Annotated in this window: 39 protein-coding genes and 1 pseudogene (2 of these 40 running past the window's edge); 24 read left to right on the forward strand and 16 right to left on the reverse strand. The window is 73.3% G+C overall.

All coding sequences use genetic code 11. The features are described 5' to 3' along the window. Both JQN84_RS05075 and JQN84_RS05080 read right to left on the reverse strand, forming a co-directional pair. Positions 1-19: the start of a hypothetical protein gene (locus JQN84_RS05075; RefSeq protein WP_204957194.1), read on the reverse strand. Its footprint begins 743 nt before the window's first position; only the first 19 of its 762 coding nucleotides appear in the window; the start codon lies at positions 17-19; its stop codon lies beyond the left edge, outside the window. Further along, the gene (locus JQN84_RS05080; RefSeq protein ID WP_204957195.1) at positions 16-561 is read right to left on the reverse strand and encodes an RNA polymerase sigma factor; all 546 of its coding nucleotides are present in this window, start codon (positions 559-561) and stop codon (positions 16-18) included. Before JQN84_RS05080 ends, JQN84_RS05075 begins: the two co-directional genes overlap by 4 nt. Positions 562-714: 153 nt before the next feature. Between JQN84_RS05080 and JQN84_RS05085 the strand changes: the two genes are divergently transcribed. The 3 genes from JQN84_RS05085 (at position 715) to JQN84_RS05095 (ending at position 3,733) form a co-directional block, all read left to right on the forward strand. After that, positions 715-1,998: a cytochrome P450 gene (locus tag JQN84_RS05085; protein WP_204957196.1), complete on the forward strand. Its 1,284-nt coding sequence runs from the start codon at positions 715-717 to the stop codon at positions 1,996-1,998. Between the two features lie 168 nt (positions 1,999-2,166). Beyond that, entirely contained in the window at positions 2,167-2,427 is a 261-nt protein-coding gene (locus tag JQN84_RS05090) for an acyl carrier protein (RefSeq protein WP_204928196.1), read from the forward strand. Between the two features lie 70 nt (positions 2,428-2,497). Next, a complete protein-coding gene (locus tag JQN84_RS05095; protein ID WP_204957197.1) occupies positions 2,498-3,733 on the forward strand; it encodes a beta-ketoacyl-[acyl-carrier-protein] synthase family protein in 1,236 nt (411 codons plus the stop codon). A 45-nt stretch (positions 3,734-3,778) separates the two neighbouring features. Here JQN84_RS05095 and JQN84_RS05100 read toward each other — a convergent pair whose 3' ends face one another. From JQN84_RS05100 to JQN84_RS05110, 3 genes are all read right to left on the reverse strand, one after another. Continuing rightward, a complete protein-coding gene (locus JQN84_RS05100; RefSeq protein ID WP_204957198.1) occupies positions 3,779-5,092 on the reverse strand; it encodes a glycosyltransferase family 2 protein in 1,314 nt (437 codons plus the stop codon). A gap of 44 nt (positions 5,093-5,136) precedes the next feature. Continuing rightward, a complete protein-coding gene (locus JQN84_RS05105; RefSeq protein ID WP_281899330.1) occupies positions 5,137-5,418 on the reverse strand; it encodes a phosphopantetheine-binding protein in 282 nt (93 codons plus the stop codon). Positions 5,419-5,490: 72 nt separating this feature from the next. Next, positions 5,491-6,195 carry a 4'-phosphopantetheinyl transferase family protein gene (locus JQN84_RS05110; RefSeq protein ID WP_204957199.1) on the reverse strand — a complete coding sequence of 235 codons (705 nt, stop codon included), beginning with the start codon at positions 6,193-6,195 and terminating at the stop codon, positions 5,491-5,493. 90 nt (positions 6,196-6,285) lie between these two features. Here JQN84_RS05110 and JQN84_RS05115 point away from each other — a divergent pair, with 90 nt between their 5' ends. Beyond that, entirely contained in the window at positions 6,286-7,683 is a 1,398-nt protein-coding gene (locus JQN84_RS05115; protein WP_204957200.1) for a condensation domain-containing protein, read from the forward strand. A 50-nt stretch (positions 7,684-7,733) separates the two neighbouring features. Here JQN84_RS05115 and JQN84_RS05120 read toward each other — a convergent pair whose 3' ends face one another. Continuing rightward, complete coding sequence (locus tag JQN84_RS05120; RefSeq protein ID WP_204957201.1) at positions 7,734-8,939, reverse strand: cytochrome P450; 1,206 nt, start codon at positions 8,937-8,939, stop codon at positions 7,734-7,736. A 30-nt stretch (positions 8,940-8,969) separates the two neighbouring features. Next, the gene (locus JQN84_RS05125) at positions 8,970-10,151 is read right to left on the reverse strand and encodes a nucleotide disphospho-sugar-binding domain-containing protein (RefSeq protein WP_204957202.1); all 1,182 of its coding nucleotides are present in this window, start codon (positions 10,149-10,151) and stop codon (positions 8,970-8,972) included. 186 nt (positions 10,152-10,337) lie between these two features. Between JQN84_RS05125 and JQN84_RS05130 the strand changes: the two genes are divergently transcribed. Beyond that, positions 10,338-11,507, forward strand: a complete 1,170-nt coding sequence (locus JQN84_RS05130; RefSeq protein WP_239484660.1) for a cytochrome P450 — start codon at positions 10,338-10,340, stop codon at positions 11,505-11,507. 39 nt (positions 11,508-11,546) lie between these two features. Here JQN84_RS05130 and JQN84_RS05135 read toward each other — a convergent pair whose 3' ends face one another. Further along, on the reverse strand, positions 11,547-12,410 hold the full coding sequence (locus JQN84_RS05135) for a TauD/TfdA dioxygenase family protein (RefSeq protein WP_204957203.1): 864 nt from the start codon (positions 12,408-12,410) through the stop codon (positions 11,547-11,549). Between the two features lie 167 nt (positions 12,411-12,577). Here JQN84_RS05135 and JQN84_RS05140 point away from each other — a divergent pair, with 167 nt between their 5' ends. The 6 genes from JQN84_RS05140 (at position 12,578) to JQN84_RS05165 (ending at position 19,887) form a co-directional block, all read left to right on the forward strand. Continuing rightward, positions 12,578-13,603 (forward strand): methyltransferase, encoded by a 1,026-nt coding sequence (locus tag JQN84_RS05140; protein WP_204957204.1) that lies wholly within the window; start codon positions 12,578-12,580, stop codon positions 13,601-13,603. A 231-nt stretch (positions 13,604-13,834) separates the two neighbouring features. Next, entirely contained in the window at positions 13,835-14,854 is a 1,020-nt protein-coding gene (locus tag JQN84_RS05145) for a polyprenyl synthetase family protein (protein WP_204957205.1), read from the forward strand. After that, positions 14,851-15,888 (forward strand): UbiA family prenyltransferase, encoded by a 1,038-nt coding sequence (locus JQN84_RS05150; protein ID WP_204957206.1) that lies wholly within the window; start codon positions 14,851-14,853, stop codon positions 15,886-15,888. Before JQN84_RS05145 ends, JQN84_RS05150 begins: the two co-directional genes overlap by 4 nt. Next, positions 15,885-17,585 carry a prenyltransferase/squalene oxidase repeat-containing protein gene (locus tag JQN84_RS05155; RefSeq protein ID WP_204957207.1) on the forward strand — a complete coding sequence of 567 codons (1,701 nt, stop codon included), beginning with the start codon at positions 15,885-15,887 and terminating at the stop codon, positions 17,583-17,585. The genes JQN84_RS05150 and JQN84_RS05155 overlap by 4 nt, the downstream gene beginning before the upstream one ends. After that, entirely contained in the window at positions 17,582-18,871 is a 1,290-nt protein-coding gene (locus JQN84_RS05160; protein WP_204957208.1) for an FAD-dependent oxidoreductase, read from the forward strand. Before JQN84_RS05155 ends, JQN84_RS05160 begins: the two co-directional genes overlap by 4 nt. Further along, positions 18,868-19,887, forward strand: coding sequence for an aminotransferase class I/II-fold pyridoxal phosphate-dependent enzyme (locus tag JQN84_RS05165; RefSeq protein ID WP_239484661.1), 1,020 nt, complete (start codon positions 18,868-18,870; stop codon positions 19,885-19,887). The genes JQN84_RS05160 and JQN84_RS05165 overlap by 4 nt, the downstream gene beginning before the upstream one ends. Before the next feature lie 37 nt (positions 19,888-19,924). Here JQN84_RS05165 and JQN84_RS05170 read toward each other — a convergent pair whose 3' ends face one another. The 4 genes from JQN84_RS05170 to JQN84_RS05185 form a co-directional block, all read right to left on the reverse strand. Next, positions 19,925-20,545 carry a hypothetical protein gene (locus tag JQN84_RS05170; RefSeq protein WP_204957209.1) on the reverse strand — a complete coding sequence of 207 codons (621 nt, stop codon included), beginning with the start codon at positions 20,543-20,545 and terminating at the stop codon, positions 19,925-19,927. A gap of 26 nt (positions 20,546-20,571) precedes the next feature. Next, positions 20,572-21,792: an AAA family ATPase gene (locus JQN84_RS05175; RefSeq protein ID WP_307821015.1), complete on the reverse strand. Its 1,221-nt coding sequence runs from the start codon at positions 21,790-21,792 to the stop codon at positions 20,572-20,574. A 28-nt stretch (positions 21,793-21,820) separates the two neighbouring features. Then, on the reverse strand, positions 21,821-22,762 hold the full coding sequence (locus JQN84_RS05180) for a 2-hydroxy-acid oxidase (protein WP_239484663.1): 942 nt from the start codon (positions 22,760-22,762) through the stop codon (positions 21,821-21,823). A gap of 61 nt (positions 22,763-22,823) precedes the next feature. Beyond that, complete coding sequence (locus JQN84_RS05185) at positions 22,824-23,768, reverse strand: 3-oxoacyl-[acyl-carrier-protein] synthase III C-terminal domain-containing protein (RefSeq protein ID WP_204957211.1); 945 nt, start codon at positions 23,766-23,768, stop codon at positions 22,824-22,826. 168 nt (positions 23,769-23,936) lie between these two features. Here JQN84_RS05185 and JQN84_RS05190 point away from each other — a divergent pair, with 168 nt between their 5' ends. The 4 genes from JQN84_RS05190 (at position 23,937) to JQN84_RS05205 (ending at position 28,770) form a co-directional block, all read left to right on the forward strand. Then, entirely contained in the window at positions 23,937-25,118 is a 1,182-nt protein-coding gene (locus tag JQN84_RS05190; protein ID WP_204957212.1) for a glycosyltransferase, read from the forward strand. 79 nt (positions 25,119-25,197) lie between these two features. Beyond that, complete coding sequence (locus JQN84_RS05195) at positions 25,198-26,178, forward strand: ATP-binding cassette domain-containing protein (protein ID WP_204957213.1); 981 nt, start codon at positions 25,198-25,200, stop codon at positions 26,176-26,178. Between the two features lie 25 nt (positions 26,179-26,203). Further along, the gene (locus JQN84_RS05200; RefSeq protein WP_204957214.1) at positions 26,204-26,968 is read left to right on the forward strand and encodes an ABC transporter permease; all 765 of its coding nucleotides are present in this window, start codon (positions 26,204-26,206) and stop codon (positions 26,966-26,968) included. Positions 26,969-27,156: 188 nt separating this feature from the next. Beyond that, positions 27,157-28,770: a class I adenylate-forming enzyme family protein gene (locus JQN84_RS05205; protein ID WP_204957350.1), complete on the forward strand. Its 1,614-nt coding sequence runs from the start codon at positions 27,157-27,159 to the stop codon at positions 28,768-28,770. A gap of 65 nt (positions 28,771-28,835) precedes the next feature. On the opposite strand, the gene JQN84_RS05210 is transcribed toward JQN84_RS05205, so the two are convergent. Both JQN84_RS05210 and JQN84_RS05215 read right to left on the reverse strand, forming a co-directional pair. Beyond that, the gene (locus JQN84_RS05210) at positions 28,836-34,301 is read right to left on the reverse strand and encodes an ATP-binding protein (protein WP_204957215.1); all 5,466 of its coding nucleotides are present in this window, start codon (positions 34,299-34,301) and stop codon (positions 28,836-28,838) included. Between the two features lie 204 nt (positions 34,302-34,505). Continuing rightward, on the reverse strand, positions 34,506-35,195 hold the full coding sequence (locus JQN84_RS05215; protein ID WP_204957216.1) for a YoaK family protein: 690 nt from the start codon (positions 35,193-35,195) through the stop codon (positions 34,506-34,508). Between the two features lie 118 nt (positions 35,196-35,313). Between JQN84_RS05215 and JQN84_RS05220 the strand changes: the two genes are divergently transcribed. The 6 genes from JQN84_RS05220 (at position 35,314) to JQN84_RS05245 (ending at position 40,335) form a co-directional block, all read left to right on the forward strand. Further along, positions 35,314-35,505: a hypothetical protein gene (locus JQN84_RS05220; protein ID WP_204957217.1), complete on the forward strand. Its 192-nt coding sequence runs from the start codon at positions 35,314-35,316 to the stop codon at positions 35,503-35,505. Beyond that, positions 35,502-36,515 (forward strand): cupin-like domain-containing protein, encoded by a 1,014-nt coding sequence (locus tag JQN84_RS05225; RefSeq protein WP_204957218.1) that lies wholly within the window; start codon positions 35,502-35,504, stop codon positions 36,513-36,515. Before JQN84_RS05220 ends, JQN84_RS05225 begins: the two co-directional genes overlap by 4 nt. A 98-nt stretch (positions 36,516-36,613) precedes the next feature. Continuing rightward, positions 36,614-37,159, forward strand: coding sequence for an SRPBCC family protein (locus tag JQN84_RS05230; RefSeq protein WP_204957219.1), 546 nt, complete (start codon positions 36,614-36,616; stop codon positions 37,157-37,159). Between the two features lie 234 nt (positions 37,160-37,393). Beyond that, on the forward strand, positions 37,394-38,497 hold the full coding sequence (locus tag JQN84_RS05235) for an NYN domain-containing protein (RefSeq protein WP_204957220.1): 1,104 nt from the start codon (positions 37,394-37,396) through the stop codon (positions 38,495-38,497). 75 nt (positions 38,498-38,572) lie between these two features. Further along, positions 38,573-38,791: a hypothetical protein gene (locus JQN84_RS05240; RefSeq protein WP_088642133.1), complete on the forward strand. Its 219-nt coding sequence runs from the start codon at positions 38,573-38,575 to the stop codon at positions 38,789-38,791. Positions 38,792-39,069: 278 nt separating this feature from the next. After that, positions 39,070-40,335, forward strand: coding sequence for a family 16 glycosylhydrolase (locus JQN84_RS05245; protein ID WP_281899290.1), 1,266 nt, complete (start codon positions 39,070-39,072; stop codon positions 40,333-40,335). Positions 40,336-40,467: 132 nt separating this feature from the next. On the opposite strand, the gene JQN84_RS05250 is transcribed toward JQN84_RS05245, so the two are convergent. Next, positions 40,468-40,650, reverse strand: a complete 183-nt coding sequence (locus JQN84_RS05250) for a DUF397 domain-containing protein (RefSeq protein WP_204957222.1) — start codon at positions 40,648-40,650, stop codon at positions 40,468-40,470. Beyond that, positions 40,641-41,444, reverse strand: coding sequence for a helix-turn-helix domain-containing protein (locus JQN84_RS05255; RefSeq protein WP_281903140.1), 804 nt, complete (start codon positions 41,442-41,444; stop codon positions 40,641-40,643). Before JQN84_RS05255 ends, JQN84_RS05250 begins: the two co-directional genes overlap by 10 nt. A gap of 775 nt (positions 41,445-42,219) precedes the next feature. Between JQN84_RS05255 and JQN84_RS05260 the strand changes: the two are divergent. From JQN84_RS05260 to JQN84_RS05270, 3 genes and pseudogenes are all read left to right on the forward strand, one after another. Further along, positions 42,220-47,619: pseudogene (locus JQN84_RS05260) on the forward strand (type I polyketide synthase); the annotation flags it as partial. Between the two features lie 47 nt (positions 47,620-47,666). Further along, positions 47,667-56,690, forward strand: coding sequence for a type I polyketide synthase (locus JQN84_RS05265; protein WP_204957224.1), 9,024 nt, complete (start codon positions 47,667-47,669; stop codon positions 56,688-56,690). 37 nt (positions 56,691-56,727) lie between these two features. Beyond that, positions 56,728-57,671: the start of a type I polyketide synthase gene (locus JQN84_RS05270; protein ID WP_443673886.1), read on the forward strand. Its footprint extends 3,820 nt past the window's final position; the window shows 944 of its 4,764 coding nt (coding positions 1-944); it begins with the start codon at positions 56,728-56,730; the stop codon falls past the right edge of the window.

Consider the following 57,671-nt stretch of genomic DNA (forward strand, 5'->3'; position numbering starts at 1 on the left):
GGCGTTCCAGATCCGTCATGACTGCTGCTCCTTGAAGACGGTGAGGGCGTGCGGACGGGGGGCGGCCGGTTCCAGCGCGGCCCGCAGGCGTTCCCGGGCCCGGCCCAACCGCATGGCGAACGTCGACCGGCGGCAGCCCAGCACGGTGGCCGCCTGCTCGGCGGTCAACCCGTCGAACGCCACCAGCGCCAGCACCTCCCGGTCGGCGGGTCGCAGGCTGCGCCAGGCCCGGTCGAGGTCGATCCGGGCGGCGGCGTCGACCATGTCGTCGGCGTACGCCGGGCCGTCCGCCGCCACCAGCCGGACGTCCAGGGCCTGTCGGCGCAGCCAGCCCCGGGTGTGGTTCGCCATCGTGCGGCGGGCCACCGCGAACAGCCACGGACGGGCGTCGGTGGGAAGGTCGTCGAAGCGTCGCCAGGCGGTGAGGAAGACCGTCGAGACGACGTCCTCCGCCTCGCTGGGTGGGACCCGCCGCTGGACGAACCGCAGCAGGTCCGGGTACGTCGCGGCGTGCAGGGAGCGGAACCGTTGCTCCCGTACGCCGTCATCAGCACTGCTCATGTGCACCTCTCGGTCGGCCGTTCCACCCCCTACCTGTCCGGCGGCGTCCCCACTGTCACACCCGGTTCGGCACCGAACCAGCCGTGGACAGCCTGCCGTCGATGCGTCTAAGGTCACGGCATCCTCCGCCCGTGCACCCCGACGAGGAGCGCCATGGGTTTCCCGGTATCCCTCGACGAGCTGCTCGGCGACGAGGTCCGACGCGATCCGTACCCGTACTACGCCCGGCTGCACGAGCTGGGGGAGGCGGTCGCCCTCGCCCCGACGGCACCGCACGCCGTGGTGGTCCACGGGTACGCCGCGGCCCAGCGGGTGCTGCGTGATCCGGTCTTCCGGGTGCTCGACGCGCGCTACCTGGACCACGCGGGCGTCCGCTGGCGCGACCACGCGGTGCTGCGGACCCTACAGGCCAGCATGTTCAACGCCCCGGCCGAGGACCACGCCCGGGTGCGTCACCTGTTCGGCCAGGCGCTGACCGCCCGCCGGGTCGCCGCCCTGGAACCGGCGATCGCGCGGATCACCGACGACCTGCTCGACGGGCTCGCCGAGGCGGGCGCGGACGGCCGCCCGGTGGACTTCATGGCGGCGTTCGCCCTGCCGCTGCCCAGCGCCGTCGTCGGCGAGCTGCTCGGGGTGCCGCCCGCCGACCGGGCCTGGTTCCCGTCCCGGGTGCGGGCGTTCGACGCGGTGCTGGAGATCGGGCCGCGCTCGTTCCGGGAGATCCGGGCCGCCAACCGCGCCGCCGAGGAGCTGGCCGGGTACTTCACCACGCTGCTCGCCGCCCGCCGGGCCGAACCCCGCGACGACCTCGTCTCGGCGTTGGCCCGGCTGCGCGCCGAACGCCCCGACCAGCTCTCCGAGGCGGAGCTGCTGGCGAACCTGATCGTCACGTACAACGCGGGGTTCCGGACCACCGCCAACCTGTTCGGCAGCGGGCTGACCCTGCTGCTGGCGCGGCCCGCCGCGCTGGCCGCGCTGCGCGCCGACCCGTCCCTCGCCCCGGCGTACGTCGAGGAGATCCTGCGCTACGAGCCGCCTGTGCACTTTGCGGTGCGCTACGCCGCCGAGGACACCGAGGTCGCCGGGGTGGCCGTCCCGCGTGGGCGGACGGCGCTGGTGCTGACCGGTGCGGCCAACCGGGATCCGCGCCGGTTCCCCGATCCGGACACGTTCGATCCGTCCCGGGCGGACAACCGGCACTTGGCGTTCAGCGCCGGGCCGCACTACTGCGTCGGGGCGGCGCTGGGCCGCACGGAGGGGCGGCTCGCGCTGCCCCGGCTGCTCGACAGGTTCCCGGCGCTGGCGCTCGCCGCGACCCCCGACGCGCCACGGCAACTCATGCTGCGGGGGTACGACCAGCTCGCGGTGCGGGTCGTCGCGCCGGCGACCGATCGGCCGGCCGGCACCGCCCGGGTGGACCTTGCGCAACCGGCTTGATTGAGTAAGGTCGATCAAAACGGAGCGGCTGCTCCGGTGACCAGCGCGGCGACGGTCCCACCGACGTCGCACCTGGTCCCGGCTGCGTCCCCGGCCACTGCCACGCCTCCCGCGTCCCACCGGCGGCCGGGTCCGCCGACGCCGACCTCCGGAAAGGAAACCCCGACCATGACCGACGAGATCCGCGCGTTCCTCTTCGCCGCGTTGACCGAGATGAAGTACGACATCGAGGGCGCCGACGACGACACGGTGTTCGGTCCGGCCGGTCTCGACGTCGACTCGCTCGGCCTCGCCGAACTGGCCGTCCGGGTGGAGGACCGGTTCGGGGTGACCTTCGACGACGACGAGGCCGAGGCACTGGCGATGATGACCGTCGGCGAGTTCTGCCGCACGGTGGCCGCCCGCGTCGAGCCCGCCTCGGCACACTGACCGTGCCCGCCGCGCCGCCCCGGAGGCGGTCCGTGAAGCGTTCGGTGCAGCAGCACGAGAGGGGACGCGCATGCGTGCCGGCGTGACGGTGACCGGGATCGGGCTGGTCAGCCCGGTCGGCAGCACCGCCGCCGAGGTGTTCGACGCGGTCTGCGCGGGCCGGTCCGGCCTGACCCGGCCGCCCGAGGGGCACCCGGTGCACGGCGTCGTCGACGTCGCCGCGTTCAGCCCGGACATCGACCCGGCCAGCGTGCTGCCCGGCCCCGAGTCCCGGGTGGCCGACCGCGCGGTGGTGATGGCACTGCGGGCGGCCGGTGACGCACTTGCCGACGCCGGGGTCGAGGTGGGCCGCGACGTCGACCCGTACCGGGTGGCCGTGATCGTCTCCGGCGTCGGTGGCCTGTCGACCCTGGCGAGCCAGGTCCTCGCGCGGGCCGAGCGGGGCCGGTTCGGGGTCAGCCCGTACATGCTGCCCGGCACCCTGCCCAACATGGGCGCGGCGCGGATCGCCATCAGGCACGGCATCCGGGGCTACACCTCATCGATCGGCACCGCCTGCGCATCCGGGGCCCAGTCGATCGGGGAAGCGCTGCGTATCCTGCGCGCCGACGAGGCCGACCTGGTGCTCTGCGGGTCCAGCGAGGCACCGCTCTTCCCGACCTTCGCCGACGCGTTCGGCAACGCCCGCGCGCTCGCCCACGGCTGGTCGGACCCGACGGAGGCGAGCCGCCCGTTCGACAGGCGGCGCAACGGCCTCGTCCTCGGCGAGGGGGCCGGGGTGTTCGTCCTGGAACGCACCGCGCACGCGGTGGCGCGCGGCGCCCGGCGGTACGCCGACCCGCTCGGGTGGGGCGCGAACAACGACGCCTACCACCCGACCACCCCCCGCCCCGACGGGTCCGGTGCGGCGCACTGCATGCGCACGGCGCTGCGCGACGCCGGCCTGGGACCCGACGACGTCGGCTACCTCAACGCCCACGGCACCAGCACCAGGGCCGGTGACGCGGCCGAGGTGGCCGCCCTGCGGGACGTTTTCGGCGCGGGAAGTCCGCCGGTCAGCTCCACCAAGGGGGTCACCGGGCACGTGCTCGGCGTCTCCGGGGTGATCGAGGCGGCGATCGGGGTCGAGGCGCTGCGTCGCGGCCTGCTCCCGCCGACCCACAACCTCGACGACCCCGACCCGGGTGACGATCTCGACCACATCCGCAAGCAGCCGCGGGAGGCCGCCGTGACCACGGTGATGTCGAACTCGTTCGGCTTCGGCGGCCACAACGTCAGCCTGCTGTTCGGCCCGCCCGGGGCGTGACCCGCCGCCTCCGGGGACGATTCCGACTGCCGCGTCGGGGCGGTGTCAGCGGACGGTGAGCACCGACGCCCCGTCGTACCGGGCGACGGTGACGGCGAAGTGCTGGTCCAGCATGTCGGTCACGTAGTCGAGGTCGGCCACGAGCGGCACCGGCAGCATCGCCCGCTGGTCGACCGGGGCGTCGGTGCAGACCAGCTCGATCCGGTCGGCCTTGAGCAGCCCCCGGGTCAGGAACGCCGGCAGGTCCTCGGGCAGCAGGAAGCGCCACAGGTCGACGTTGACGATCACGTCGAGCGCGCCGGCCTTGAACTGCTGGAGCACCGTGCCGAGCAGGTGCGCGTTGGTCGGCCCGGCCGGCGCGTCGTGGTCGAAGGTCTGCGAGTCGGGGCCCAGTTCCAGGGTGGACACCCCGTTGCCGATCACCAACGCGGTGCGGCCGGCCAGTTCCGTGCGCAGCGTGTCGGGCAGCGCCTCCGGCCGGCCCAACCCCGCCCGCCGGTACGCCTCGATGGCCTGGCCGTAGAGCCGGATGCGGCCCAGGTGCCGGCCGAACGTGTTGATCGCGTACAGCACCTCGACGTCGTAGCGCAGGTGCTTGCGCAGCAGGTACTTCATGTTGTCCATCGAGGCGAGCCCGTTGGACGTCTTACGGAAGTGCGGCAGGTGGTACGACGTCGCCTCGACGTCCAGCTCGAACACGTCGGGCCGGCCCCCGTGCAGGTGGAAGATCCGGTAGAAGAACTCCAGGTCCTCGAACCCCCACTTGACCATCGCCTCGTCGAAGCCGGCCACCCGCAGGAACGACTCCCGGTCGACCGAGGCGTTGTGGGTCAGGCCCAGCACCCAGGGCGCGCTGGGGAAGTCGCGGATGCGCTGCGGGTGGGCGATGTCCTCCAGCCGGGGGTCGCCCCGCTCGGCGTCCAGCAGCTCCGGGTCGACGGGTTCGCCCCGGCGCACCGCGTCCGCGCCGGCCCAGTCGAGGTCGTAACGTTGGCCGAGCAGGACCCCGGGCCGGCCGCCGCGGGCGGCGTGGTGGTCGCGGTGCCGGGCGAGCAGGGTGGGATGGGCGACCGTGTCGGCGTCCAGGAACAGCAGGACGTCGGCCTGGGCGCGGGCCGCCGCCGCGTTGCGGTTGGCGCTGCGGCCCCGGTTGGTCTCGCTGCGCACGCAGGCGATCCGCAGCCGGTCGGCGTAGCGTTCGACGACCGGGGTCAGCGGGACGGCCGAACCGTCGTCGCCGACGATGACCTCGAACTCCTGCGCCGGGAGGGTCTGCCGGGTCAGTGACGCGACGGTCGTGTCGAGCGCGACGGCGTTGTTGTGGGCGGGGATCACCACGCTCAGGCGGGGCCGGTCCATGGAACTCCTTCGGAAGATACCGGCCGGGCCCCCGTCGCGGGGCGTCAGCGGGGGGTGCAGTGCTGGGTGATGTAGTCGGCCAGGTCGCCGACCGTGGTCATCCGGTCCTCGTCGAGATCCTCGACGTCGATCTGGATCTCCAGCTCGTCCTCGATCTCGAGCAGCAGCTCCAGCGCGAGGGAGGAGCTGAGGCCCAGCTCGTCCATCAGCTGCGTGCCGACGGTGACCGGTGCCTCCGGCCGGAGCATCCGGGTCAGCAGCGCGACCATCGTGTCGACGACCTGCCCACGCAGCTGTGGCGCGGTGGTCGTGTCGGGCTCTGTCACTGGACCACACGCTCCAACATGGAGCCCATCAGAGCAAACGTGATCGGCAGGTGTCAACGGCTGTCGCGATCTTCAGCCGACCGGTCGCGGGACCGCTCCGGACGGTCCGTCGAGGCCGTGGAACGACGCCGTGTCGTAGGGCCCGTCGCCGGTCAGGGCCACCGCGACCCGGTAGCCGGCCGGGGTCGCGACGTCGGTGACCCGGTGTACGCCAGGAGGGTCGCCGCACGCCACCACGTCGCCCCGGTGCACCGGCAGCGTCAGGTGCGGCCAGAGCCGTTCCCCGGCCGCCTTGACCACCGCCTCCTTGCGGGCCCACAGCCGGGCGAACCGGTCGGCCCGGTCGGCGACGTCCGGCCCCGAGGCGACGTGCCGGGCCTCCCCGGCGGCGAAGAACCGGGCGGCCAGCGCCACCGGGTCCCGGTCCGGCGCAACGTGCTGGATGTCGACCCCCACCGGACGGTCACCGCCCACCGCCACCGCGACCAGCCCGGCGGAGTACGACAGGCTGGTCTGCGGCCCGCCCCGGGGCTCGGTCAACGTCGGCTTGCCGTACCGGCCCCGCCGCCAGGCGAGCCGTCCGGGTGCGACGCCCAGGGCCGCGCCCACCAGCAGCCGCAGCGCCCCGTGCGCCACGGTGAACCGGTCCCGGGCGGTGGCCGGGCCGAGCGCCGCCGCCCGGCGGCGTTCCTCGGCGGTGAGCACCGCGTCGTAGCGGGCCAGCTCGTCCGGGCCGACCCGGGCCGGCAGGATCCAGATCCGGACGGTGTCCCGCATGGGCCGTACCCTAACGCCGGCGTCACCGGCCGGCCGGCGACCCGACCGGCGACGTTGACACGTGCCGATCAACGTTGCTCTGATTGACCGATGTTCGCGCAGACCGCCGAGGCGCAGGTGCTCGTCCCGTTCGCCGGCCCGGGGGCCGGGACCGCGCCGCTGACCTGGGGTCAACTGGCGATCATGCAGGACATGCGGGAGACCGGGTGGACGCACAACGTCAGCGGCGCGCACCCGGTGCCGGCCGGGGTCACCGTGCAGCAGGTCGCGGCTCAGCTCGGTGACCTGATGAGCCGGCACCCGGCGCTGCGGATGCGGCTGGGCACCGACGAGCACGGCGAGCCCTGTCAGGTGGTCGCCGCCGACGGGGAGATCGCCCTGGACGTGCTGGACGTCCCCGACGACGCCGACCCGGCCGACGTGGCGAAGTTCGCCTACGAGTTGGGCCACGCCCGGCTGCTGGCCCCCTACGACCTCTACCGGGACTGGTCGGTGCGGATGGCGGTGATCCGGCACCGGGGCGCGCTGGTGCACCGGGTGCTGACCCTCGACCACCTGGTCGTCGACGGCACGGCGACCGCCCTGGTGATGGCCGACCTCGGACTGGTCGACCTGGCGGCCCGGCGCGTGCCCGACCCGCGTACGGTGCAACTGCTCGACCTCGGCCGGCGCGAGCGCACCCCGCAGCTGCGCCGGGTGAGCGACCGGGCGGTCCGCCACTGGGAGGCGCACCTGCGCGACCTGCCGCCCTCGACCTTCGGCGGGGTCACCAACCCGGCCGGCCGGCACGGCCGACGGTTCTGGCACGGCCGGTTCAGCTCACCGGCGGCCTACCTGGCGGTGCAGGCCATCGCCCGCCGCACCCGGACGGACACCTCCCGGGTGCTGCTCGCGGTGATCGCCGTGGCGGTCGGCCGGGCCACCGGGGTCAGCCCGCTGACCGCCAAACTGATCGTCGGCAACCGGTTCCGGCCGGGGTTCGCCGAGGCGATCGCCCCGCTGAGCCAGAACGGGGTGCTCACCGTGGACGCCACCGACACCACCGTGGACGAGGTGGTGACCCGGGCCCGCCGCGCCTCCGTCGCCGCCGGCATGTACGCCTACTACGACCCGACGCAGCTCGCCGAGGCCGCCGCCCGGCTCGACGACGAGCGCGGCTACCCGGCCCGGGTGACCCTGCGGATCAACGACCGGCGGGTGGTGACCCGGCAGGCGGCGGACGACGCGGCCCGCGCCGTCGAGGTGACCCCGGAGCAGATCCGCCGCCGGGCGGGCGAGACGTTCCTGGTCTGGGACGGCACCCTCGACCACCTGCCCGAGCAGGCGTTCATCACGGTGGAGGACCAGCCGGACACGATCTTCCTCCAGGTGATCTTCGACCTGGGCTGTTTCACCGAGGCCCAGGCCGAGACACTGCTGCGCGGGGTGGAGGAGGTGGCCGTCGAGGCCGCGTTCGACCCGGCGGCACCGACCCGGGTCACCGGCTGACCGGGCCGGTCACCGCCCGCCGGGCGACCCGGTGACCGCCATGGCGACGCTCACCGCTCGACCCGGTCCCAGGTCACCGGCAGCGCCTCCAGGCTGCGTACCACCAGGCCGGGCTTGAACCGCAGCTCCTCCTCGGGTACGGCCAGCCGCAGGCCGGGCAGCCGACGCAGCAGCGCACCGAGGGCCTCCTGCAACTCCATCCGGGCCAGCGCCGCGCCGAGGCAGTGGTGCGGGCCCGCCCCGAACGCCAGGTGCGGGTTGTCGGTCCGGGTCAGGTCGAGGGTGTCCGCCCCGGCGAACACCGAGCCGTCCCGGTTGGCCGAGGCGATCGCCGGCAGCACCGGGGTACCCGCCGGCAGGCACACCCCGCCCAGTTCCACCTCCTCGGTGGTGACCCGGGGCAGCAGCACTCCGTTGTCGCCGAGCTGGATGAACCGGGACAGCTCCTCCACCGCGCGGGCCACCGCGACCGGGTCGTCACCGCGCAGCCCGGCAAGCTGGTCGGGGTGCCGGGCCAGCACGAGCAGGAACAGGTTGAGCTGGTTGGTGGTGGTCTCGTGGCCGCCGACGAAGATGCCGGCGGTCACCGAGACGAGTTCCCGTTCGGTGAGGTCGTCGTGCTCGTCCCAGGCCTTGATCAGGGCGCTCATCAGGTCGTCGCCCGGCTCGCGGCGGCGCGCGACGATCATCTCGCCGAACGCGTCGAGGGCGGCCTGCGGGGCCGCCGGGTCGGCGTCCCAGTCGCCGACGAGCGCGTCGGACCACTCGCGTACCCGGTCCTGGTCCTGCTCCGCGATGCCGAACAGCTTGCTGATCACGTAGATCGGCAGCGGCGCGGACAGGTGGGGGATCAGGTCCGCCGGCGGGCCCGCCGCCACCAGGTCGTCGATCATCCGGTCGACGAGCGCGGCCACCGTCGGGCGCAGCGCCTCCACCCGGCGGACGGTGAACGCGTGCGACACCGCCCGGCGCATCGTGGTGTGCCGGGGCGGGTCCATCCCGATCAGCGAGTCCTCGGCCAGCGAACCCAGCTCCCGGGTCGGCCGGTCCGGCCCGGCCGCGGCGGCCCGGCTGAACCGCTGGTCGGTGAAGACCCGGCGGACGTCCGCGTGCCGGGTGGCCAGGTAGGCCTTCCCGCCGTCGGGCAGCGCGATCGGCGCCACCGGGCAGGTCTCCCGCAGCCGGGTGTAGTCAGGTGACGGGTGGTAGATCGTCGGAGCCGGAGCGAGCGGGTACGGGATGGGCTCTTGCGTCATCTGCGACTCCTCGGGTGGTCGAACGGTGGGTCAGCTCCGGTGACGTGCGGCGAGGTCCACCAACGCCGGCAGCACCTCGGCGGGGGCGGGCATCGCGTGGACCCGGTCGCGCATCAGCGCGGCGGCAGCCCGCCAGGGGCCGTCGGCGATCAGCTCGCCGACCAGCCCACGCAGCGTGTCGTCGTCGGCCCGGTCGCCGGCGAGCCAGGTGCCGGCCCCGGTGACGGCCAGCCGCTCGGCGTTGAAGTGCTGGTCGCTGACCTGTGGCAGGACGAGTTGCGGCACCCCGAGGCCGAGCGCCGTCATCGTGGTCCCGGCACCGCCCTGCTGCACCAGCGCGGCGCAGGTCGGCAGCACCAGCCGCAGGGCCAGCGGGCTGTCGACCAGCCGGACGTTGCCCGGCAGCGGGCGCAGCGCCGCCTGCTGGGCCGGCTCGACCAGCACGACGACCTCCACGTCCAGCCCGGCCACCGCCCGCACCACCCGGGGGAGGTCCAGCCGGTCGTCCAGCCCGGCCCCGGCCATCATGGTGCCGGCCGTGACGCAGACCCGGGGCCGGTCCGCCGGGCCGTGCAGCCAGGTCGGCAGCACGGCCGGGCCGTTGTACGGCACGTACCGGACCGGTCGGGTCGGGCCGGTCGCCGGCACCTGCATCGGCGGCGGCACCGGGTCGAGGGTCAGCGCACCGGCGAGGTCCACATCGGTGGCGGCCAGCCCGAACCGGCCGGCCAGCGGGCCGAGCACCGGCTCCGGGTCGAGCCGGAGGGTCACCGAGGAGTCCGGTCCCCACAGATGCCGTACCCCGGGCACGCCCAGCGCGGCGGCGGCCACCGCGGCGGCCAGGTTGAACGGCTCCCAGACCAGCAGGTCCGGTCGCCAGGAACGGCCGAACCCGACCAGGTCGTCGAGGAGGGCGTCGGCGAACCGGACCACGCCGCCGTCGGCGGTGATCGCCGGCTCGACCGTGTCGTCCGGCTCGTTCTCGGCCCGGTCCAGGGCGCCCACCGCGCCGATCCGGCCCGCGAACGCGGTGGCGAAGTCGACGTCCGCGCCCAGCGGCACCGCCGCCAATCCGGCCGAGGTGATCGCCGGCACCAGCGCCGGATGGCTGGCCACCCGCACCTCGTGCCCGGCCGCCTGCAGGGCCCAGCCGAGCGGCACCAGGCCGTAGAAATGCGACCGCCAGCCCCACGTCGACAACAGAATCCGCAAAGCCGCAGTCAAGTCCGACCCATCCGCGCGCAGCACCCGGCAGTCCTGGTGCACCGATGCTAGGCGATGGGTTCCGTACCCGGAAGATCGTCGCGGCGACCAATGGATATTGACGGCGGCCGCACCGATGGTCGAGTCTTACCGGTGCCCGATGTGGACCGCCGACCGACAGGTGGGTAGCTCGCCATGACCGTCGTCTCGGAGCTGCGGGACTACCCCTTCGCGCCGTTCACCGGCGACCTGCCCGCCGAACTGCTCGACATGGTCACCGAGCCGGTCGGCCGGGTACGGCTGCCCGACGGCCGGCCCGCCTGGCTGGTGCTCGGCTACCAGGACTGCTGCACGGTGCTGGCCGACCCCCGGTTCTCCCGGCTGCCGCTCGGCGCGACCGGTACGCCCGATGGCGCGGGCCCCCGGGAGTTGAACATGGACGGTCCGGCGCACGCGGTCGTGCGGCGGGTGGCCAGCCGGGCGTTCACCGCCCGCCGGATCGACACCTTCCGCCCCCGGGTACGCCGGCTGGTCGACGCGCTGATCGACGACCTGTTGGCCGGTCCCCGCCCCGCCGACCTGGTCGCCGCGCTGGTGGCGCCGCTGCCGGTCCACGTGGTCTGCGACGTGCTGGGGGTGCCGGTGGCCGACCGGCCCCGGTTCTACGGCTGGATCGAGGGCCTCAACTCGGTCACCGCGTACGGGTCCGCCGACGCCGCCACCGCGCAGGCGGAGCTGCGGGCGTACCTGGCCGGGCAGTTGGCGGGCAAGCGGGCGGACCCCGGCGACGACCTGCTCTCGGCCTGGGTGCTGGGCCGCGACGCGCACGAACTCGACGACGCGGAACTGGTCGAGCTGGCGATGGGCGTGCTGCTCGGCGGGCTGGAGATCAACTCCACGAGCGCCGGGTTGCGGGCGCTGTTCCAGCACCCCGAGCAGTTGGCGAAGCTGCGGGCCGACCCGGGCAAGCTCTCCTCGGCCACCGACGAGATCCTCCGCTACACCTCGGTGAGCAGCATGTTCCGGGTCCAGGTGGTCCGCGAGGACCTCACCCTGGGCGGGGCGGCGATGCGCGCCGGGGACTGCGTGATGGCGATCCCGTGGGTCGGCAACCGCGACCCGCGCGTCTTCCCCGACCCCGACGTGTTCGACATCGACCGGGTGCCGACCGCACCGCACCTCACCTTCGGCTTCGGGCCGCACTTCTGCCTGGGCACCGCGCTGGGCCGGATGCAGGTGGAGCTGTCCATCGGCGAGCTGCTGCGGCGGCTGCCGGGGCTGGCCCCCGCCGTGCCGCTCGACGAGATCCCCTGGCGGCACGACCGGATGAACGGCGGCATCGCGTCGTTCCCGGTCACCTGGTGAGGACGCCCCGGTCACCGGCCGGTAGCAGCCGCCCGCGCGTCAGTAGCTCTCCACCGCGTTGACCCGGTCCGGCCAGTAGCGCTGGCCGGGCGCGGCGACGTAGTGCTCCCACCGGGGCGCGTCGCCGGTCGGATGGTCGCCGAGCACGGTGATCCGCTGCCCGCGCCGCACGCCGGTGTAATCGTTGATCGCGTAGTGCTGGGTGACCCGGTTGTCCCAGATCGCGACGTCACCCACCCGCCAGCGGTACCGGCAGGTGAACTGGGGGCCCTCGGAGAACGCGAACAGGTACTCCAGCAGCGCGTCGCTCTCGTTGCGGCTCAACTGCGGGATGTGCGAGGTGAACAGCCGGTTGACGTACAGCGAGCGGCGGCCGGTCTCGGGGTGCACCCGGACCACCGGGTGTTCGGCCCGGCTGGTGAACTCGGTGCCGATCCGGATGACGTGGATGGCGGTCAACCCGTCGAGCAGGTCCCGCATGGGGGCGGAGAGCGCCTCGTACACCTTGCACTGGTTGGTCCACATGGTGTCGCCGCCGGTCTCGGGCAGCTGCACCAGGTGCAGGATGGAGGCGATCGGCGGGCTCTGGTGGAAGGTCATGTCGGTGTGCCAGACGTCCACCTTGCCGCCGTCCTCGGAGTCGATCAGGACGATCTCCGGGTGCCCCGCCAACCGGGGCAGGTACGGGTGCAGCTCGACCTCGCCGAAGCGCCGGCCGAAGGCGATGTGCGCCTGCGGCGTCAGCGCGGTCTGCCCGGCCACGAAGACCACCTGGTGGGCGAGCAGCAGCCGGTGCAGGTGGGCGAAGCCCTCGTCGGTCAGGGTGTTCAGGTCGATGCCGTGGACCTCGGCGCCCAGGGCGCCCGCGACGAGCCGCACCTGCGGCACGAGGGACGTGGTCATCGGTGCTTCCTCCGGTCTGGGCGCCCGGGCCCGTCGGCGCATTGTTCCACGCCGGTGAATGGGATCTCCACCGTTGATATTGACGCCGTCGCGCCGTCCCTGGGAGCATTCGGGCCGGCGGAGGCCACGGCCATCGTGGACGCGCGGCGCGACGGGGGGCTGTCCCGGTGACGATCGAGACCTCGACCGATGACGATCCGGCGGCCCGGCTCGGCCGGTTGACCGACCTGGCCACCCCGTTCGCCGTACGCACGGCGGTCACCCTGCGGGTGCCGGAGCGGATCGCGGCCGGCGTGACCGGTCTGGACAAGCTGGCCGCCGCCTGCGACGCCGACCCGGACGCGCTCGGCCGGCTGCTGCGCTACCTGGTCCACCGGGGTGTGTTCGTGGAGACCGCGCCTGACGTGTTCGCGCTGACCGACGTCGGCGAGCTGCTCTGTGAGCGCGACGGCGGCGGCCACGGCGGCTACCTCGACCTCGACGGTCTCGGGGCCCGGATGGACCTCGCCTACACCGGGCTGCCGCACGCGGTACGCACCGGCGGACCGGGCTACCAGGCGGTGCACGGGCGGGACTTCTGGGCCGACCTCGACGCGCACCCGTCCTACCGGGCCTACTTCGACGCGCTGATGCTCAGCCAGCAGCGGTTCACCGCGCCGCAGGTGGCGGCGCTCTACCCGTGGCGGCGGGTGGGCCACGTGACCGACGTCGCCGGGGGTGCCGGCGGGTTGCTGCGGGAGCTGCTGACGACCCACCCGCACCTGCGGGGCACCCTGGTCGACCGCGACGAGCCGGTGGCCACGGCGACCGCGACGTTCGCCGCGCACGGGCTGACCGACCGGGTCGACGCCGTGGTCGGGGACTTCTTCGCCGAGCTGCCGGCCGGGGCCGACGTGTATGTGGTGTCCCGGGCGTTGACCGACTGGAGCGACAGGCACGCGACGGCGATCCTGCGCCGGTGCGCCGAGGCGGCCGGGCGCACCGGTCGGGTGCTGGTGGTGGAGGTGCTGCCGACCGACCCGTACGTGCCGCACCGCTCGCCGTACGACCTACAGATGCTGGTGCTGGTGGGTGGCCGGGAGCGGGGGGTGCCCGAACACGTGGCACTCGCGGCGGCGGCGGGGTTGAAGCCGGTCGGGACCTACCGCGGGACCGGGGGACTGACCCTGTTGGAGTTCGCTGTGGACGCCTGATCGGCCCGACCGACGATCCGACGTTCGTACCTGTTTTCGCGGTGCCATGTGACGCACGGTGAGCAGTTCAGCGGATTTCTCTGGCATCGACCGATTTGCCGGTGAATAGGTTTGTGATATTCGTGTTTCTCCATAGCTGGAGCACTTTTCCGAAGGTTGTTCATGGACGGACCGGCAGGTAACGTCTCGCGTGCCGGCTGGGCCGAGCCTTTGCGAAAGGGTCGACACGCTATGACGGTTACTGGTTTCACGCGCTATCCGCCCTTTATCGACGACCTTGCCCGCAGCGAATCGGGACGACTGCTGCACGCGGAACTCGAACGCCGGTGGCCGGAGTCGACCGACCAGTTGGTCGGCATCGCCCGCTACGCCCTGCTGCCGGCGGGCAAGCTGCTCCGTCCGCTGATGACGCTGCACGCGGCGGAGGCGGTGGGCGGTTCACCTGCCGACGTCCTGCCGGCCGCGCTGGGGATGGAGTACCTGCACGTCGCGACGCTCGTGCACGACGACATCATCGACGCCGACACACTGCGCCGGGGCCGGCCCGCGGTGCCCGTCGCCTTCGGCATCCCCAACGCCATCGTGGTGGGTGACCACCTCATCTTCACGGCTTTTCAGTCCATTGTGGAATCCGGGGTGACCGTGCCGGCCGGGCACGTCGCCGCCGCCGTGGCGGCCCTGGCCGAGGCCGGTCGGGACCTGTGCCGGGGGCAGCTGCTCGAAACGCAGCTCGTCGGCGACCTCGACGAGGGCGCCCGCTGCTACCCCGAGATGATCCGGCTCAAGACCGGCGCGCTGTTCCGCGCCGTGTGTCACGTCGGCGCGCTGCTCGGCGGTGCCGAACCGCAGGTCGCCGCCGCACTGGCCCGCTACGGCGAACACCTCGGCATCGCCTTCCAGATCCGCGACGACCTGCTGTCCTACGTGGCCACCCCGGAACAGACAGGAAAGCCGGCCACCAGCGACCTCAACAACGGCCGACCCACCCTGCCGCTGCTGCTCGCCTACGACGCCGCCACCGACGCCGCCCGGGTGGAACTGATGGCGGTGCTGCACCGGCGCGGAGCCGGCCCGGGGGACGTCGAGTGGGTCGCCGACCTGCTCGCCGAGGTCGACGCGGTGCGCAGCGCCCGCCGGCAGATGGCGGAGCACGCCGAGCGGGCACTGGCCGAGCTGGCCGGGCTCACCCCGTCCCCCAGCGCCACCGTGCTCGCCGGTATCGCCCACTGGATGACGAGCGAGACGGCGTGAGCGCGACCGGTTCGGTACGGGCGTTGCGGGCACACGTCGAGACCTGGCGGCCGTACACCCTGTGGTACGTCGGGCTGGTCGGCCTCGCCGGCGCGGCCCTGGCCGACGGGCCGCACCACCCGTGGCTGCTGCTGTCGGCCTGGGCCGCCCCGACCGCCGGCTGGCTCGGCGGCCACTACCTGGGCGACTACTTCGACCGGGAACTCGACGCCGGCAGCAAGCCGCACCGGCCGATCCCGTCCGGTCGGCTGGCCGCCCGTACGGCGCTGTGGTGCGGCTGCGCCTGCTTCGCCGTCCTCGCGCTGCTGGCGGTGCTCGGCGGCTGGGGCACCACCTCGGCGGCGGTGCTCGGCGCGTTCGGCATCGTCGCCTACAGCCGCTGGTGCAAGGCGCGCGGCATCGCCGGCAACCTGGTCCGGGGAGCGCTCGGCGCGATCGCGCTGCTCTACGGCACGCTGACCGTCGGGCTGTCCCCGCAGCAGCCGTCGGCGCTGCCGGTGCTGCTCGCCTCGATTGTCGCGTTCTGGTCGCACGACACGATGTCCAACCTGGTCGGCGCGCTGCGCGACATCGACGGTGACCGGGCCGGCGGCTACCGCACCCTGCCGGTTCGCCGGGGCACCCCGTTCGCGGTCCGTACCGTGCTGGCCCTCTACGCCGGCACCGTCGTCGCCGCGCTGGCCGCCGGGCTGCTGGCCGGGCCGGGCCGGCGGGCCGGCTACCTGGCGACGCTCGCCGTCGTCGTGGCGCTGGGGGTCGCCGCCCTGGCCCCGCTCGTCGCGCACCGCGCCGACATGCCCGTGCTGGTGGCGTTGCGGGCGCACGCCGTCCTGGTGGTCGAGCGGGTGGTGCTGGCCTCGGCCCTGGTCGGGCTGGGGCTCGGGATCGGCGTGCAACTGCTGCTGGCGGTGCCGATGGTCGCCCTGACCTGGTGGGCGCAGCGGACGATGCGCGCCGGGCACGAACTCGGCACCGGACGACCCGCGCTGGCGCTGGCCACCCCCCGTCGAGCCGCCATGGAGGACGTGTCATGACCGCTGTGCCCACCGAGGCCCTCGACCGGGCCATCACCCGCGGCGCGGAGGCGCTGCTGCGCCGGCAGCGCCCCGACGGGGTCTTCGGCGACGACCCACCGGCCTCGGTGCTGGGCACCGCGGGCACCGTCGCCGCCCTGCACGCCGCCGACCCGGTGGGCAGCGCCGACCTCGTCGACGCCGGCACCTCATGGCTGCGCCGGCAGCAGCACGACGACGGCGGCTGGGGCGGCGTGGTGGGGGCCGACAGCGAGGTCGTCGCCACCGCCGTCGCGGTCGCCGCGCTGGCCCTGACCGCACCGGACGCCAGCGCCGAGGTGATCACCGCCGGCCGCGCCCGGCTGGCCGCGATGGGCGGCGTCGACACGGTCACCGACCCGGCCATCTCACTGCTCTGCCGGCAACTGCTCACCATGGCCGGGATGACCGCCGAGGCGGGCCCGCTGCGCCGGCTGCCGCTGGAGATCGTCCTGTTCGACCGGGTCCGCCGCCAGCGCCTGTCGTTCCGTACCGCGCCGTTCATCGGGTTGGCCCTGATGCAGGCCGACCTGCTGCCCACCGGCCGGCTGCGTCGGGCCACCCTGCGGCGGGCCCGACCGGCGGCGCTGCGGCTGCTGCGCGCGATCTACGACCACGAGGGCCGCACCGGCGCGTTGAGCGAGGACCCGTGGCCGGCCGCCCTGGTGCTGCTCGGCCTGGCCCGCTCCGGCGAAGCCCCGGACATCGCCACCGCCGTGGTGGGCTGGCTGCGCCGCGCGGTACGCCCCGACGGTGCCTGGGACGCGGTGACCAACCTCGACCTGACCCGCTCCGGGTACGCGGTGACCGGGCTGATCGCCGCCGGGTACGCCGCCGACCCCCGGCTGCGCCCCACCCGCGAGTTCTTCCACGCCACCCGGAAGCCGACCGCGTTCACGGTGCTGGACGTGCCGCCGGGCGGGTGGAGCTACTCCAACGTGGGCGGTTGGCCGGTGACGCTGGAGTCCGCCGAGATCCTGTCGGCGCTCGCCGGCTACCCCGACGCCGGCACCGACCCGGTGCTGCGTGGCGGCCTGGACTGGCTCGTCGGCCGGCAGGACAGCCGGGGCTCGTGGAGCCTGTGGGTGCGCGACACCAAGCTCGCCAACGACGGCCCCTGCCCCGCCATCACCAGCCAGGCGGTGCACGCCCTGCACGACGCGGGGCACCCCGACGACCACCCGGCGATCGCCGCCGGGGCGGCCTGGCTGCTGACCGCCGCGCGCCCCGACGGCAGCTACGAGAACCTGTGGTACCGCGACCACACCTCCGGCACGGCGGTGGTGGTGGCGGCGCTGTCCCGGGTCGGGCACGCCCGGCACGACGTGGTCCGGCGGGCGGTGCGCTGGCTGCGCGACACCCAACTGCCCGACGGGTCGTGGGGGCCGGGCGACGGCACCGCCGGGTCGGTCGAGGAGACCGGCTGGGCGGTTCAGGGGTTGCTGGCCACCGGCGACCCCGGGCACGCCGACGCTGTCGACCGGGGGGTCTCCTGGCTGCTCGCCGCCGCCGGGCCCGACGGCGGCTGGCCGGCCACCCGGGTCTGCAACTACATCCGCCACCACCTGCGCTACCCCAACGCGGTGATCACCCAGGCGGTCGCGCTGCGGGCACTCGGTGAGTACCGGCGTACCGTCGCCGGGCGGGCGGACGTCGCACCCGGCGCGGTCGCCCGATGAACGCCGACGTCGACGCCGTCGTGGTCGGCGCCGGGGCCGGCGGCCTGGCCGCCGCCCGCGCGCTCGGCGCGCGCGGCCTGCGGGTGCTGGTGCTCGACCGGCAACGCACCCCCGCGTCGATCGCCAAGGGCGAGATCCTGCAACCCGAGACGGTACGCATCCTGGACGGCTGGGGCGTGCTCGACGCCCTGCGGGCCACCGGCGCGTGCCCGGTCGACCAACTGGCCATCCGCGACCCGCAGGGCGGCCCGCTGCTCGCCCTCGACTACGGCACCCTGCCCGGCCGGTACCGGCAGATCCTCTGCGCCGACTACGGCGACCTGCGTGCCGTGCTCGCCGACGGGCTGCCCGCCAGCGTCGAGATCCGGTGGGGGCAGCGGGTCACCGGCCCGCTGCGCGCCGCCGACGGCCGGGTCACCGGGGTCCGGGTCGCCGACGGTGACGGCGAGCGGGAGATCCGGGCGGCGCTGGTGGTCGCCGCCGACGGGATGTCCTCACCGCTGCGCAAGGCCGTCGGCATCGACGTCGAGCGGCGGGAGTACCCGCACGGCCTGGTCGCCTTCGACGTGCCCGGGGTCCAGGTGGCCGACGAGGTGTCGGCCTACCGCACCGGGCGCGGGCTGTGCCTGGTCTACCCGCTGCCCGGCGGGCGGTGCCGGGTCTACGTGCAGGTGACCCCGGACGAGTTCCGCGGCCGCAGCACCGCCGACCTGGCCGACTGGTGCGACCGGCTGCTCGCCGAGGTGCCCGCGATCCGGCCGCTGGGGACGGCGCTGCGGGCCCACCTGGACCGGCGGCAACTCCTCGCGGTCTACCGGCTGCGGGCGGCCCGGCTGACCGTGCCGGGGCTCGCCCTCCTCGGCGAGGCCGCCCACGCGGTGCACCCGATGGCCGCGCAGGGTGTCAACAGCTCACTCACCGACGCCGAGACCCTGGCGGCCACCCTCACCGCCGACGGGGGCCGCCCCGACGACGCCGGGGTGGACCGGGCACTGCGGGACTACGACGCCGCGCGCCGGCCCCACCTCGACCACGTCGCCACGGTCAGCCACAGCGCGGCCCGCATGCTCACCAGCGTCTCCGGGCTGCCCCGGCTGCTCGGGGGGCGGATGATGCGGCGCACCGCGGCCAACCCCCGGCTGCTCGCGCTCACCGCCGGCAACCTGTCCGGCACGACCGTCAGGCCGCTGTCCCCGGTCGACCGGATGTACCAGCTCGGGCTGCTCGTCGACCGGCACGCCCACCAACCCGTCCCGCCGGCCCCGCAACGAAGTGAGCGACGATGACCACTGCGACCACCGTCGGCACCCAGCCGCCGGCCGACCTGTCGATGAACGAGACGCCGTACCCGCCGCTGCCGAGCATCAGGCGGATCGTCGAGGACGGTGCCGCCGCCCTCCAGCGGTACCCGGACCGCACCGCCGCCGCGCTGCGGGGGGCGCTTGCCGCGCGGCTGGGCGTGGGACCGGAGTCGATCCTCGTCGGGCCCGGTTCGGCCGGGCTGTGCCAGCACCTCGTCCAGGCGCTCGGGCCGCGCCCGGAGGTGGTGCACCCGGCGCTGTCCTTCGAGGGCTACCCGCTGATCATCGGCAACGTCGGGGCCCGGGGCGTACCGGTGCCGATGGACGGCTACCGCCACGACCTGCCGGCGATGGCCGCCGCCGTGACCGACCAGACCCGGTGCGTGCTGCTGTGCAATCCCAACAACCCGACCGGGGCGGTGCTGCACCGCGACGAGATCGAGGCGTTCCTGGCCCGGATCCCGGCCGACGTACCGGTGATCATCGACGAGGCGTACCGGGAGTTCGTCACCGACCCGCAGGTACCCGACGGGATGGACCTGTTCCGCGCCCACGACAACGTCTGCGTCCTGCGGACCTTCTCCAAGGCGTACGGGCTGGCCGCGCTGCGGGTCGGCTACGCGGTGGTGCCACCCCGGGTGACGCCGCTGGCCGGCATGGTGGGCGCGGTGTTCTTCCCGAACAGCCTGGCCCAGGCGGCGGCGGTGGCGAGCCTCGACGAGGCGGTCACCCCCGAACTGACCCGACGCTGCGCCGACCTGGCGGCGTCCCGGGCCCGGCTGATCGACGGGCTGCGCGCGATCGGCCTCACCGTGGCCCCCAGCGAGGCGAACTTCGTCTGGCTGCCGTTGGGGGAGCGGGCGGTGCCGTTCGCCGAGCAGGCCCGCGACGCCGGCATCCTGGTGATGGCCCTGCCCGGTGCGGGGGTCCGGATCACCGTCGGCACCGACGAGGCGAACGCCCGGCTGTGCGCCTTTGTCCAGAGCACCTGGCCCACGTGACCGCGAGGTCGGAGCGTGGGCTTCGGGAAGACGCTTTCTACAGCTGCTTGACCTTGTCGAGAAACGTCTCCCAACTGGCGCTGCGGGCGAACCAGGGAGGCGTCAGCTGGCCGAGTGCCACGATTCTCTCGGCGATGGCGATGCTGTCGGCCTCCGTGTAGGTCTGGAACGACGGTCGTGCGCCCGGCGGTGTGACCGCCTTCTTGAGCTCTTCCTTCGCGTTGCGGATCCTGCCGACGTCCCGTCCGGCGAACTGGTCCGGTCGACGCCACGTGGGACGGACGGCCTGGACCGCGTCGGGGAACAGGAACCACCAGGTCTCGATCTCCCACGCGGGCACGATCGCGACCACCGGCCAGCGCAGCGACCGGTGGCTGTCCTCGATCTTCGCGATCAGCTTCTGGTGTGCCGGCTCCACCTCGTCGGCATCCTCGTGCATGAGGACCGCGCGGATCGGCGTCCGCACGTCGACGGCCCGCAGCAGAGCCGCGGCCTTCGTCGACTGGCTCGGCAGCCGCTGCGGGGGCACGTTGCGTACCAGCGACATCGGCTTGCGGAGCGGCCTGAGGGCTCCGCGGGGGATGTCCGGGCGCAACGCGGCCACCAGGATCTGAATCGTCCTGCGGTCGTTGTCGTCTTCACCGAGGATCACCACCACCGAGCGGTTATCACCTCGTCTCGCGGTCATTCTGGGCAGCCCCCGAGAGCGCCGGAGAACCACAGCTCACCCAGCCCGAGCTCGCCGTGTAGTTCCTGCTCCATGGCCTTGACAGCTTCGGGAGCGATCGCGGGGATCTTCGACGCGGCGTCCGCGCCCCGCTCACACACGATGAGTTCGTCCGGCGTCAGCCGGTTGACCAGCGGGGGGGAGTGGGTGGCGATCAGGAACTGCGTGCGTCCGGACGCCTCACGCAACAGCTCTACCAGGCGGTCGAGGATGTGCGGGTGCAACCCGTGGTCTATCTCTTCAATGCAGGTCAGTCGTGGCGGCGACGGGTCATAGAGCAGCGAGAGCAGCGCGAGGGCGCGGATGGACCCGTAGGAGGCCTCCTGCAGCGTGGTCGCCCCGGACAGGCCTTGCTCCACCAGGGTGAGGACCGTTCCTTCACCGGCACCGCCGATGGCGGTGAACTGAAGACGTTCGAGACCGGGAATGAACGCACGGGCGTCGCGTTGCAGCGCGTCGAACCGATCGGGGTGCCGGTCGGCGAGGAAGGCGAGGAAGGCGGCGAGGTTGCTCGCGTCATCGTGTAGACGCTCACTCGCACGTTCCTGTGATGGTTGCCGCGCGGCGGCGACGTCGACATCGAAGACGCGGAAGCTGGCGAACATGTCAGCCAGGGCCTCGACCTGCTCGCCGCCGTCCTCGGGGCTGAGCTTGGGCAGGGTGGACAGGCCGAGCGAACCTTCCCGCAGGCTGGCGGTGTCCTCACCGCCCTCCGGCTTGTGGAAGGTGATCAGGCCACCCTCGACCGTGATGCGCCGGCCCGGACCGGCTGTCCGCTTGAACGCGAAGCTCTCGGCTCGCCGTAGGTAGTACCGCTCCCTCTCGCTGCGACCCGACTTGAGCTTGTCGGATGAGAACTCCAGCGTGTAAGTGTCGGTCGCCTTCAAGGAACTGTTTCTGGTGACTGCGGCCTCTACCTCGATGCTGATCGTCTGCCGCGCCCCCCGAGCGTCCCGGAAGGCCACCCGATCGAATCCCGCGCGGCGGTCGAGCGCCGGTGCCAGGTCGGCCCGGGTGGCGTCGCCCAGGAACGCGATGACATCGAGGAAGTTCGACTTGCCCGCGCCGTTGAGGCCGACGAGCACGTTCAGCGCCCCCAGACGCACCTCGACGTCGCGGAGGCTCCGGAAGTTGGTCACCTTCAGCCGGAGTAGGTAGGGGGGACGCCGGACAGCCACGCCCGCAGCGTACCCGGTGGATCTCCGTCTAGGCGGTCGGCGCGGCCCGGGTGATGGCCGCGTCGCCAACCGGGCGGGTGGGGGTGGTCTGCCAGCCGGTCAGGCAGAGGTAGCGCAGGTCGGGGTCGTAGTCGGCGGTCAGCACCGGCCGGGACCGGTCCGGGTCGGCGGCGAGGACGTCGAGCAGGGTCCACCACGGTCCGGTGACCGGCTGCCCCGGCGGGGCGACGGTCACCCCGTCGGTCGGGTGCGTCGGCCAGGCCGCCGCGAGGTCGGCACCGAGCACCAGCCGGGCGTCGGGCCGGCCCGCCGACAGCGCGGCCAGTTCGGACCCGGCCAGCGCGGCGACGTCGCCGGCCGCCACGTCGGCATGCTGGCGGAGCACCGTCATCCGGGCCGGGGCGTGCGCCACGTCGCCGGTGTGCTCCGGCACCGCCCCGGCCCCCGGGGCGGTGCGGCAGAGCATGCCGACCGCCTGCTGCCGGGCCGGGGCGGGCGTCGGCGTGCGGTACGGCAGCACAGCCTGGTCGACGGCGATCACCAGGGCCGTCGTGCCGCCGCCGGACGAGGCATACGCGTGGGCGAGCCGGAGACCGCTGACGACCGCCGCCGGGCCCTGGTCGCAGACGGCGAAGGAGAGCGGCGTCCCCGGGCAGAGGTGGCTCAGGTAGGTGGCGGTGGCCCGGCCGGGCAGCACGTCGTGCCGGGCGAACGCCAGCACGAGCAGGTCAACCGGTTCCTCTGCCGGCACGAGCGCCCCGATCAGCGCCTCGGCCATCTCCGCGTGGGACCGGCCCGGCGCGTCCTGCCCCGGGCGGTCCGGCAGTTCCAGCCCGTACGGTCGGGCGAGGTCGGCCAGGTAGCGGGCGGACCGGGCCCGCTGGTCCGGGTCGGCCAGCAGCGTGGCCGGCCCGGTGAAGACCCGCCGGGCGGCCCGGATCAGGTGCAGGTCGGTCGACGGGACCGCCATCACGGTGCTCCTTCCTCGGTGTCCGGTTCCTCGACGCCCGGCAGTGGGCGGGGGCGCGGGGTCAGTGCGCGAAGACCATCGCGGCGAAGGTCGCGCCCTCGCCGGCGCCGACCGCCGCGACCAGGTAACGGTCACCGGGGCGCAGCAGGCCGCGGTCGCGGGCGGTCAGGTAGTTGGTGAACGCGTCCGCGCAGAAGACGTGGCCGGTCTCCCGGACGTTGTCCAGCAGCACCCGGTCGCGCGGGAACCCGAGCAGCCGGCTGAGCCGCTGCCAGGTCACCACGTTGACGTTGTGGGGCAGGATCAGCCGGATGTCGTCGAGGTCCACCCCGGCGACCGCCAGTGCCCGTCCGATCACCTCGGCCAGCGCCGGCCGGTACTCGCGCTGGAACTGCGCGCCGGACGCGCCCCCGGCGACGTCGAACTCGCCCCGCTGCCGGCAGGCGTAGCCGAGCAGTCGGTCCCGGGGGCCGTCGAGGCTGACCAGGCACGCCGACGCCCCCTCGCTGAACACCGAGGTCTCCGGGATGAACTGGGCGTCCCGGGTGAACGCCTTCTCGGCGGTGAGCACCAGCGCAAGCGGTCCCTCGCCCGGCGGGTGCGGCCCCGGCTCGGCGGTCAGCAGCCGACCGGCCATCTCGACGGCGAGCAGCGCGCTGGCACAGGACTGCTGGGTCAGGGTGAAGGCGACCGCGTGGCCGAGCCCCAGCGCGCGGCACACGTCGTGCAGCGGGTTGACCGGGTACGGCACCACGACGGGGAACGCCCGCCCGTACAGGACGAACCGGACGCGGTGTTCCTGCCCGCGTAGGGCGGTGAGCCCGGTCGCGGCGTCGCGCAGCAGGTCGGTCAGGGACCGGTCGGGATCGCGGCGTACCTGGTCGAGGCCGTGGAACCGGCGGAACAGCCGGACCTGCATCTCGGTCAGCTCCAGCGGGCCGGCCAGGCTCTCGATCGGGACGCGGTGCGGCGGCAGGTGGACCGCGACCGCGTCGAGCGCCGTCATGCCGCCGGTGCCCGGGTCGAGCGGGGGTGCCCGGCGACCGGGCCGCGCCCCGCCGGACCGGTGCGCAGCACAGTGGACGGTTGCACCCGGGAACGTTGCTCGTGGACCGCCACGGCGAGAATCCCATCAGCGGCGTCCGTCGCTGTCAACGCGTGCCAGAATATCGACGTGGCCCGCTTCCTGTTCGTCGTCCTGCCGGTGGCGTCGCATCTCAACGCCCCGCTCGCCATCGGTCAGGCGCTCCAGGCCGCCGGGCACGAGGTGGCGTGGTGCGGTCCCCGCAGCGACCTGCGTCCGCTGATCGGCCCCGACGCGACGCTCTACCCGACCGGCAAGCGGTACTTCCGCCTCGACGGCGAGACCGGCATGGCGTCCGTGCGCAGCCTCTGGGAGGGGCACGTGCTGCCGGTCAACCGGTTCATCCGGGACGCCGTGGACCGGGCGGTCGCCGAGCACCGGCCGGACGTCGTCGTCGTCGACCAGTACGCACTGGCCGGCGCGTTGGCCGCGCACCGGCACGGGGTGCCGTGGGCGACCTTCTGCGTGGGCGCGCTGGAACTCACCCCGCCGGACCTGCCCGGGTTCACCGACTACGTGCGCGCGCAACTGGCCAGGGTCTGGGCGATGACCGACCTGCCCGTCGACGACGCGATCGACCTGCGGTTCTCGCCGTACCTGGTGCTCGGGCTGACCAGCACGGCGCTGACCGGTGCGACGCCACTGCCGGCGCGGTGCGTGCTGACCGGCCCGGCCCTGGGCCACCGCCCCGACGCGCCGGCCTTCGACTGGGACGCCTGGGACCCGGCCCGCCGGCACGTGCTGGTCACCGTCGGGACGATGGCCGAGCACCTGGCCCGGGACTTCTACCAGCGGATGATGGCGGCGACGGCGGCGCTGGCCGACCGGGTGCAGGTGGTGGTGACCGCCTCGCCCGACGTGCTGCCCGACCCACCCGTGCACGTGCTGGCCGCCCCCCGGGTGCCGGTGCTGGAGCTGATGCCCCGGCTCGACGCGCTGGTGTCGCACGGTGGGCTGGGTACGGTGACCGAGGCGTTGGCGCACGGTGTGCCGGTGGTGGTCGCGCCGATCCGGCACGACCATCCGACGGTGGCCCGTCAGGTGACCGAGGCGGGCGCCGGCATCGAGGTCGGGTTCGCCTCGGCCACCCCGGCGGACCTCACCGCCGCGCTCACCGCCGTGCTCGACGAGCCGGGCTACCGGGCGCAGGCCCGCCGGGTGGGCGAGTCGTTCGCCGCAGCCGGTGGCGCCGCCGCCGCAGCCCGGCACCTCGCCGCCCTGGCCGCGCGGCCCATCGACCATTGTCCTGCGGGTACGGCCACACTAGCCTGACCTGACGCACCCGCACGGGTGTCGCCGTCCACCGTCGACACCCCGGTGGCCCGGCGTCGTCCCCGTCCGAGGAGGCTCGATGATCGAGGCCACCGGCCTGCGCAAGTCCTACCGGGTCGGCCGTGGCCGTAACGCCACCACCGTCGAGGCCGTGCGCGGGGTCGACTTCGCCGTGCAGCGGGGCGAGATCGTCGGGTTCCTCGGCCCCAACGGCGCGGGCAAGTCCACCACCATGCGGATGCTGGCCACCCTCATCCGCCCGGACGGGGGCCGGGCGACGATCGCGGGTGTCGACCTGCTGCGCGCCCCGGCCCAGGTGCGCCGGCAGATCGGCTTCGTGGCCCAGGCCAGCGGCACCTACGACGACTCGACCGCCCGCCGGGATCTGGTGCTCCAGGCCCGGCTGTACGGCTTCGGCAAGGCCGAGGCGCAGCGCCGGGCCGAGGCGGCGATCGGGGCGTTCCAGCTCGACGACTTCGCCGACCGCCGGATCAGGACGTACTCCGGGGGGCAGCGGCGGCGGCTCGACGTGGCGCTCGGGGTGATCCACTCGCCGCAGGTCATCTTCCTCGACGAGCCGACCGCCGGGCTGGACCCGCCGAGCCGGGTACGGATGTGGCAGGAGGTCCGGCGGCTGCGGGCGGAGGGCATGACGGTCTTCCTCACCACCCACTACCTCGACGAGGCCGACACCCTGTGCGACCGGCTGTCCATCATCGACGGTGGTCGGATCGTCGCCGAGGGAACCCCGTCGGATCTCAAGCGGGAGATCTCCGGCGATGTGGTCGCGATCGACCTGACCCGCGCCGACGTGACGGACGGCCCGGTCGACGCCGACCTGCCGATCGCCACGAAACTGCTCACCGAGCAGCCGTACGTGCACTCGTCGGAGGCGGTCGACGGCACCCTGCGGCTCTATGTGGACAGTGCCGCGACGGCGATTCCGCAGATCATGCGCACCCTGCTCGGGCGGGGGATCGAGCCCGGGGCGATCGAGGCCCGCCGGCCCAGCCTCGACGACGTCTTCCTGGCCAAGACCGGCCGCTCCCTGGAGGAGTGACCCGGCCGGTACGAGAGGAGCCGCAGTGAAACTGGTCCGCGACACCTGGCTGATCTTCCAACAGGAGGTCGGCCTGATGGTGCGCAACCCGGTGATGGTGGCGTTCAGCCTGGCCCAGCCGGTCACCTACCTCATCCTGTTCGCCCCGTTCCTCAAGGTGGTGATGGTCGACCGGGGCGCCTCCTCGTACGCCGACGCCTACCGCATCTACGTGCCCGGCCTGTTCGTGGCGATGGGCCTGTTCGGTGGCCTGTTCGCCGGGTACGGGCTGCTCAGCGCGCTGCGCGCCGGCATCATCGACAGGTGCCGGGTGACCCCGGTGAGCCGGACCGGCCTGCTGCTGGGCCGGGCGCTGATGCACGTCTGCCTGAACGTGGTGCAGGCGGTGATCATCACGATCGTGGCGTTGCCGTTCGGGTTGCGGGTGCACCTGGGCAACCTGCTCATCTCGTACGCGCTGCTGTCGGTGATGGTGCTGCTGAGCACGTCGATCTCGTACGACATCGCGCTGCTGGTGCGCAACGAGAACAGCCTCGGCGTGCTGGTGAACACCGTCGGCCAGCCGATCTCCCTGCTCGCCGGGGTGCTCATCCCGCTGGTGCTGGCCCCACTGTGGATCCAGCGGGTCGCGTTCTGGAATCCGTTCTCCTGGGCGACCAACGGCATGCGGGCGTTGTTCGACGGGCAGCTCGCCGAACCGGTGGTCTGGCAGGGCGCCCTCATCATGATCGTGCTGGCCGCGGTCAGCCTGGTCTGGTCGTCGCACCTGTTCAACCGCGAGGTCTCCTGAACCCGGCCGGCGTCGACCGGCCCGGTGCGACCAGGATTGATGTTGGCCATTGTCTGCAGGTGATCGGCGCTCTAGCCTGAGCGTGTCCCCGATCGGCCGCTGCGCCGGGGTGCGGCGACCGTGAGCGTGCCAGGTGAGGAGACAACGCGTTGGGTGCCGACAACTTCCGGGCGACGCTCGCGGCCGACATGGAGCTGGGGGCCGGCAACGTGCTGCTCCGGCTCGCCGAGCACGGTGCCGACCCGGACCTGCCCCGGGTGACCTTCGACGTCGACGTGGACGGCATCCCCGCCTGGACGCCGCTGTCGCTGGCCACCCTCACCGAGCGGGTCGCCGCCCGCGCCGACTGGTTCCGGCAGCGCGGCATCGGCCGGCGCGACCCGGTCGCGGTCTATGTGACGTCCGCGCCCGACGTGTTCCTCAACTTCTTCGCCCTCAACCGGCTCGGCGCGATCCCCGCCCTGATGAACGGCAACATGCCTATCGAGTTGGCGGCCGAGTTCATCAGGCGGCTGCGCGGCGTCGGGGTCGTCGTCGACGCCGACCACGCCGCGCTGCGCGAGCACGACCTCGGGGTGCCGATCCTCGGCGACGCCGCCGAGACCGGCACCGGTGACCCCGGCCAGGCCCCGCCGCACTACCGTCACCACCCCGAGGACCCGGTCGCCATCACCCACTCGTCGGGCACCACCCGGGTGCCGGCCGCGATCGTCCACTCGCACCACGGGCTGTTCGCCGCCATCCGGGCCGTGCGGCTCACCGAGTCCCGCCCGTACGGCGAGGTGCGCGAACTGTCCGTCCTGCCGGCGGCGCACACCGCCGGCATCATCACCGTCAACCAGGCGCTCTGCAACGGTTACCAGCTGCTGTACCTGTCGGCGCAGGGCGGCCCGTTCGCGCGCAGCGCCGAGACGATCCTGGACGCCATCGAACGCTGGCGGCCGACAGGCGTATTCGGCTTCGCGGTGACCTGGTCCGAACTGGCCCGGCACGACCTGAGCACCCGCGACCTGAGGTCGGTGCGCAACTGGTTCAACACCGGGGACTGCGCCCACGAGTCGCACATCCGGCGGCTGGTCGCCGTCGGCAGCCACCCGGCGTACACCCGGCAGGGCATGGTCGACGTGCCGGGGTCCAAGTTCGTCGACATGCTCGGCTCCACCGAGATGGGCCACGGCGCGTTCCGGATCAGCCACCGCCTCGGCAGCGACCACTACGACCGCTGCGTCGGCAAGCCGTACCCGTTCGCGCAGATCGCCCTGCTCGACGTCACCACCGGCGAGGAGGTCCCCGAGGGGCAGGTGGGGCACGTCGGGCTCAAGTCACCGACGCTGGCGCTCGGCTACTGGAACGACTCGGTCAACACCTTCCGCACCCGGCTGAACGGCTACTACCTGACCGGTGACCTGATGTACCGCGACCCGGAGGGCAACTACCACCACGTCGACCGGGCCAGCGACGCGGTCGACCTGGGCGACGGCAACTGGCTCTACACGGCGCTGTCCGAGGAGCGCATCCTCAAGCACTGCCCCGACGTACGCGACTGCACGGTCATCGCGGTGCGGGAGGACGACGACCGCATCGTCACCGAGGTGCTGCTGCTGCTCGCCGACGACGCCGATCCGGCGCTGGACCGTGCCGACCGGGTCCGCGCCGCGCTCGGCCCGGTGGTCGGCGCGACGCTGCGGCGGGTGGTCACGGTGCCCGACGACGGTGTGGTGATGGGGCCGACGGGCAAGGTCCGCAAGTTCCTGATGCGCCAGCGGCTGCTGGCCGACGCCGGGGCGACCACCACCGGCTGACCGGGGAAGCGCCCCGCGCCCCGACCGCTCACGGCGGCCGGGGCGCGGGGCGCTACCGGCGGGTGTCAGCCCAGTCGGGACTCGATCGCCTCGATGATGCGGGGACGCAGCTCGGCGGCCCGGATCACCGCGTCGACCGAGCCGACCTCCACCGCCCGCCCGATGTTGTGCACCCGGTCGAACTCCGCCGCCACCTCGCCGAGCTTCTCCGCGCGGACCGCCGCGCGGGTCTCGTCGAGTTCGGCGGTGAGCGCCGCCCGCTCGGTGCCGGTGGCCGCCGCGACCCGCGACTCCAGGTCGCGCACCCGCAGGTCGGCTGCGGTACGGGCGTTGACGTCGCCGGAGAACACCACCGCCGCCGCCGGGGCACCGCCGAGCACCGAGGCGAACGAGCCCTCCAGCGCCAGCACCGTCATGTTGGGGTTCAGCGCCTTGGAGAAGACCACGAACGCCCCACCGTGGTAGCGGGAGATCACGCAGAACACGATCGGCCCACGGAAGTTGACGATCGCCCGGCCGATCTCGGCCCCGTACTCCAGTTGCAGCTTGCGCATCGACTCGGGCGAGCCGTCGAAGCCCGACAGGTTGGCCAGCACCACCAGCGGCCGGTTGCCGCTGGCCGCGTTGATCGCCCGCGCGGCCTTCTTGGACGAGCGCGGGAACAGGGTGCCCGCGGTGTAGGTGTCCGGGCCGTCGGTGGGCGGGAAACCCCGCCGGGGCACCGACCGCGACTCGATGCCGAGCAGGCAGACCGGGATGCCGCCCAGGTGCACGTCCTGCACCACCGCGGTCTCCGCGTCGGCCATGCCCGCCCACCGCTCCAGCACCGGGTGGTCCTGGTCGGACAGCGCCCGCATCACCGTACGGATGTCGAACGGCTTCTTGCGGTCCGGGTTGGCGGCGGCGGAGAAGATCTCGCCGACGGTGGTGAAGTCGCTGCCGGCCACGGTGTGCGGGAAAATGGAGACGTCCCGGTCGACGGGGTCGGCGGTGGTCGCCCGGCGCGGGGCGTCCTCCCCGGGCGCGACGTACGTGTGGTCGTAGTACGACATCAGCACGTCCCGGGCGGCCGTCAGGTTCGGCGCCCAGTACTGCGCCTGCCCGTTGGGGCCCATCACCCGGTCGTAGCCGCCGATGCCGAAGTTGTCCTCGGCGGACACCCCACCGGAGAAGTCCAGCGACTGCTTGCCGGTGAGCACCATCGCGGCCTCCGGCGTCATCACCAGGATGCCCCGGGTGTGCATGAGCATCGTCGCCTCGGCGTTCCAGTACGGCTGGGCACCCACGTTGATCCCCGCGACCACGATGTTGATCTCGCCGCCGTCCTGGGTGAACTCGACGATCCGCTTGAGCGCCGCCGCCACCCAGTCCATGTTCTCGGTGCCCGACGTCATCGAGATCCGCGCACCGGCCGACAGGGCGTACCACTCCAGCGGCACCCGCAGCCGTTCGGCCAGGTCCAGGGCGGCGATCACCCGCCGGCACTCGGCCTCGGAGAGCGCGCCGAGCGACTTGGTCGGGTCGCCCAGCAGCACCACCCGGGTCACCCCCTGCGGGTGCCTCGGCGTCGGCGTGGTGACCACACCCGCGACGATCGCCGCCGTGTTGCGCCCCCGGGGCCGGTCCACCGGCACCAGCGCGTGGTCGTCGTCGAGGTCGTGTTCGACGAACTGGCCGAGCATCCCGGTCAGCTCGTACGGGTAGACCGTGTTGCGGCTGCTGGCCCGCAGCACCTTGAGCCGGTAGTCGTCGAGCGGCTCCACCGGGTCGACAGGCGGCTCACCCATGGTCAGCTCGGCCCCGCCGGTGGCGTCGAACGCGATGCGCACCGCGATCTTGTTCAGTTCGCCGGTGCGGCGGTCGCGCTGGCGCGCGATGAACAGGATCTCCTCCAGCCCCGCGCCGACGGTCGTCGGGCGGACCCGCTCGGCGATCATCTCCATCTCCTCGCGGGTCAGGTCGCTCGGCGGCCAGACGTAGATGACGATCCGGTTGGTGTTGAAGCGGGTCTTGGACGGGCGGCGGGTCTGCGCCCGGCGGATCGAGTCCAGGCAGGTGGCGACGATGTCCTCGGCCGTGGGCAGGGCCACCAGCCGCCCGTCGTGCTCGCGCAGCGCGGTGAGGTCGCGTACCTGGGCGAACGCGACGAGCCGCTCGTCGGACGGGTTCTCCCGCGCGACGGCCTGGAAGAGGTAGACCTCCTCGTCCGACGACGGCAGCCGGGTCAGGTCGAACTTACGCAGCCGCTCCAACTGCATCCGCTGCGCGATGTACGGGTGCAGGCCACGGATCAGCCGCTCCTCGCTCATCCCCGTGCTCGACGGACGGAACGTGAAGTGGTGGTGCATCACCGCGCCGCCGCGCCCCGCGACGGTGGTGGTGAGCCGGCGGACCTGGGCCGGCAGCGGGTGCGCGTTGACGACCTCCAGCAGCGCGGCGGCCATCGCGTCGAAGTCCTCCGGCTGGTTCTCCCAGCCGAGATAGATGTCGGCGTCGACGGCCGAGCCGTCCCCGGCCAGTTCGGCGAGCCCGCGCAGCGCGTCGCCCAGCGCGTCGAAGCGTACGGCGGCGGAGAGCAGGCTGGAGTCGGCCCGTTCGGCCACCACGAACGTGCAGTCCGCCACCCGGCGGGTCCGCACGTCGGCCAGGCCCTTGTTGCCGTAGTACCGCCGGGTCAGCACCTCCAGCATCACCGCGTTGTCCAGGTGGTCCCGCACGAGCCGCTGGCCGAGCACCCGGACCAGGGGTTCGGTGCTGCGGACCATCTCCGCGACCCGCTCGGCACGGTCCGCCGCGTCCGGGTGCGCGTCGAGGTGACGCAGGTGCCGGCGGACCGAGGCGTACAGCCGGGCCCGGTTGCGCAGCAGCAGCGGCTGGGCGAACCAGGCGAACACCACCCCGCGGGCCAGGTCGGCGACGACCGGGAAACGGACCTGCGTCGCCGCCACCAGCCGCTCCAAGGCGAGACCGGCGGGCTCGCGCAGCACCGCGTCCGGCGGCGGCTCACGCAGCCAGGAGCGCAGCAACGTCGCGATGACCGTGGCGTCGGTGGCCGCCCGCTGCTGGGCCAGGAAGATCCGGAACACGGCGGCTTCGAGGGCGGGGGAGCGGTCCAGCTCGGTGACGCCGTAGTGGCCGAGCGCCTTGGCCAGCTTGGCCTGGAAGTGCGCCGGCAGACCGGCCCGCTCGACGTCGAGGCTCTGCAGGTAGGTGTGGAAGTACTCGCGGGCGCTGGGGACGTGGTTGTCGCCACTGACGTCCTCCCCGGTCAGCCGGTTGCGGCTGAGTTCGGCGAGGTCGGCGAAGACGTCGACGAGATCGATCTCCTCGGCCAGTGGGCGGTGGCCGTCCTCGATGGCGGCCCGCCGTGCGGCGAGGTACTCGTCGAGCACCCGGCCGTCGTCGTGCGGGTCCACGTCGAAGCCCAGCAGCAGTCCACGGAGGTCCTCCTGGCCGCGCCGGGACCGCTCGATCGCCGGGGCCTGGTCGGGCGCGGTGGGCAGGTCCAGGGCGACGGGCGGGGCGGCCTCGGCACCCGCGGCGTCGTCGGCGTCGTCGCCGAGCGGCTCCAGCCGCAGCAGCGCCGCGCCGGCCTCCACCTGGCTGCCGACGGAGACGTCGCACTCCTTGAGGCGGGCCCGGAACGGTGCCCGCAGCACCGTCTCCATCTTCATCGCCTCCAGCACCAGCACCGGCGCGCCCGCCTCGACCTCGGCGCCCACCTCCACCGGGGTGGCGACGACCAGCGCGGGCATCGGCGAGCGGACCACGCCGCCCTCGTCACGGCCGACCCGGTGGGTCACGCCGTCCACCTCGACCAGGTGGATCGCGCCGTGGGTGCCGGTGAGCAGCCGGTACCGGGCGCCGTTGACGGCGATCTGCCCGGTGTGCCGGTCGAACCGGTCCAGCTCGACGTCGGCGGTGTGCACGTCGCCGCCGGCCTCGATGCCGACCCGGAACCGGTGCGCGCCGACCCGGGCCACCCGCATCCGGTACCCGACGCCGCGCAACTTGAGGTCCAGCGGCCGGCCGCTGACGTGCTGCACCTGCGGGCGGCCACCGAACGCCGTCGACAGCAGCCGCTGCTGTTCGGCCTGCTCCTGCTCCTCGTACGCCTCGATCGCGGCGGCGGCGAGCGCGACGGCGGAGTGCCGGTGCGACACGAGCCGGCCCTCGGCGCGTACCCGGTCGATCCAGCCGGTGTCGGCGCTGGCGTCGATCACCTCGGGCTGGTCGAGCAGGTCGAGCACGAAGCTCTTGTTGGTCGCACCGCCCTCGATGATCACCGTGGTCTCGGCCATCGCCCGGCGCAGCCGGCCGAGCGCCTCGTCCCGGTCCCGCCCGTACGCGATGATCTTCGCGATCATCGAGTCGAAGTCGGCCGGGATGGTGTCGCCCTCGCTGACCCCGGTGTCGACCCGGATGCCGGGACCCGCGGGCAGGTCCAGCCGGGCGATCCGGCCCGGGGCGGGGGCGAAGTCGCGGTCCGGGTCCTCGGCGTTGAGCCGGGCCTCGATGGCGTGCCCGCGCTCCACCGGCGGCACGCCGTCGAGCCGGCCGCCCGCCGCGACGTGCAACTGCGCCTTGACCAGGTCGAAGCCGGTGGTCAGCTCGGTGATCGGGTGCTCCACCTGGAGCCGGGTGTTGACCTCCAGGAAGGCGAACAGCCGGTCACCGGGGTGGTAGAGGAACTCGACGGTGGCGGCACCCCGGTAGCCGACCGCGACGGCCAGCCGTTCGGCCGAGGACTTGAGTTCGGCCGTCTGCTCCGGACCGAGCACCGGGGAGGCCGACTCCTCGATGACCTTCTGGTTGCGTCGCTGCACCGAGCAGTCCCGTACGCCGAGCGCCCAGGCGGTGCCCTGACCGTCCGCGATGACCTGTACCTCGACGTGCCGGGCACCGGTGACCAGGCGCTCCAGGAACACGATGCCGCTGCCGAAGGCGCGCGCCGCCTCCTGGCTGGTGCGCTGGTAGGCGTCGGCCAGTTCGGCGTCGCTGGTGACCACGCGGATGCCCCGGCCGCCGCCGCCGGCGGTCGCCTTGAGCATCAGCGGGTAGCCGATCTCGGCGGCGGCGGCGATCGCGGCCTCCAGGGTCTCCACCGCGCCCCGGCTCCACGGCGCGACCGGCACGCCGACCTCCTCGGCGATCAGCTTCGCGCCGATCTTGTCGCCGAGCTTGCGCATCGCGTCCGGGCTGGGCCCGACGAAGGTGATGCCGATCTTCTCGCACAGCTCCGCGAAGGCCGGGTCCTCGGCGACGAAACCCCACCCGACCCACGCCGCGTCGGCCCCGGTCTCGACCAGGGCATGCTCCAGCCGCTTCAGGTCGAGGTACGGCCGGGAGGACGCCGGACCCAGGTCGTAGGCGATGTCGGCCTCGCGGACGAAGGTCGCGGTGCGATCGACGTCGGTATAGAGGGCCACCGTTTCGATCGGAGTGTCGGTCTGCGCGGCCAGCTCTCGGACCGCGTGAATGAGGCGCATCGCGGCCTCACCCCGGTTGACGATGGCGACACGGCTGAACACCCGACCGACTCCTCCGGTAGATCCACGAGTACGCGCCGCAAGGCATCGACCCCCGACAGCGATCACCCTTCCGCGTGCCGGCCGGTAGCGCCATGTCGTAATCACCGAACCCTGAGCGGTGACCGTTGTAGGAAACCCACAAAAGTTTTTGGTCTTTCCCCGCCCGGACGAGGTTGTTGCGGCACCCGCCGCAGGTCGGCGGGGTCAGGCGTCCGCCGACGCGGTCGCGGCGACCTCGCGGCGGCGGACCACCGCGATCAGTGTCGTGCCGACGGCCAGCAGCGCCCCGGCCACGACCAGCGCCACCGCCCCGTTCACCCGCAACGTCAGCACCGCGGAGACGAACGCGCCCAGGCCCATCGTGGTGATCGCACCGAACCGGCGGAGCCAGGCCGTGCCGGGGCCACCGGCGGCCCGGCTGTCGGCGGACAGGTTCACCATGGTCATGGTCACCACCACCGTCGAGAGGTCCCGGATGCCGATGTGCTTGACCGCCGCCGCCTGCGCGCCGAGCACCAGGGCGAGCAGGCCGGTGACGGCCAGCATCACCCCGTGCGCCGGTGGGCCGGTGGCGAGCCAGAAACCGGCCAGGGCGAGGGTCAGCACACTGCCGCCGACCAGGATGGCCAGCCCGGCGGCGGGCAGCGCCGCCGGCCCCGACGCGCCCCGGGTCAGCCGGGCGGCGAGCACCGCGCCGAGCATGAACGTCAGCAACGCCACCAGGTTGTTGAGCACCGGCAGGCCGGACACCCCGGCCAGCCCGAAACCGATGAAGAGCACGTTGCCTGTCATGTTGCCGGTGAAGACCCGGTCCAGGGCGAGATAGCTGACCCCGTCGACCGCCCCGGTCGCCGCGGTCAACACCAGCAGCGGCAGCTCGTAACGCTTTGTCATGGGGCCCTTCCGATGATCGTTTCCGGCCGGGAGTCTACCCATGACCTGCGGGAACGTCCCGGGCGGCCGGGACACCGACCCCTGGTGGCCGGGACGCCGGGGCCCGTTGACTGGCCCCATGACCGAGCTGCCGGACCACTTCCCCGCCCACGTCAAGGGTTCCTACGTCAACTGCGACCAGTACGACCGCGAGGCGCGGCTCACCCCGCCGCCGGACCACATCCCGGCCCACGTGAAGAACTCGTACCCGACCTGTCAGGAGGCGGTCCGCCCGCCCCGGCTCACCCTCGTGCCGGCGGCCGGGGCATGACCACGGTCGTCCCGTCCCGGCTCGACCCCGCGTGGCGGGAGTGGCTGGTCGAGAACCTCGCCATGGGCGCGTCGGTGCCGCAGGCGCGGGCCGCTGCCGTCGCCGGGTCCGCCGACCCCGACGCCATCGACGCCGAGCTGCGGGAACTGGCCGACCATCCGTACTTCGCGGTGTGCCGGCGGCTCGCGCTGCGCTACGACTGGCTGGAGTCGGTCCTCGACACGTACCGGACGCTGCGCGACAGCGACGGCGGGCGGACGCTGGAGCACCGTGCGGACCTCGACCCTGCGGAGTTCTTCTCCCGCTACTACTTCGGCAACCGGCCGGTCGTGCTGGACGGCCTGATGGCCGACTGGCCCGCCCTCGGCTGGACGCTGTCCGGCCTGGCGGCGGCCTGCGGCGACGCCGAGGTCGAGGTGATGACCGGCCGGGACGCCAACCCCGACCACGCCTGGCAGTACGACAGGCACCGCACCAGCATGCCGTTCCGCGAGTACCTGGCGCTGCTCGCCTCGGGCCGGCACACCAACGACTACTACATGGTGCCGCGCAACGAGAACTGGTCAGGCGCGCTGCGCCCGCTCGCCGCCGACATCCGTGCCCCGGAGGGGATCGTGGACCCGTCCGGGCTCGGTCACCTGCTGCTCGGGCCGGCCGGCACGGTGACGCCGCTGCATGTGGACAACAGTTCGGTGCTGCTCGGCCAGGTGCTCGGCCGTAAGCACGTCCGGCTGGTCCCGTCGTACGAGCGGCACCTGGTCTATCCGCGCGGCGGCACGTTCAGCGCGGTCGACGCGGCCGACCCGGACCTCACCCGGCACCCCCGGTACGCCGAGGCGACGGTGCTCGACGTCGTGCTGGAACCGGGGCAGCTGCTGTTCGTCCCGGTGGGCTGGTGGCACTGGGTGCAGGCGTTGGAGGTCAGCGCCACGGTCAGCTTCCACCATTTCCGCATTCCGGGGCAGAACCACAAGATGGCCACGCCCCCCGCGGCCGGAGCGGACCGGTGAGCGCCCGGCAGCCCTACGGTCCCTCGACGACATGCATTATCGTCGATCGCATTGTGGGGTGATCCGGCGCGCGTCGGATCCGATCGAAGGTGGCGATTTTGCGTTATGCCGATGGGCCGGGCGTGACCTACGAGGTCTACGTCGAGGCAGTTCCGTCCCGGGTCTGGGAACTGGTGACCGACATTCACCTGCCGGCCCGGCTGAGTCCCGAGCTGCAACGGGTCGAGTGGTTCGAGGGTGCCGACGAACTCGTCAAGGGGGCCAGTTTCCTCGGGTACAACAGCCACCCGCGTATCGGGCAGTGGCGCACCGCCTCCTACGTCACCGAACTGGACCAGGAACGGGTCTTCGGGTGGGTCGTCACGGACGTGGACGGCATGTTCGCCGGCCAGGACGGTGCCGGCCGGGCCGACGTGTCGTCGCCGGCGGCCACCTGGCGGTTCGAGCTGGAACCGGAGGGGGCCGGCACCCGGCTGCGGCAGACGGTCCGGGTCGGTCCGGGCCGTTCCGGGCTCAGCCTCGTGATCGACCAGGCCCCCGAGCACGAGGAGCAGATCGTCGAGTCGAGGCTCGGCCAGCTCCGCTCCCACATCGAGTCGGTGCTCGACGGCATCAAGGCCCTGGCCGAGAACCGCACCCCCTGACCCTCCGCCCCGCGCTCCCGCGCTCCCCGCCGGCCAGCCCCGGTGATCAAGAGAAATACGTCATGAACCGGCCGCCGGCTGACGTTTTCCTCTTGATCGCCGGGGCTTCGGCGGGGTGATCGCCGGGATTCGGTGGGGTGGCTGGGGGGGCTTCGGTGGGGTTCGGGGGGGTTTTGGTGGGGTGGTGCGACGTGGCGGGGTGGTGGGGCAGGGGCGCGGGATTAGGGTGTTGCGGTGGATCACGAGGATCGAATCGCGCTCTTTCTCGACTACGAGAACCTTGCCCTGGGCGCCCGGGAACACCACGGCGGGCGGGCGTTCGACTTCCGTCCGATCGCCGACGCCCTCGCCGAGCGGGGGCGGGTGGTCGTCCGTCGGGCGTACGCGGACTGGTCATACTTCGACGAGGACCGTCGGATGCTCACCCGCTCGCACGTCGAGCTGATCGAGATCCCGCAGCGGATGGGGGCGTCCCGCAAGAACGCCGCCGACATCAAGATGGCCGTGGACGCGGTGGAACTGGCCTTCGAGCGCGGCTACATCTCCACCTTCGTCATCTGCACCGGGGACAGCGACTTCACCCCGCTGGTGCACAAGCTGCGCGAACTCAACAAGCGGGTGATCGGGGTCGGGGTGGAGAAGTCCACCTCGGCGCTGCTCCCGCCCGCCTGCGACGAGTTCCTCTACTACGACCGGCTGGAGGGCGTCGACCTCCCACCCGTACGCGGCCGGCGGGGTCGCGCGTCGCGCCCGGCCGAGCCGCAGCAGCCGGAGCCGACGGCGGTGGAGCCGACACCGGAGCAGCCGGAGCAGCCGGATTCGTCGCCGGCCGCCGAGGAGCCGGTACGCGACGCCGAGGCGCTCGCCGTGCTGGTCGCCCAGACCGTCGCCGGCCTCCAGGGCAGTTCGGAGGGGGAGGTGACCGCCTCCCGGCTCAAGCGCACCCTGCTGCGCAAGGACCCCACGTTCAGCGAGTCCGACTACGGGTTCCGCACCTTCGGTGAGCTGCTGCGCCACCTCGCCGGGCACAATGTCGTCGAGCTGGCCGAGGGGCCGGCCAAGGGCGACCCGGAGGTGTCCCTGCCCGAGCACGGCGACCAGGAGGTCGCCTTCGCGTTGCTGCGTACGGTGGTGGCGGAGCTGGCCGCGGCCGGTGGCCCGGTGGCGCTGTCCGGGCTCAAGAACCAGCTCCGCCGGGCCCGCCCCGAATTCAGCGAGAAGAAGCTCGGCTACCGCAGTTTCCTCCAGTTCGGTAAGGCCGCCGCCACGGCCGGTGAGGTCACGTTGGCCTGGAGCGCGGAGGCCGACGACTACCTGCTCACGCCCCGGCAGGGATGACCGGGCGGGGCCGGCGGCGGGCCTCGACGAATTCGTGACTCACGTTCCGCGGCCAGTTTGCTATACGGTCGGTGAATGATGGTCGAGGAGCACTGGTGGAACGGTGACCCGAGCCCACGCGGGCGGCGGGACGTCTACATCCGTACCGACGGGGAGGCCTGGGAGGTCCAGGCGCAGATCGGCGGGGCGTCGGGTCGCTCCCGCGTGCAGCAGTGCCCGAGCCGGGCGGCGGCGGTCATCCTGGCCGACGCCTGGCGTGGCAGCAATCCTTCCTGGCGCGGGCTGCACCGCTGAGCGGTCCCGGCGGTCGGCGGGCGGTCCGCACCGCGTCCCGCCCGCCCCGCCTTCCGGCCACCGGTCGGGCTTCGCGCGGGACACCTCCGAGGTCGCCGGCGCGCAACGACTCTGATCACGCAGAGTAGTTTTCTTTTCACTGACCGGTCGGCGGGCTCCTGATTAGGGCGAGCTAACTGGAAACATTATTGACAGAAGTGCCGGATATCGACATCCTTCGTGGAGAGCGCTCTCCCCTGGCGTGCTCCCCGCCCCCGATGTCGCCCAAGGAGCCTCCCGTGCCCGGAGCCCGAGCCGTCCCCCGGCCCCGATCCCTCGCCCGCGCGGCGGTCGCCCTCGTCACCCTCGCCGCCGCCCTCGTCCTGCCCGCCCAGGCCGAGCCCGCCTCGGCCGCCATCGGCGGCATCACCTGGCAGGACGAGTTCAACGCCGCTGCCGGCACCCCCGTCGACCAGAACCGGTGGCGCTTCGACATCGGCGGTGGCGGTTGGGGCAACAACGAACGGCAGTACTACACCAACAGCACCAGCAACGCCGTCCACGACGGACAGGGCAACCTGGTCATCACCGCCCGCAAGGAGAACCCGGCCAACTACCAGTGCCACTACGGCAGGTGCGAGTACACCTCGGCGCGGCTGCTCACCGCCGCCACCTTCACCCAGGCGTACGGCCGGTTCGAGGCCCGGATCAAGATCCCCCGCGGCCAGGGCATCTGGCCGGCGTTCTGGATGCTCGGCAACGACATGGGCAGCGCCGGCTGGCCCGCCGCCGGTGAGATCGACATCATGGAGAACATCGGCCGGGAACCCAACACCGTCTACGGCACCGTGCACGGCCCCGGCTACTCCGGCGGGGGAGGCATCACCGGCAGCCGTACCATCGGCCAGCCGCTGGCCGACACCTTCCACACCTACCGGGTGGACTGGGAGCCGAACCTGATCGTCTGGTACCTCGACGGCGTCGAGTACCACCGCGTCGACCCGTCCCGGCTCGGCGGCAACCGCTGGGTCTACGACCACCCGTTCTTCATGATCCTCAACGTGGCGGTGGGCGGTAACTGGCCCGGCTACCCCGACGGCTCCACCCAGTTCCCCCAGCAGATGCTCGTCGACTACGTCCGGGTCTCCAGCTACGTGCCCGGCGGCGGCAACCCGCAGCCCGGCACCACCCGGCTGCGCGGCACGCAGAGCGGCCGGTGCATCGACATCCCGAGTTCCAACGCGGTGGACGGGGCCAAGCTCCAGATCTGGGACTGCAACACCACCGCCGCGCAGGCGTGGACCTTCGCCACCGACGGCACCGTCCGCGCGATGGGCAAGTGCATGGACCCGGCCTGGGCCGGCACCGCCAACGGCACCGAGGTCAACCTGGTCACCTGCAACGGCAACCCGGCCCAGCGGTTCACCCTCAACGGCGCCGGGGACCTGGTCAACCTCAGCGCCAACAGGTGCGTCGACGTCCGGGACCAGAACCCCAACAACGGCGGCAAACTGCACCTGTGGGACTGCCTCGGCGTCGCCAGTCAGAAGTGGTCCCGCTTCTGACTGGCGGCTATTGCGGAAGGCCCACTGCGGCGGGTACCTGTGCCGGGTGGAGTCGTCCACGCGATAGCGGGCACGGCATGAGATGACGGATGGCCCCCAGCGCACGCTGGGGGCCATCCGCCGCGTCCCGGGTCAGTGCCGTGCGGCGTGTTCCACGAAAGATTTCCAGTTCTGTGGGTCGAAGGTCAGGACCGGCCCTGCGAGGTCCTTGCTGTCGCGGACGGCAACCAGACCGGGCATGTTGGCGGCTACCTCGACGCAGTCGGTGTTTCCGCTGCGGCTTGCCTTGCGCCACTGGGCGTTGCTCAGGTCCATGACGTCACTGCCTCCTTCAGGAGTTCCATCGACTGGCGGCGGGGCAGGGCGTCGTTGCGGACCGACTCCCACCTCGCCAAGAGGCTAGCCAGGTCTCCCTCGCTGTCGATCGTCGTGCCGGCGAGTTGGCTCTCCAGGGTGCCCACCCAGCTGCCGTCCAGGCCCCTGGCCAGTGCGAACGGCCCGGACATGCCCACATGGAAGCCGGTCAGGCGCGGAATGACGTGCACACTGATCTGGGGGCGTTCGGTCATGACCACCAAGTGGTCGATCTGGCGGGTCATCAGGCCCCGGTAGCCCTCGTCGGTGCGGTGCAGTATGGCCTCGTCGATGACAGCGATGAGCTGGGGTGGGTCCGGCTGGTGGAGAACTGCCTGGCGGTCCATCCGGGCTGCCACCTTCCTCTCCACCTCGTCGTCGGTGAGCAGGTCATCGCAGCGGATCACCGCGCGGGCGTAGTTCTCCGTCTGGAGCAACGCGGGAACGAGGCCAGGGTGGAAGCAACGAAGCTGCCGGGCGGCGCGTTCGGCTTCGAGCCACGGCCGGAACCAGCTGGGCTGGCCCTCCTTCTCCATTATCCGAAGCAGGGAGACCAAGAGGCCGCCGGAGTGGAGCACCTCGTCAGCCCGGGAGAGGAACTGCCTGTCGAATGGGCGGGTGCCTGTTTCCACGCTGGACACCATCGACGCCGAATAGTGCACCTGCTTGCCGAACTCCTCCTGGTTGAGTCCGGCGGCGAGGCGCATCCGGCGCAGCTGGGCCCGGATCAGACCGGCGGTCGGTTCCTCCACGATCCCTCCACAATTCTTACGCGAGAATCACTCGGTATCGCCGCACGAGCGAACGGCTTCGAGGCTGCGACACGACCGGGCGCTTCGCCTTCCGACAGTAGTGGCCTGCTCAACAGACTGTCATTCATGGCGGGCTCGCTGGTGGCCGGAAGGCGGTAGCGGGTCCTGCCCGGGGCCGCTCCGCATCCTGAGTGGAGCGGCCCTCTCCAGTCGAGAAGAGGTCGATGTCGTGGTGGTACGGCCCCCTGTTCCGCACGTTGCCGTGCGCCCGGCGTGGCGGTGCCGTAGTTGCGGCAGCGCTTGGCCCTGCCAGCCGGCCAAGCTCTCGCTGCTGCTCGAGTACGGGGACAACCGCACGGGCCTGCTCGTGTACCTCGGCGCCCTGATGATCGAGGCAACGAACCAGCTCACCCGACTCCATCCGGATCATCCGCCGACCCGGATGACCGAGCGCTTCCTGTCCTGGGCAAGAGCACGAGGTTGAGCCCTCGCCCCCGTGCCCGGCGTGCTGGCGGGCGGTCGGAACGGTTTCGGGTCACCCCAGCCGCCGCCGGGGTGACCCGGAGAGTGGCTGCCACGGTCGAGGTAGCGGCGTCGAGGGCTAGGGGGCGCTCTGGGGGCGGTAGGGGGTTAGTGCTGCGCCGGGCCGCCGTAGGGTCATCGCGAACAACCAACAATCCCCGAAGAAGCTCTCTGTTTCGACAATTGCCGCCGCGCTGACCCGTGAGTCGATATTGACCCGGGTCTGCCCGGCTGGGGCTAGTGGCGGGAGACGTAGATGGAGAACGAGGAGAAGCTTCTCGGGTACCTGAAGCGGGCCACCACCGATCTGCGTGAGGCCCGTCGGCAGTTGCGTCAGGCCGAGCGTCGGGAATACGACCCGATCGCGATCGTCGGTATGAGCTGCCGCTTCCCGGGTGGTGTGGACGGTCCGGCCGCCCTGTGGCAGCTTCTGGTCGACGGCACCGACGCGGTCGGCGACTTTCCCGACGACCGGGGCTGGAACGTCGAGGACATCTACGACCCCGACGATTCCAAGACCGGTAAGACGTACGCGAAGACCGGCGGTTTCCTTTCCGACGCCGCGCTATTCGACCCCGAATTCTTCGGCATTTCCCCACGCGAGGCGATCGCGATGGACCCGCAGCAGCGGCTGCTGCTGGAGGCGTCCTGGGAGGCGTTCGAATCGGCCGGCATCGACCCGACCTCGGTCCGTGGCAGCCGTACCGGCGTGTTCGCCGGACTGATGTACCACGACTACTCCAGCCGACTGCCGCAGGTGCCCGCCGAGCTGGAGGGTTTCATCGGCAATGGCAACACCGGCAGCATCCTGTCCGGCCGGGTCGCCTACGTGCTGGGCCTGGAGGGCCCCGCCCTCACCGTGGACACCGCCTGCTCGTCGTCGCTGGTCGCGCTGCACCTGGCCATCCAGTCGCTGCGCCGCGAGGAGTGCACCCTGGCACTGGCCGGTGGGGTGACGGTGATGGCCACTCCGGAGACGTTCGTGGACTTCAGCCGCCAGCGGGGACTGGCCGCCGACGGCCGGTGCAAGCCGTTCGCCGCCGCCGCCGACGGCACCGGCTGGGCCGAGGGCGTCGGGATGCTGCTGGTCGAGCGGCTCTCCGACGCCCAGCGGCACGGGCACCGGGTGCTGGCCGTCGTCCGGGGCACCGCGGTCAACCAGGACGGCGCGAGCAGCGGCCTCACCGCCCCCAACGGCCCCTCGCAGCGGCGGGTCATCGCCGACGCCCTCGCCAACGCCCGGCTCACCGCCGACCAGGTCGACGCCGTCGAGGCGCACGGCACCGGCACCCGGCTCGGTGACCCGATCGAGGCGCAGGCGCTGCTCGCCACGTACGGGCGGGACCGGGAACAGCCGCTCTGGCTCGGCTCGGTGAAGTCGAACCTGGGGCACACCCAGGCCGCCGCCGGTGTCGCCGGTGTGATCAAGATGGTGTTGGCGATGCAGCACGGTGTGCTGCCCCGCACCCTGCACGTCGACCGGCCCACCCCGCACGTCGACTGGACGGCGGGCGACGTCCGGCTGCTCACCGAGCCGGTCGACTGGCCGGCCACCGGGCGACCCCGACGGGCGGCCGTGTCGTCGTTCGGGCTCAGCGGCACCAACGCGCACGTGGTGCTGGAGCAGGCAGTCGAGGCCGCCGACCCGGACGACATCGCCGCACCGACGCCGGCCGCCGAGCCGCCGGTGCTGCTCTGGCCGCTGTCCGGCCGGTCGGCGGCGGCGCTGGCCGGGCAGGCCGCCCGGCTGCGCGGTTTCCTCACCGACGAGCGTCCGGTGGACGTCGGGTTCTCGTTGGGTGCGGGTCGGGCCGGGTTGGAGTTCCGGGGGGTGGCGGTGGGCCGTGGGGCCGCCGAGCTGTCCGCCGGTCTGGAGGCCCTGGCCGCTGGCGGTGGTGTGTCGGGTCGGGTCACTGCGGGTCGTACGGCGGTGGTGTTCACCGGGCAGGGTGCGCAGCGGGTGGGGATGGGTCGTGAGTTGGCGGCGGCGTTCCCGGTGTTCGCGGCTGCGTTGGACGAGGTGTGTGCGGCGTTCGGGCCGTTGTTGGACGGTGATCTGCGGGAGGTGATGTTCGCCGACCCAGATGGGGTTCTCGATCAGACGGGGTGGACGCAGCCGGCTCTGTTCGCGGTGGAGGTGGCCCTGTTCCGGCTGGCCGAATCCTGGGGTCTCAAGCCGGATTTCGTGGCGGGTCATTCGATCGGTGAGCTTGCCGCCGCGCACGTGGCCGGTGTCTGGTCTCTCGATGATGCCTGTCGGGTGGTGGCGGCGCGTGGTGGTTTGATGCAGGCGCTTCCGGCGGGTGGGGCGATGCTGGCGATTGCCGCGCCGCTTGCCGAGCTGGATCTGGGTGACATCGACGTGGCGGCCGTCAACGGTCCCCGGGCGGTGGTCGTGTCCGGCACCGAGGAGCAGATCGCCGCCCTGGAGTCCCGGCTTGAGGTGAAGACGCGTCGGTTGCGGGTGTCGCATGCGTTCCACTCGCATCTGATGGACCCGATGCTGGCCGGGTACGGGCTGGTGGTCGACGGGGTGACCGCGAATGCGGCGACCATTCCGCTGGTGTCGACCGCGACCGGTGACCTGGCCACCGACGCCGAGTTGGGTGGCGTCGGCTACTGGCAGGGTCAGGTGCGGGGCACGGTGCGGTTCGCTGACGCGGTCGCCGTCCTCGCCGCACGCGGAGTCACCCGGTTCATCGAGATCGGGCCGGACAGTGTGCTCACCGCCATGGTCGCCGACTGCGTCGAGGACGCCACCGCCATCGCGCTCCAGCGCCGCAGGCGTGGGCAGGACGAGAACGCGCCCGACGACGGCCAGGTGCAGGCGTACGCGGTCGGCATGGCCCAGGCGTGGGCCAGCGGGACCGCCCTGGACTGGGCGGCGGTGAACCCGGGCGGCCGGCAGGTCGACCTGCCCACCTACGCCTTCCAGCACCAGCGGTACTGGCTCGACGTGCCGCCCGGCAGCGGCGACACCACCGGTCTCGGCCAGCTCCCCGCCGACCACCCGCTGCTCGGCGCTGTCGTCGACCTGCCCGACACCGGTGGCGTGGTGCTCACCGGCCGGCTCTCCCGCAGCACCCAGCCGTGGCTCGCCGACCACGCCGTGTTCGACACCGTCCTCGTCCCCGGCACCGGGCTGGTCGAACTCGCCCTGCGCGCGGGTGACCAGGTCGGCTGCCCGGTCCTCGACGAACTGACCATCAACGCGCCGCTGGTGCTGCCCGCCGACGGGGGTCTGGCCCTGCGGGTCACCGTCGACGCCGCAGACGACAGCGGCGCGCGTAGCCTCGGGATCTGGACCCGGGCCGACGACGCGGCCGACGACACCGGCTGGACCCGGCACGCCGAAGGGGTCCTGGTCCGGCAGGCCGGGGCCGACCCGGCCGCCGCCGACCTCACCGAGTGGCCGCCCGCCGGTGCCGAACCCGTCGACCTCGACGGCCTCTACGACCGGCTGCGCGACCACGGCTACGGCTACGGGCCGGTGTTCCAGGGGCTGCGCGCGGTGTGGCGGCGCGGCGACGGCGACGCCGCCGAGGTGTGGGCCGAGGCGGCGCTGCCCGAGGTGGCCGCCGCCGACGCGTCCCGGTTCCTGCTGCATCCGGCGCTGCTCGACGCCGCCCTGCACGCCAACCTGGTCGACGAGGGCGCGGGCGACACCCCGCTGCCGTTCTCCTGGCGCGGCGTCACCCTGCACGCCGCACACGCCGCCACCCTGCGCATCAGGATCTCCCCGGCCACCGGCGACAAGCTGGCCGTCACCGTCGCCGACGGACACGGCAACCCGGTCGCCACCATCGACCAGGTGGTGGCCCGGCCGGTCGCCGCCGACGCGCTCGGCGTCGCCGGCAACCGGCACCTGTACGAGGTGGCCTGGCAGCCCGTCCCCACCCCGGCCGCCGCCACCGGCACCTGGACCGCGCTCGACGTCGACGCGGAACTGCCCGAACCCGCCCCCGACACCGTCGTGGTCACCCTCGACCCGTCCGGCACCCCGCCGGCCGCCGTGCACGGGGCCACCGAACGCCTGCTGGGGCTGCTGCGCCGCTGGCTCGGCCACCCGGCGTACGCCGACAGCACGCTCGCCCTGCTCACCCGGGACGCGGTCGGGGCCGGTGACACCCCGGTCGACCCCGCTGCGGCGGCCCTGTGGGGGCTGGTCCGGGCGGCCGAGGCCGAACACCCGGGCCGGTTCGTCCTGGTCGACACCGACGACAGCGGCACCGACCACCTGGCGGCGGCCCTGGCCACCGGCGAACCCGAGGTGGCCGTCCGCGACGGCGGGCTGCTGGTACCCCGGCTGACCCGGGTCGGCACCGACGCGCCCGCCGACGGTGCCTGGGCCACCGACCGCACCGTCCTGATCACCGGCGGGCTCGGCGGGCTGGGCAGCCTCGTCGCCCGGCACCTGGTCACCCGGCACGGCGTACGCCGGCTGCTGTTGACCGGGCGCAGCGGCGCGGCCACGCCCGGCGCGGCGGACCTGGTCGCGGACCTCACCGCCGCCGGTGCGGACGTGACGGTCGCGGCCTGCGACGTCGCCGACCGGGACGCGGTCGCCGCCCTGCTCACCGACCACCCGGTCGGCGCGGTGGTGCACGCCGCCGGCACCGCCGAGAACGCGCTGGTCGACGCCCTCACCCCCGAGCAACTGCACCGGGTGCTGCGGCCCAAGGTGGACGCCGCCTGGCACCTGCACGACCTCACCCGCGACCACGACCTGACCGCCTTCGTGTTGTTCTCCTCGTCGGCGGGCTGGGTGGCCGGGGCCGGGCAGGGCAACTACGCCGCCGCGAACCTCTTCCTCGACGCCCTCGCCCAACGCCGCCGCGCCGACGGGCTGCCCGCCACCTCCCTGGCCTACGGCCTGTGGGCCACCGGCACCGGGATGGGCGGCCACCTCGACGACGCCGACCTGCACCGGATGCGCCGGCTCGGGATGCCCGCGATGAGCACCGACGAGGGGCTGGCGTTGTTCGACGCGGCCGTCGCCGCCGGACGGCCCACGACCGTACCGGTGCGCCTGGACCTGGACGCGTTGCGGCGACGCACCGACGCGCTGCCCGCCGTGCTGCGCGGCCTGGTCCGTACCCCCGCCCGACCGACCGCCGCCGGAGCGGGTGCGGCGGCCGACGGCCCGCCGCTGGCGCAGCGCCTCGCCGGCCTCTCCGACGCCGACCGGGACACCCTGCTGCTCGACCTGGTCCGCACGCACGCCGCCGCCGTGCTGGGCTTCCCCGGCCCGGCGTCGGTGGAACCCGGCCGCGCGTTCAAGGACCTCGGCTTCGACTCCCTCGCCGCCGTCGAGTTCCGCAACGTGCTCAGCACCGTCACCGGGCTGCGGCTGCCTGCCACCCTCGTCTTCGACCACCCCGAACCCACCGCCCTGGCCCGCGCGCTCAAGGCCGACCTGGTGGTGCCCGACGCCGACCCGGCAGGTGCGGTGCTCGCCGACCTCGACCGGCTGGAGAAGGCCCTGACCGAGGTGCCCGGCGCGGAACACGCCCGGCTCACCGCCCGGCTCGAGGCGGTGCTGCGCGGCTGGCAGGACCGCACCGGCCGCCCCGACGACGACACCCCGCACGACTACGAGTCCGCCACCGACGAGGAACTGTTCGACGTGCTGGAGAACGAACTCGGCCTCTCCTGACGGCAGCCTCCGACGAACCTCCGGCGCGGGAAAGATTGGTGTGAACGATGGCGAACGACGACAAGCTCCGGACCTTCCTCAAGCGCGCCACCGCCGAACTGCAACAGGCCAACCGGCGGCTGCGTGAGGTGGAGGGCCGGGACCAGGAGCCGATCGCGATCGTCGGCATGGGCTGCCGCTACCCCGGCGGGGTCCGGTCGCCGGAGGACCTGTGGCGGCTCGTCGCCGACGGCACCGACGCCATCTCCGGCTTCCCCACCGACCGGGGCTGGGACGTCGACGGCGTCTACGACCCGGAACCCGGCAAGCCCGGCAAGAGCTACACCCGGCACGGTGGTTTCCTCTACGACGCCGCCGACTTCGACCCCGGGTTCTTCGGGATGAGCCCCCGCGAGGCGGTGGAGACGGACCCGCAGCAGCGCCTGCTGCTGGAGGCGTCCTGGGAGGCGTTCGAGCACGGCGGCATCGACCCGGTCGCCCTCAAGGGCAGCGCCACCGGCGTCTTCGTCGGCGTGATGCACCACGACTACGTCGACAGCACCACCTCCGGCAGCCTCGTCTCCGGCCGGGTCGCCTACAACCTGGGCCTGGAGGGGCCGGCGATCACCGTCGACACCGCCTGCTCGTCGTCGTCGGTGGCGATGCACCTGGCCTGCCAGTCGCTGCGCAAGGAGGAGTGCGGGCTGGCCCTGGCCGGCGGGGTCGCCGTGATGGCCACCCCGCAACTCTTCGTCGAGTTCAGCAGGCAGCGCGCGCTGTCCCCGGACGGCCGGTGCCGGTCCTTCGGCGACGGTGCGGACGGCGCGGCCTGGTCCGAGGGCGTCGGGGTGCTGGTGCTGGAGCGGCTCTCCGACGCGCAGCGCAACGGGCACCGCGTCTACGGGCTGATCCGGGGTTCGGCAGTCAACCAGGACGGTGCGAGCAACGGGTTGACCGCGCCGAACGGGCCGGCCCAGCAGCGGGTGATCCGGGCGGCGCTGGCCAACGCCCGGCTCTCCGTCGCCGACGTGGACGTGGTCGAGGCGCACGGCACCGGCACCACCCTCGGTGACCCGATCGAGGCGCAGGCCGTGCTCGCCACCTACGGCCGGGACCGGGAGACGCCACTGTTCCTCGGCTCGATCAAGTCGAACATCGGGCACGCCCAGGCCGCCGCCGGGGTCGCCGGTGTGATCAAGATGGTGATGGCGATGCGGCACGGCACCCTGCCGCGCACCCTGCACGCCGAGACGCCGTCCCGGCAGGTCGACTGGGACGCCGGGGACGTGCGGCTGCTCACCGAACAGGTCGACTGGCCGGCGCTGGACCGGCCGCGCCGCGCCGGCGTGTCGTCGTTCGGCATCAGCGGCACCAACGTGCACCTCATCGTCGAGCAGGCCCCGCCCGTCGAGGCCGGCACGCCGGGGCCGACCCCGCCGGTCGTCCTCTGGCCGGTGTCGGGGCGTTCCCCCGAGGGGATGGCCCGCCAGGCCGCCCGGATCGCCGCCTTCGCCGCCGACTCCGACGAGCGTCCGGTGGATGTCGGGTTCTCGTTGGGTGCGGGTCGGGCCGGGTTGGAGTTCCGTGGGGTGGCGGTGGGCCGTGGGGCCGCCGAGCTGTCCGCCGGGCTCGACGCCCTGGCCGCCGGCACCGGTGTGTCGGGTCGGATCACCACGGGTCGTACGGCGGTGGTGTTCACCGGTCAGGGTGCGCAGCGGGTCGGGATGGGTCGTGACCTGGCGGCGGCGTTCCCGGTGTTCGCGGCTGCTCTGGATGAGGTGTGTGCGGCGTTCGGGCCGCTGCTCGACGGTGACTTGCGGGAGGTGATGTTCACCGACCCCGATGGTGTCCTCGATCAGACCGGGTGGACGCAGCCGGCCCTGTTCGCGGTCGAGGTGGCCCTGTTCCGCCTCGCCGAGTCGTGGGGGTTGAAGCCGGACTTCGTGGCGGGTCACTCGATCGGTGAGTTGGCCGCCGCGCACGTCGCGGGTGTCTGGTCCCTGGAGGACGCGTGCCGGGTCGTCGCGGCGCGGGGTGGTCTGATGCAGGCCCTTCCCGCCGGTGGCGCGATGTTGGCGATCGCCGCGCCGCTTGCCGAGTTGGACCTCGGCGACATCGACGTGGCGGCGGTGAACGGTCCGCGCGCGGTCGTGGTGTCGGGCACCGAGGAGCAGATCGCCGCCCTGGAAGCGTCGCTGGAGGTGAAGACGCGTCGGTTGCGGGTGTCGCACGCGTTCCACTCGCACCTGATGGACCCGATGCTCGCGCAGTACGGGCAGGTGGTCGACGGGGTGACCGCGAACCCGGCGGGCGTCCCGCTGGTGTCCACCGCGACCGGTGACCTCGCCACCGACGAGGAACTCGGCTCGGTCGAATACTGGCAGGGTCAGGTGCGGGGGACCGTCCGGTTCGCCGACGCCGTCGCCGCCCTCGCGGCCCGTGGGGTGACCCGGTTCATCGAGATCGGGCCGGACAGTGTGCTCACCGCGATGGTCGCCGACTGCGTGGAGGACGTTGCGGCGATCGCGGTGCAGCGGCGGGACCGGGAGCAGGTCACCGCGTACGCCGCCGGGATGGCGCAGGCGTGGACCACCGGCGTCGACCTCGACTGGACGGCCGTGCAACCGGGGGCGCGGCAGGTCGACCTGCCCGGCTACGCCTTCGCCCGGCAGCGGTACTGGCTGGCCGCCCCCACCGCCGCCCCGGCCACCGTCACCGACGACTGGCGCTACCGGGTCGTGTGGCGGGCCGCCGACCTGCCCACCGGGCCGGAACTCAGCGGCGACTGGTGGCTCGTCACCCCGGAGACGCTCACCGACGACCCCCGGGTCACCGCCCTGGCCGACGCGCTCGCCGCCCGGGGTGCCACCGTCACCCGGCTCACCGGCACCGACCCGCTCACCGGCCGGGGCACCCCCCTCGGGGTCGTCTCGCTGCTCGGCCTCGACGACACCCCGGACCCGTACGACGCCGGGCTGTCCGCCGGCGTCACCGGCACCGTACGACTCGTGCACGCCCTCGCCGCCGCCGAGTTCACCGGCCGGCTCTGGTGCCTCACCACCGGCGGCGTCGCCGTCGACAGGTACGAGGACCTGCCGCACGCCGCACAGGCCGGCCTCTGGGGGCTCGGCACGGTGCTCTCCCTCGACTACCCCGGCTGGTGGGGCGGCCTGGTCGACCTGCCCGCCGACTGGACGCCCGACACCCTCGACCGGCTCGTCGACGTGCTCGCCGACGGCGGCGAGGACCAGGTGGCCCTGCGTACCGCCGGGGTGTTGGCACGGCGGATGGTGCGCTGGCCCGTCGCCGGCAGCCCCGAACGGCGCTACACGCCCACCGGCACGGTGCTGGTCACCGGCGGCACCGGCGGGATCGGCGCGCACCTCACCGAATGGCTCCTCGACCGGGGGGCCGAGCGGGTGGTGCTGGCCAGCCGACGCGGCCCCGCCGCCCCCGGGACCGCCGATCTGGCCGCCCGCCTGCCCGGCGTCGAGGTAGTCGCCTGCGACGTGGCCGACCGGGACGCGGTCGCCGCGCTGCTCGACGGGATCGGCGACGACCTGACCGCCGTCTTCCACGCCGCCGGGGTGCTCTACGACCCGGCCCCGCTCGGCGACACCAGCCTCGACGACTTCGCCGCCGTGTGCCGGGCCAAGGTGCTCGGCGCGACCCACCTCGACGCGCTGCTCGGCGACCGGCCGCTCGACGCGTTCGTGCTGTTCGCCTCCGGCGCGGCCGTCTGGGGCAGCGCCGGGCAGGCCGCCTACGGCACCGGCAACGCCTGGCTCGACGCGCTGGCCCACCAGCGCCGCCGCCGGGGCCTGACCGCCACCTCGGTGGCCTGGGGCACCTGGGGCGGCGGTGGCATGGTGGACGAGCAGGCCACCGAACACCTCCTGCGGCAGGGCACCCCGCCGATGGAACCGCGCCTCGCCCTCGGCACGCTCCAGCAGGTCCTCGACCACGACGAGAGCCACCTCGTGGTCACCGACATCGACTGGGCCCGGTTCACCCCGATCTACACCCTGGCCCGGCCCCGCCCGCTGCTCGCCGCGCTCCCCGACGCCCAACCGGGCCCGACCGCCGTTCCGGCCGCGTCCACCGACACCTCCGTGCTGGCCGGGCTGCCCGAGGCCGAGCGGCTGCCGTACCTGCTGGACACCGTCCGCGTCCAGGTCGCCGCCGTCCTCGGGTACGACGCGACGACCAGCGTGGACGTCCAGCGGCCGTTCCGGGAACTCGGGTTCGACTCGCTGACCGCCGTGGAGCTGCGCAACGCCCTCGGCGCGGCCGTCGGGCTGCGGCTGCCGGCGACCATGGTCTACGACCACCCGACCCCCGCCGTGCTGGCCCGCCACCTGTACGACGAACTCGTCGGCACCGCCGCCCCGACCGCCGTCACGTCCGGCGTCGGCGGGTCCGACCCCGACGAGCCGATCGCCATCATCGGGATGAGCTGCCGCTACCCCGGCGGCGTCCGGTCCCCGGAGGACCTGTGGCGGCTGGTCGACAGCGGCACCGACGCGATCAGCGCGTTCCCCGTCGACCGGGGCTGGGACTCCGACGCCCTCTTCGACGCCGACCCGGACCAGCCCGGGACCAGCTACGTCCGCTCCGGCGGCTTCGTCTACGAGGCGGGCGCGTTCGACGCCGAGTTCTTCGGCATCTCGCCCCGCGAGGCGATCGCCATGGACCCGCAGCAGCGACTGATGCTGGAGGTCACCTGGGAGGCGGTCGAGCGGGCCGGGATGGACCCGGAGGCGCTGCGCGGCAGCCCCGTCGGGGTGTTCGTCGGCTCCGGCGCCCAGGACTACGGCGACCTGCTCGGCCTCGCCCCTGCCGAGTCGGAGGCGTACCTGAGCACCGGCAGTTCCGCGTCGGTGATCTCCGGCCGGGTGTCGTACGCGTTCGGGTTCGAGGGGCCGTCGATGACCGTCGACACGGCGTGTTCGTCGTCGCTCGTCGCGCTGCACCTCGCCAGCCAGGCGCTGCGGGCCGGTGAGTGCACCACCGCCGTCGCCGGTGGGGTGCTGGTGATGTCGAACCCCACCCCGTTCGTGGCGTTCAGCCGGCAGCGGGGGCTCGCCCCGGACGGCCGGTGCAAGTCGTTCTCCGACGACGCCGACGGCACCGGCTGGGCCGAGGGTGTCGGGGTGCTGATGCTGGAACGGCTCTCCGACGCGCAGCGCAACGGGCACCGCGTCTACGGGCTGATCCGGGGTTCAGCCGTCAACCAGGACGGCGCGTCGAACGGGCTGACCGCGCCGAACGGGCCGGCCCAGCAGCGGGTGATCCGGGCGGCGCTGGCCAACGCCCGGATCACCCCCGACGCGGTCGACGCGGTCGAGGCGCACGGCACCGGCACCACCCTCGGCGACCCGATCGAGGCGCAGGCGCTGCTCGCCACGTACGGCCGGGACCGGGACCGCCCCCTGTGGCTCGGCTCGATCAAGTCCAACATGGGTCACGCCCAGGCCGCCGCCGGCATGGCCGGGGTGATCAAGATGGTGATGGCGATGCGGCACGGGACGCTGCCGCGCACGTTGCACGCCGAAACCCCGTCCCGGCAGGTCGACTGGGCGGCCGGGGACGTGCGGCTGCTCACCGAGCCGGTCGACTGGCCGGCCGGGGACCGCCCGCGCCGGGCCGGGGTGTCGTCGTTCGGTATCAGCGGCACCAACGCCCACGTGATCGTGGAGGAGGCCCCGCCTGCCGAGCCGGCCACGCCGGCCGCGACCCCCGAGCCGCCGGTGGCGCTCTGGCCGCTGTCCGCCCGGTCGGCCGGTGCGCTGGCCGAGCAGGCCGACCGCCTGCGGGACTTCCTCACCGATGAGCGTCCGGTCGACGTCGGGTATTCGCTGGCCGTCGGTCGGGCGGCGCTGGATCACCGGGCGGTGGCCGTCGGTGGCACGGCCGCCGACCTGGCCGCCGGCCTCGAAGCCCTGGCCGCGGGCACCGGCCCGTCGGGTCGGGTCACCGGGGGTCGTACGGCGGTGGTGTTCACCGGTCAGGGTGCGCAGCGGGTGGGGATGGGTCGTGAGTTGGCCGAAGCGTTCCCGGTGTTCGCGGCTGCGTTGGACGAGGTGTGTGCGGCGTTCGGGCCGTTGCTCGACGGTGATCTGCGGGAGGTGATGTTCACTGACCCCGACGGGGTTCTGGATCAGACGGGGTGGACGCAGCCGGCGTTGTTCGCGGTCGAGGTGGCCCTGTTCCGTCTCGCGGAGTCGTGGGGATTGAAGCCCGATTTCGTGGCCGGTCATTCGATCGGTGAGTTGGCCGCCGCGCACGTGGCCGGTGTGTGGTCGTTGGAGGACGCGTGTCGGGTGGTGGCGGCGCGTGGTGGTCTGATGCAGGCGCTTCCGGCGGGTGGGGCGATGCTGGCGATCGCCGCGCCGCTGGATGAACTGGACCTGGGCGATGTCGACGTGGCGGCGGTGAACGGCCCCCGCGCGGTGGTGGTGTCCGGCACCGAGGAGCAGATCGGCGCGCTGGAGGCGTCGCTGGAGGTGAAGACGCGTCGGCTGCGGGTGTCGCACGCGTTCCACTCGCACCTGATGGACCCGATGCTGGCCGGGTACGGGCTGGTGGTCGACGGGGTGACCGCGAATGCGGCGACCATTCCGCTGGTGTCGACCGCGACCGGTGACCTGGCCACCGACGCCGAGTTGGGTGGCGTCGGCTACTGGCAGGGTCAGGTGCGGGGCACCGTCCGGTTCGCCGACGCGGTCGCCGTCCTCGCCGCACGCGGAGTCACCCGGTTCATCGAGATCGGGCCGGACAGTGTGCTCACCGCGATGGTCGCCGACAGCCTCGACGACATGGTGACCATCGCGCTGCAACGCCGGGACCGGGAACAGGTCGAGGCGTACGCCACCGGGATGGCGCAGGCGTGGACCACCGGCGTCGACCTCGACTGGGCGGCGGTCAACCCCGGCGGCCGGACCGTCGACCTGCCCACCTACGCCTTCCAGCACCAGCGGTACTGGATCGAGCCCGAGGCCACCACCGGCACCGGCACCGACGAGGCCGACGGCGGATTCTGGGACGCCGTCGACCGGGGCGACACCGAGGTGCTCGCCGACGGTCTCGGCGTCGCCCCGGGCGTCGTCACCGAGGTGCTGCCCGGCCTCGCCGCCTGGCGGGCCCGGCAACGGGACACGGCCACCGTGGACGACTGGCGGTACCGGGTGGTGTGGCGCTCCACCGAGCTGCCCGACGGCGGCGACCTCACCGGCACCTGGTGGCTCGTCGTACCGGCCGCGTCGACAGGTGACGCCCGGGTGTCCGCCCTCGCCGCCGGACTGGCCGCCCGGGGCGTCGACGTCGTCACCGTCACCGGCACCGAGCTGCCCGCCGGGGACACCCCCGCCGGGGTGCTGTCCCTGCTCGCCCTCGACGACACCCCGGACGCCGTCGACGCCGGACTGTCCGTCGGCGTCACCGACACCGTCGCGTTGATCCAGGCGCTCACCGCCACCGACTTCGCCGGCCGGATCTGGTGCCTCACCGCGGGCGGCATCGCCGTCGACCGGTTCGAGGAACTGCCGCACCCCGCGCAGGGCGCGCTGTGGGGCCTCGGCACCGTGCTGTCCCTGGAATACCCGCACTCCTGGGGTGGCCTGGTCGACCTGCCCACCGACTGGACCGACGAGCACGTCGCACGGCTCGCCGACGTGCTCGCCGCCGGCGCGGAGGACCAGGTGGCCGTCCGTACCGCCGGGGTGCTGGCCCGGCGGCTGGTCCGCTGGCCGGCCGCCGGCAACCCCGAACGGCGCTACACGCCCACCGGCACGGTGCTGGTCACCGGCGGCACCGGTGGCATCGGCGGGCACCTGACCGAATGGCTGATCGACCAGGGTGCCCGGCGGGTGGTGCTGGCGAGCCGGCGGGGCGCGGCGGCCCCGGGCGCGGCGGAGCTGACGGCCCGGCATCCGGGTGTCGAGGTGGTGGCGTGTGACGTGGCGGACCGGGAGTCGGTCGCCGCGCTCCTGGCCGACCTCGGTGACGAGCTGACCGCCGTGTTCCACGCCGCCGGGGTGCTGCACCAGGAGAGGTCGCTCCCGGAGACCAGCGTGGCCGAGTTCGCCGAGGTGTGCCGGGCGAAGGTGCTCGGTGCGGTGCACCTGGACGAGTTGACCGCCGACCGGCCGTTGGACGCGTTCGTGGTGTTCTCCTCCGGTGCGGCGGTCTGGGGCAGTGCCGGTCAGGCGGGGTACGCGACGGCCAACGCGTACCTGGACGCGCTGGCGCACCGGCGGCGCAGTCGGGGGGCGGTCGCCACCTCGGTCGCCTGGGGCAGCTGGGCCGGCGGCGGGATGGCCGACGGGGAGGCCACCGCGCACCTGCGCCGGCAGGGCACCCCGCCGATGGAACCCCGGCTCGCCGTCCGGGCGCTGCGGGAGGCCCTCGACCACGACGAGAGCCACCTCGTCGTCGCCGACATCGACTGGACCCGGTTCACCCCGATCTACACCCTGGCCCGGCCCCGGCCGCTGCTGGCCGCGCTGCCCGACGCCCAACCCGAGGCCGAACCGGCCACCCCGGTCACCGTGACCGCCGACCTCGCCGGCCGGCTCGCCGCGATGCCGTCACCGGACCGCCTGGACACCGTCCTTGCGCTGGTCCGCGACCAGGTCGCCGCCGTCCTCGGGTACGCCTCCGGCGCGGACGTCGACCCGGAGCGGGCGTTCAAGGAGGCCGGCTTCGACTCGCTGACCGCCGTCGAGCTGCGTAACCGGCTCACCACCGAGACCGCGCTGCGGCTGCCCGCCACGCTGGTCTTCGACTATCCGACCCCGACCGAGCTGGCCCAGCAACTGCTCACCGAACTGGTGCCCGCCGACGCCGGGGGCGTCACCCTGCTCGACGACCTCGACCGGCTCCAGGCCGCGCTGTCCACCCTGGACGCCGACGCGGTCGCCGCGCTCGACGAGAGCACCCGGGCCGGGGTGGGGGAGCGGCTGCGCACCATGCTCGCCGCGTGGACCGCCGGTCAACGCCCGGCCGAGGTCGCCAGCGTCACCGAGGATCTCGACACCGCCTCCGACGACGACCTCTTCGACTTCATCGACAGCAAGTTCGGCACCTCATGATCCGTCCGCTCCGTCGGCGCCGTCCGGGAATGGGTTCCTGATGTCCAACGAACAGAAGCTTCGTGACTACCTGCGGCGGGTCACGGCCGACCTGCACGAGACCAGCGAGCGGCTCCGCGACATCGAGGAGCGCGCCGCCGAACCGATCGCCATCGTCGGCATGGGCTGCCGCTACCCCGGCGGCGTCGACTCGCCCGAGGCCCTGTGGGACCTCGTCGCGGCCGGCACCGACGCGATCTCCGGCATGCCCACCGACCGGGGCTGGGACCTCGACCGGCTCTACGACCCGGACCCGGACCACCCCGGCACCAGCTACACCCGCGACGGCGGCTTCCTCTACGACGCCCCCGCCTTCGACCCCACCTTCTTCGGCATCTCACCCCGCGAGGCCGCCGAGATGGACCCGCAGCAGCGGCTGTTCCTGGAGACGTCCTGGGAGGCGTTGGAGCGGGCCGGCATCGACCCGTTGTCGCTCAAGGGCAGCCCCACCGCCGTGTTCACCGGCGTCGTCTACCACGACTACCCGAACAGCTGGGGCGCCGGCAGTATCGTGTCCGGCCGGCTGTCGTACACCCTCGGGCTGGAGGGGCCGGCGGTCACCGTCGACACCGGCTGCTCGTCGTCGCTGGTCGCCCTGCACTGGGCCTGCCAGTCGCTGCGCTCCGGGGAGTCGTCGCTCGCCGTCGCCGGTGGGGTCACCGTGATCGGCACCCCCGACGCGTTCGTCGAGTTCTCCCGGCAGCGGGCGCTGTCCTTCGACGGTCGGTGCAAGTCGTTCGCCGCCGCCGCCGACGGCACCGGCTGGGCCGAGGGCGCCGGGTCGCTGGTGCTGGAGCGGCTCTCCGACGCCCGCCGCAACGGCCACCCGGTGCTCGCCGTCATCCGGGGCTCCGCGATCAACCAGGACGGCGCGTCCAACGGCCTCACCGCCCCCAACGGCCCCTCCCAGCGTCGGGTCATCCGGGCCGCGTTGGCCAACGC

The sequence above is a fragment of the Micromonospora humidisoli genome (assembly GCF_016900955.1).
GTDB classification, from domain to species: Bacteria; Actinomycetota; Actinomycetes; order Mycobacteriales; family Micromonosporaceae; genus Micromonospora; species Micromonospora wenchangensis.

Bases quoted from the DNA above. Each gene is read 5' to 3' on its own strand.
- JQN84_RS05080 (WP_204957195.1), bottom strand. From the start codon at position 561: ATGAGCAGTGCTGATGACGGCGTACGGGAGCAACGGTTCCGCTCCCTG.
- JQN84_RS05085 (WP_204957196.1), top strand. From the start codon at position 715: ATGGGTTTCCCGGTATCCCTCGACGAGCTGCTCGGCGACGAGGTCCGA.
- JQN84_RS05090 (WP_204928196.1), top strand. From the start codon at position 2,167: ATGACCGACGAGATCCGCGCGTTCCTCTTCGCCGCGTTGACCGAGATG.
- JQN84_RS05095 (WP_204957197.1), top strand. From the start codon at position 2,498: ATGCGTGCCGGCGTGACGGTGACCGGGATCGGGCTGGTCAGCCCGGTC.
- JQN84_RS05100 (WP_204957198.1), bottom strand. From the start codon at position 5,092: ATGGACCGGCCCCGCCTGAGCGTGGTGATCCCCGCCCACAACAACGCC.
- JQN84_RS05110 (WP_204957199.1), bottom strand. From the start codon at position 6,195: ATGCGGGACACCGTCCGGATCTGGATCCTGCCGGCCCGGGTCGGCCCG.
- JQN84_RS05115 (WP_204957200.1), top strand. From the start codon at position 6,286: ATGTTCGCGCAGACCGCCGAGGCGCAGGTGCTCGTCCCGTTCGCCGGC.
- JQN84_RS05120 (WP_204957201.1), bottom strand. From the start codon at position 8,939: ATGACGCAAGAGCCCATCCCGTACCCGCTCGCTCCGGCTCCGACGATC.
- JQN84_RS05130 (WP_239484660.1), top strand. From the start codon at position 10,338: ATGACCGTCGTCTCGGAGCTGCGGGACTACCCCTTCGCGCCGTTCACC.
- JQN84_RS05135 (WP_204957203.1), bottom strand. From the start codon at position 12,410: ATGACCACGTCCCTCGTGCCGCAGGTGCGGCTCGTCGCGGGCGCCCTG.
- JQN84_RS05145 (WP_204957205.1), top strand. From the start codon at position 13,835: ATGACGGTTACTGGTTTCACGCGCTATCCGCCCTTTATCGACGACCTT.
- JQN84_RS05155 (WP_204957207.1), top strand. From the start codon at position 15,885: ATGACCGCTGTGCCCACCGAGGCCCTCGACCGGGCCATCACCCGCGGC.
- JQN84_RS05160 (WP_204957208.1), top strand. From the start codon at position 17,582: ATGAACGCCGACGTCGACGCCGTCGTGGTCGGCGCCGGGGCCGGCGGC.
- JQN84_RS05165 (WP_239484661.1), top strand. From the start codon at position 18,868: ATGACCACTGCGACCACCGTCGGCACCCAGCCGCCGGCCGACCTGTCG.
- JQN84_RS05180 (WP_239484663.1), bottom strand. From the start codon at position 22,762: ATGGCGGTCCCGTCGACCGACCTGCACCTGATCCGGGCCGCCCGGCGG.
- JQN84_RS05185 (WP_204957211.1), bottom strand. From the start codon at position 23,768: ATGACGGCGCTCGACGCGGTCGCGGTCCACCTGCCGCCGCACCGCGTC.
- JQN84_RS05195 (WP_204957213.1), top strand. From the start codon at position 25,198: ATGATCGAGGCCACCGGCCTGCGCAAGTCCTACCGGGTCGGCCGTGGC.
- JQN84_RS05205 (WP_204957350.1), top strand. From the start codon at position 27,157: ATGGAGCTGGGGGCCGGCAACGTGCTGCTCCGGCTCGCCGAGCACGGT.
- JQN84_RS05215 (WP_204957216.1), bottom strand. From the start codon at position 35,195: ATGACAAAGCGTTACGAGCTGCCGCTGCTGGTGTTGACCGCGGCGACC.
- JQN84_RS05220 (WP_204957217.1), top strand. From the start codon at position 35,314: ATGACCGAGCTGCCGGACCACTTCCCCGCCCACGTCAAGGGTTCCTAC.
- JQN84_RS05225 (WP_204957218.1), top strand. From the start codon at position 35,502: ATGACCACGGTCGTCCCGTCCCGGCTCGACCCCGCGTGGCGGGAGTGG.
- JQN84_RS05240 (WP_088642133.1), top strand. From the start codon at position 38,573: ATGATGGTCGAGGAGCACTGGTGGAACGGTGACCCGAGCCCACGCGGG.
- JQN84_RS05250 (WP_204957222.1), bottom strand. From the start codon at position 40,650: ATGGACCTGAGCAACGCCCAGTGGCGCAAGGCAAGCCGCAGCGGAAAC.
- JQN84_RS05265 (WP_204957224.1), top strand. From the start codon at position 47,667: ATGGCGAACGACGACAAGCTCCGGACCTTCCTCAAGCGCGCCACCGCC.